Origin of the sequence: Streptomyces sp. NPDC007088 (genome assembly GCF_042869355.1) — a bacterium.
In the GTDB taxonomy this organism is placed as follows: domain Bacteria; phylum Actinomycetota; class Actinomycetes; order Streptomycetales; family Streptomycetaceae; genus Streptomyces.
The window spans coordinates 1-45,287 of record NZ_JBIAFO010000007.1; the positions used below are offsets into that span (position 1 = coordinate 1).

At 70.9% G+C, this 45,287-nt stretch carries 38 protein-coding genes, 1 tRNA gene and 3 pseudogenes; 12 read left to right on the plus strand and 30 right to left on the minus strand.

Going from position 1 to position 45,287, the window contains the following annotated elements:
- Positions 1 to 249 (plus strand): annotated as a pseudogene (locus tag ACFYMP_RS12920) (hypothetical protein); the annotation flags it as partial.
- Between the two features lie 144 nt (positions 250 to 393).
- Here ACFYMP_RS12920 and ACFYMP_RS12925 read toward each other — a convergent pair.
- Positions 394 to 1,140, minus strand: a complete 747-nt coding sequence (locus tag ACFYMP_RS12925) for an SAM-dependent methyltransferase (protein ID WP_388855190.1) — start codon at positions 1,138 to 1,140, stop codon at positions 394 to 396.
- A gap of 212 nt (positions 1,141 to 1,352) precedes the next feature.
- A complete protein-coding gene (locus ACFYMP_RS12930) occupies positions 1,353 to 2,405 on the minus strand; it encodes a zinc-binding dehydrogenase (protein ID WP_388855193.1) in 1,053 nt (350 codons plus the stop codon).
- Between the two features lie 137 nt (positions 2,406 to 2,542).
- On the opposite strand from ACFYMP_RS12930, the gene ACFYMP_RS12935 reads away from it, so the two are divergent.
- Complete coding sequence (locus tag ACFYMP_RS12935; RefSeq protein WP_388855996.1) at positions 2,543 to 3,142, plus strand: TetR/AcrR family transcriptional regulator; 600 nt, start codon at positions 2,543 to 2,545, stop codon at positions 3,140 to 3,142.
- A gap of 113 nt (positions 3,143 to 3,255) precedes the next feature.
- Here the strand turns inward: ACFYMP_RS12935 and ACFYMP_RS12940 are convergent, their stop codons facing one another.
- Entirely contained in the window at positions 3,256 to 4,068 is an 813-nt protein-coding gene (locus ACFYMP_RS12940; protein WP_388855196.1) for an MBL fold metallo-hydrolase, read from the minus strand.
- Between the two features lie 166 nt (positions 4,069 to 4,234).
- On the opposite strand from ACFYMP_RS12940, the gene ACFYMP_RS12945 reads away from it, so the two are divergent.
- Entirely contained in the window at positions 4,235 to 4,669 is a 435-nt protein-coding gene (locus tag ACFYMP_RS12945) for a hypothetical protein (RefSeq protein WP_388855199.1), read from the plus strand.
- 13 nt (positions 4,670 to 4,682) lie between these two features.
- A complete protein-coding gene (locus ACFYMP_RS12950; protein WP_388855202.1) occupies positions 4,683 to 7,136 on the plus strand; it encodes a tetratricopeptide repeat protein in 2,454 nt (817 codons plus the stop codon).
- 56 nt (positions 7,137 to 7,192) lie between these two features.
- Here ACFYMP_RS12950 and ACFYMP_RS12955 read toward each other — a convergent pair.
- A pseudogene (locus tag ACFYMP_RS12955) lies at positions 7,193 to 7,678 on the minus strand (ArsR family transcriptional regulator); the annotation flags it as partial.
- 35 nt (positions 7,679 to 7,713) lie between these two features.
- On the opposite strand from ACFYMP_RS12955, the pseudogene ACFYMP_RS12960 reads away from it, so the two are divergent.
- Positions 7,714 to 7,887, plus strand: a pseudogene (locus ACFYMP_RS12960) (peptide deformylase); the annotation flags it as partial.
- A 138-nt stretch (positions 7,888 to 8,025) separates the two neighbouring features.
- Here ACFYMP_RS12960 and ACFYMP_RS12965 read toward each other — a convergent pair.
- The gene (locus tag ACFYMP_RS12965) at positions 8,026 to 8,439 is read right to left on the minus strand and encodes a MerR family transcriptional regulator (protein ID WP_388855999.1); all 414 of its coding nucleotides are present in this window, start codon (positions 8,437 to 8,439) and stop codon (positions 8,026 to 8,028) included.
- A gap of 393 nt (positions 8,440 to 8,832) precedes the next feature.
- Between ACFYMP_RS12965 and ACFYMP_RS12970 the strand changes: the two genes are divergently transcribed.
- Positions 8,833 to 10,347 carry a SulP family inorganic anion transporter gene (locus tag ACFYMP_RS12970; RefSeq protein WP_388855204.1) on the plus strand — a complete coding sequence of 505 codons (1,515 nt, stop codon included), beginning with the start codon at positions 8,833 to 8,835 and terminating at the stop codon, positions 10,345 to 10,347.
- 333 nt (positions 10,348 to 10,680) lie between these two features.
- Here the strand turns inward: ACFYMP_RS12970 and ACFYMP_RS12975 are convergent, their stop codons facing one another.
- Positions 10,681 to 11,268 carry a TetR family transcriptional regulator gene (locus ACFYMP_RS12975; protein WP_388855207.1) on the minus strand — a complete coding sequence of 196 codons (588 nt, stop codon included), beginning with the start codon at positions 11,266 to 11,268 and terminating at the stop codon, positions 10,681 to 10,683.
- A gap of 134 nt (positions 11,269 to 11,402) precedes the next feature.
- Between ACFYMP_RS12975 and ACFYMP_RS12980 the strand changes: the two genes are divergently transcribed.
- Positions 11,403 to 12,473 (plus strand): NAD(P)-dependent alcohol dehydrogenase, encoded by a 1,071-nt coding sequence (locus ACFYMP_RS12980; protein WP_388855210.1) that lies wholly within the window; start codon positions 11,403 to 11,405, stop codon positions 12,471 to 12,473.
- Between the two features lie 114 nt (positions 12,474 to 12,587).
- On the opposite strand, the gene tuf is transcribed toward ACFYMP_RS12980, so the two are convergent.
- The 6 genes from tuf to ACFYMP_RS13010 all read right to left on the minus strand — a co-directional run bounded on the left by tuf (position 12,588) and on the right by ACFYMP_RS13010 (position 19,022).
- Positions 12,588 to 13,781, minus strand: a complete 1,194-nt coding sequence (tuf, locus tag ACFYMP_RS12985; protein ID WP_388855213.1) for an elongation factor Tu — start codon at positions 13,779 to 13,781, stop codon at positions 12,588 to 12,590.
- Positions 13,782 to 13,933: 152 nt separating this feature from the next.
- On the minus strand, positions 13,934 to 16,054 hold the full coding sequence (gene fusA / locus ACFYMP_RS12990) for an elongation factor G (protein WP_388855216.1): 2,121 nt from the start codon (positions 16,052 to 16,054) through the stop codon (positions 13,934 to 13,936).
- Positions 16,055 to 16,093: 39 nt separating this feature from the next.
- Positions 16,094 to 16,564, minus strand: coding sequence for a 30S ribosomal protein S7 (gene rpsG / locus ACFYMP_RS12995; protein WP_077968976.1), 471 nt, complete (start codon positions 16,562 to 16,564; stop codon positions 16,094 to 16,096).
- A 2-nt stretch (positions 16,565 to 16,566) separates the two neighbouring features.
- Entirely contained in the window at positions 16,567 to 16,938 is a 372-nt protein-coding gene (gene rpsL / locus ACFYMP_RS13000; RefSeq protein WP_007823146.1) for a 30S ribosomal protein S12, read from the minus strand.
- 369 nt (positions 16,939 to 17,307) lie between these two features.
- Entirely contained in the window at positions 17,308 to 18,345 is a 1,038-nt protein-coding gene (locus ACFYMP_RS13005) for a hypothetical protein (protein WP_388855221.1), read from the minus strand.
- Positions 18,342 to 19,022: a hypothetical protein gene (locus tag ACFYMP_RS13010; protein WP_388855224.1), complete on the minus strand. Its 681-nt coding sequence runs from the start codon at positions 19,020 to 19,022 to the stop codon at positions 18,342 to 18,344. Before ACFYMP_RS13010 ends, ACFYMP_RS13005 begins: the two co-directional genes overlap by 4 nt.
- 242 nt (positions 19,023 to 19,264) lie before the next feature.
- Between ACFYMP_RS13010 and ACFYMP_RS13015 the strand changes: the two genes are divergently transcribed.
- On the plus strand, positions 19,265 to 20,335 hold the full coding sequence (locus tag ACFYMP_RS13015; RefSeq protein WP_388855227.1) for a cell wall protein: 1,071 nt from the start codon (positions 19,265 to 19,267) through the stop codon (positions 20,333 to 20,335).
- A gap of 16 nt (positions 20,336 to 20,351) precedes the next feature.
- Here the strand turns inward: ACFYMP_RS13015 and ACFYMP_RS13020 are convergent, their stop codons facing one another.
- Positions 20,352 to 20,651, minus strand: a complete 300-nt coding sequence (locus ACFYMP_RS13020) for a hypothetical protein (protein ID WP_388855230.1) — start codon at positions 20,649 to 20,651, stop codon at positions 20,352 to 20,354.
- An 88-nt stretch (positions 20,652 to 20,739) separates the two neighbouring features.
- Positions 20,740 to 21,018, minus strand: a complete 279-nt coding sequence (locus ACFYMP_RS13025; RefSeq protein ID WP_388855233.1) for a hypothetical protein — start codon at positions 21,016 to 21,018, stop codon at positions 20,740 to 20,742.
- A 52-nt stretch (positions 21,019 to 21,070) separates the two neighbouring features.
- Between ACFYMP_RS13025 and ACFYMP_RS13030 the strand changes: the two genes are divergently transcribed.
- Positions 21,071 to 21,292, plus strand: coding sequence for a hypothetical protein (locus ACFYMP_RS13030; RefSeq protein WP_388855236.1), 222 nt, complete (start codon positions 21,071 to 21,073; stop codon positions 21,290 to 21,292).
- A gap of 163 nt (positions 21,293 to 21,455) precedes the next feature.
- Here ACFYMP_RS13030 and ACFYMP_RS13035 read toward each other — a convergent pair whose 3' ends face one another.
- From ACFYMP_RS13035 to ACFYMP_RS13090, 12 genes are all read right to left on the minus strand, one after another.
- A complete protein-coding gene (locus ACFYMP_RS13035; RefSeq protein WP_388855239.1) occupies positions 21,456 to 25,367 on the minus strand; it encodes a DNA-directed RNA polymerase subunit beta' in 3,912 nt (1,303 codons plus the stop codon).
- A 130-nt stretch (positions 25,368 to 25,497) separates the two neighbouring features.
- Entirely contained in the window at positions 25,498 to 28,983 is a 3,486-nt protein-coding gene (gene rpoB, locus ACFYMP_RS13040; RefSeq protein ID WP_388855242.1) for a DNA-directed RNA polymerase subunit beta, read from the minus strand.
- A gap of 654 nt (positions 28,984 to 29,637) precedes the next feature.
- On the minus strand, positions 29,638 to 30,021 hold the full coding sequence (rplL, locus tag ACFYMP_RS13045; protein ID WP_388855245.1) for a 50S ribosomal protein L7/L12: 384 nt from the start codon (positions 30,019 to 30,021) through the stop codon (positions 29,638 to 29,640).
- Between the two features lie 111 nt (positions 30,022 to 30,132).
- Positions 30,133 to 30,663 (minus strand): 50S ribosomal protein L10, encoded by a 531-nt coding sequence (gene rplJ, locus ACFYMP_RS13050; protein ID WP_363146976.1) that lies wholly within the window; start codon positions 30,661 to 30,663, stop codon positions 30,133 to 30,135.
- A 465-nt stretch (positions 30,664 to 31,128) separates the two neighbouring features.
- Entirely contained in the window at positions 31,129 to 32,058 is a 930-nt protein-coding gene (locus tag ACFYMP_RS13055; protein WP_388855249.1) for a DUF1396 domain-containing protein, read from the minus strand.
- Positions 32,059 to 32,114: 56 nt separating this feature from the next.
- Complete coding sequence (locus ACFYMP_RS13060) at positions 32,115 to 32,819, minus strand: hypothetical protein (protein ID WP_388855253.1); 705 nt, start codon at positions 32,817 to 32,819, stop codon at positions 32,115 to 32,117.
- A gap of 162 nt (positions 32,820 to 32,981) precedes the next feature.
- Positions 32,982 to 33,704, minus strand: a complete 723-nt coding sequence (rplA, locus tag ACFYMP_RS13065) for a 50S ribosomal protein L1 (protein WP_388855256.1) — start codon at positions 33,702 to 33,704, stop codon at positions 32,982 to 32,984.
- Positions 33,705 to 33,780: 76 nt separating this feature from the next.
- Positions 33,781 to 34,215 carry a 50S ribosomal protein L11 gene (gene rplK / locus ACFYMP_RS13070; RefSeq protein WP_363146972.1) on the minus strand — a complete coding sequence of 145 codons (435 nt, stop codon included), beginning with the start codon at positions 34,213 to 34,215 and terminating at the stop codon, positions 33,781 to 33,783.
- A gap of 331 nt (positions 34,216 to 34,546) precedes the next feature.
- Entirely contained in the window at positions 34,547 to 34,912 is a 366-nt protein-coding gene (locus ACFYMP_RS13075; protein WP_388855259.1) for an NIPSNAP family protein, read from the minus strand.
- A 193-nt stretch (positions 34,913 to 35,105) separates the two neighbouring features.
- On the minus strand, positions 35,106 to 36,134 hold the full coding sequence (gene nusG, locus ACFYMP_RS13080) for a transcription termination/antitermination protein NusG (RefSeq protein ID WP_388855263.1): 1,029 nt from the start codon (positions 36,132 to 36,134) through the stop codon (positions 35,106 to 35,108).
- Positions 36,135 to 36,220: 86 nt separating this feature from the next.
- A complete protein-coding gene (secE, locus tag ACFYMP_RS13085) occupies positions 36,221 to 36,505 on the minus strand; it encodes a preprotein translocase subunit SecE (RefSeq protein ID WP_388855266.1) in 285 nt (94 codons plus the stop codon).
- Positions 36,506 to 36,618: 113 nt separating this feature from the next.
- Positions 36,619 to 36,691 (minus strand) — tRNA-Trp (locus ACFYMP_RS13090).
- A gap of 257 nt (positions 36,692 to 36,948) precedes the next feature.
- Here ACFYMP_RS13090 and ACFYMP_RS13095 point away from each other — a divergent pair.
- Both ACFYMP_RS13095 and ACFYMP_RS13100 read left to right on the plus strand, forming a co-directional pair.
- Positions 36,949 to 38,175 (plus strand): pyridoxal phosphate-dependent aminotransferase, encoded by a 1,227-nt coding sequence (locus ACFYMP_RS13095; RefSeq protein WP_388855269.1) that lies wholly within the window; start codon positions 36,949 to 36,951, stop codon positions 38,173 to 38,175.
- A 146-nt stretch (positions 38,176 to 38,321) separates the two neighbouring features.
- Positions 38,322 to 39,380, plus strand: coding sequence for an adenosine deaminase (locus ACFYMP_RS13100; RefSeq protein WP_388855272.1), 1,059 nt, complete (start codon positions 38,322 to 38,324; stop codon positions 39,378 to 39,380).
- A 207-nt stretch (positions 39,381 to 39,587) separates the two neighbouring features.
- Here ACFYMP_RS13100 and ACFYMP_RS13105 read toward each other — a convergent pair whose 3' ends face one another.
- Positions 39,588 to 40,184 (minus strand): TetR/AcrR family transcriptional regulator, encoded by a 597-nt coding sequence (locus ACFYMP_RS13105; protein ID WP_388855275.1) that lies wholly within the window; start codon positions 40,182 to 40,184, stop codon positions 39,588 to 39,590.
- 130 nt (positions 40,185 to 40,314) lie between these two features.
- Here ACFYMP_RS13105 and ACFYMP_RS13110 point away from each other — a divergent pair, with 130 nt between their 5' ends.
- The gene (locus ACFYMP_RS13110; protein ID WP_388855278.1) at positions 40,315 to 40,962 is read left to right on the plus strand and encodes an NAD(P)-dependent oxidoreductase; all 648 of its coding nucleotides are present in this window, start codon (positions 40,315 to 40,317) and stop codon (positions 40,960 to 40,962) included.
- 117 nt (positions 40,963 to 41,079) lie between these two features.
- Here the strand turns inward: ACFYMP_RS13110 and ACFYMP_RS13115 are convergent, their stop codons facing one another.
- The 3 genes from ACFYMP_RS13115 to ACFYMP_RS13125 all read right to left on the minus strand — a co-directional run bounded on the left by ACFYMP_RS13115 (position 41,080) and on the right by ACFYMP_RS13125 (position 44,994).
- Complete coding sequence (locus tag ACFYMP_RS13115) at positions 41,080 to 42,135, minus strand: UDP-N-acetylmuramate dehydrogenase (RefSeq protein WP_388855281.1); 1,056 nt, start codon at positions 42,133 to 42,135, stop codon at positions 41,080 to 41,082.
- Positions 42,136 to 42,492: 357 nt separating this feature from the next.
- The gene (locus ACFYMP_RS13120) at positions 42,493 to 43,953 is read right to left on the minus strand and encodes a DHA2 family efflux MFS transporter permease subunit (protein WP_388856001.1); all 1,461 of its coding nucleotides are present in this window, start codon (positions 43,951 to 43,953) and stop codon (positions 42,493 to 42,495) included.
- Between the two features lie 450 nt (positions 43,954 to 44,403).
- On the minus strand, positions 44,404 to 44,994 hold the full coding sequence (locus tag ACFYMP_RS13125) for a TetR/AcrR family transcriptional regulator (protein ID WP_388855284.1): 591 nt from the start codon (positions 44,992 to 44,994) through the stop codon (positions 44,404 to 44,406).
- Between the last annotated feature and the right edge of the window lie 293 nt (positions 44,995 to 45,287).

The window sequence follows — 45,287 nt, forward strand, 5'->3', positions numbered from 1 at the left end:
CGCACCGCCCTCACCACCAACCTCCCCGAACCCATGCACCGCCCCGCCGCCGTCCTCACCCACCGCCTCCGCACCGGACTCCCACCCCTCCCCCACCCACAACCCCGACCCACCCCGCACACCACACCCCCACCCACACCCCTCCGCACCACCGGCTGGACCAACAGCTGCGACACCTGCGAACGCGCCCTCCCCAACAACGCCCCCCAATGCCGGGACTGCGCGAGAGGCGCCCGTCCCCGGGCGTAGCGCCCCGCCGCCTCGAAGCCCCCCTCCGAGTCCGCGCCGAACCCCCGCGGACCCGCGTGCGGCTGACGGACACGGGCCGCCCCGCGAGTCCGCACCCGTGCGGGTCCGGGCAGCACGCCGCCCGGACCCGCACCGGCCGGAGTGTCAGCGGCTCATCAGCGCGAAGACTCCCCAGCCGAGGTACTCCCGGGTGTACCGCGCGTAGCCGACGGGCCCGGTGGAGAGTTCGGCCCGCACCTCGGCGGCCAGCTCGTCATCGGGGTTACGGTCCAGCCAGCGGCGGAGGTTGAGCCACTGCGCCGCCTGGTACCGGTCCCAGCTGTCCTGATCGGCCAGCACCATCTCCACGACGTCGTAACCGAGGTCGCCGAAGTGCCCGATCAGCTCCGGCAGCGTCCGGAAGTCGTCCTCGCTGCCGGCGTGGCAGCCCTCGACGACTTCCCGGGTCGGCGGGGTCCGCCGCCAGTACGGCTCGCCGATCAGCATGAGGCCACCCGGGCGGAGGCTGCGGCCCAGCAGTCCGACGGTCCCGGCCACGCCGCCCCCGATCCAGGTCGCGCCGACGCACGCGGCGAGATCGACCGGCGTGTCCGCGACATAGCCTGCGGCGTCGCCGTGGACGAAGCCGACCTGATCGGCGACTCCGAGTTCGGCGGCACGGGCTCGGGCCTTCTCGGTGAACACGGTGCTGATGTCCACCCCCGTCCCCGTGACACGGTGGTCACGCGCCCAGGTGCACAGCATCTCGCCCGTTCCGCTGGCGAGGTCGAGCGCCCGCGTGCCGGGGGCAAGACGGAGCGCACGGCCCAGTACGGCGAGCTTGTCAGCGGTGATGGGGTTGTGGACGCGGTGGCTGCTTTCGCGAAGGGTCCAGATGCGTCGAAGATCCACAGGAGGGGTTCCTTAGTCCGATGAGGTCCTGTCGTGTTCGGAGGGCGGCCGCCCGCAGTCGGCCACCACTTGCCTGAACCGTCATCTCATCCACCCCGCCCGGACGCGTCGATCTTGGACCCGGCACAACCTAGAGCCCTCGCGAGCGACGCGTCCACCGGTTTAGGGCGGCGCCGCCGAGGGCGGCCGGGCCGGTGCCGGGCCCCTCGCGCTCAGGGACGCAGGACGATCTTCCCCACGTGGTCCCTGCGGGCGAGGCGTTCCTGTGCCCGGGGGGCCTCCTCCAGGGGGTACGTCCCGGCGATCACCGGCTGGACCGCGGCCTCGCGCGCCAGGTCCATGAGGAGCCCGAAGTGCGTGGGCGTGTGCATCGCGGAGCCGATCACCTGGGCGTTGTGCAGGTAGAGACGGCGTACGTCGAAAGCCACGCCGTACCCGCCGAGCGCACCGGCCACGACCCAGCGGCCGCCCTCGCGCAGCCACGGCAGCCCGTCGCTCAGCAGGTCCCCGGCGACGACGTCGAGTACGACGTCGACGCCCCCGGGGGCGGCGGCGCGCACCTGCTCACCGAGGTCCTTCGCCCGGTCGAGGACCTCGTGGGCGCCCGCCTCGCGCACCGCGTCGGTCTTCGGCCCGCTGCTGATCGCGAGCACCTTCGCGCCGCGCGCACGGGCGATCTGCACCAGCGCGACACCGACCCCGCCGGAGGCCCCCGAGACGAGAACGGTCTCCCCCTCCCGCAGCCCGCCCCGCTCGATCATGCCGAGCGCGGTGCCGTAGGCGGTCGGCAGGGTCGCGAGCTGGTCGTCCGTGAGCGGGGAGTCCGTCACGTCGTGCGCGCGGTTCGCCCCGGCGGTCACGAACTCGGCGTAGCCGCCGTCGCGTTCGCTCCCCATGAGGCCCACCGGACGCGCGTCCGGTCCCTCGGAGTCGTAGATCGCCGGGTCGACGACCACGCGGCGGCCGAGGAGAGCGTCGTCCACCCCGGCGCCGACCGCCACGACGCGGCCGGACACGTCGGCGCCCTGGACGCGCGGGAAGTCGAGCGGGCCGCGCCAGCCGGACAGCGCCTCCGGGTCCCCCGGACGGCCGTAGGCGCCCTCGCGGGTCCACAGGTCGGTGTTGTTCAGCGCCACGGCGCCGACCCGGACCAGCACCTCGCCCGCCTGCGGGACGGGCACCGCCACCTCCGCCGGCTCCAGGACCTCGGGGCCCCCGTGCCGGGTGATCCGCATCGCGCGCATGGTCTGGGGCAGACCCGTCATCCTTCGACCTCCTCATAGGTACACTGATCGGTGAACTCCAGCCACCGTACACCGATCTGTGAAGGAACGCCGAGATGCGGGGAGACCCCACGGGAGAGACCACGTTCCAGGAGGCCGGGGGGCCGGACACGCGGCCGATGACACCGGCCGGCCGCCGTATCGTCGCGGCCGCCGAAGAGCTGTTCTACCAGCGCGGCATCACGGCGGTCGGCGTGGACCTCATCGCCGAGCACTCGGGCGTGACCAAGCGGACCCTGTACAACCGGTTCGGCTCGAAGGACCACCTCGTCGCCGTCTACCTCGCGGAACGCGACCAGCGCTGGCGGTCCCTCGTGCGCGCCCGCGTCGACGCCTGCGCGGACCCCGTCGAGGCCGTCACCGCGCCCTTCGACGCGCTGCGGACCTGGAACGAGACGAACACGCGCGGCTGCGCGTTCATCAACGCGCTGGCCGAACTCCCCGACCCCGCGCACCCCGCGCACCGCGTCGCCGCGCACCAGAAGCTGTGGCTGCGCGACCTCTTCGAGGAACTCGCCACCGAGGCGGGCCTCCCGGACCCCGGCACCCTCGCGGCCCGCCTCCTCGTCCTGCACGAGGGCGCCCTCGCCACGCAGCCCCTCCCGCTCGACACCTTGCCGGCCGCCACCGGACTGGCCCGAGCGCTGGTACGGGCGGACGCGGCGGGCGGCGGGCGGCGGGCGGCGGGGGAAGGGCGGCCGGGCAGGGGGGGCGGGTGAGCGTGGGCGGGTGAGCGTCGGCCGGTGAGCGTGGGCCGGTGAGCGTCGGCCGGTGTCGCGGCCCCGGCTCGGCTCGGCTCGGCTCGGCTCGGCTCGGCTCGGCTCGGCTCGGCTCAGCCGATCGTGAAGCTCGCACCGGGCGCCGCGTAGTCGACGGGGCCCCCGAACCGGGAGGAAGCGCGGGCGACCGCCCGCTCCGGCGAGAGGAACCGCCCCACGTGCGTGACGATCAGCCGTCCCGCCCCGGCCGTACGCGCGGTGTCACCCGTGTCCTCCGGCGTGTGGTGGACCCGCTCCTCCCCGCCCGCCGGGGCCTCGGCGCTCTCGGCCTCGCACAGCAGGGCGTCGCAGCCCTCGGCCAGGCCCGACAGGCCGGGGCAGGGGGCCGAGTCACCGGAGTACACCAGGGACCGGCCGCCCGCGGTCCTGGTGTCGGCCGGGAGCCCCGCGGGTGTCCCCGTCTCGACGCGCAGGGCGAAGGCGGGCATGCCGTGCGCCACCGCGGCGCTGGTCAGCGTGAGCCCCCCGGCCCGCACGCGGTGGCCGTCGTACAACTCCTCGACGGCGAAGGCGGACTCGACGGGACTGCGACTGGCGCCGTTGGTGAGGAAGTGGGCCAGGCGGTCCGCGATCCCCGGCGGGCCGTACAGCGGGACGGGGGCGGGAAGCCTGATGTCGGCGTACAGCGCGGCGTAGTAGGCGGTGAGCAGGTCCGCGCTGTGGTCGGCGTGCAGGTGCGAGACCCAGATCGCGTCCAACTCGTCCAGCCGCGTGTGGCGTTGGAGCTGGGCCAGCGTCCCGCTGCCCGCGTCCACCCACACGCGGGCACCGCCCCCGGACACCAGATAGCCGGAACAGGGGTTGTCCACGAGCGCGTACGGCGTCGCGCTGCCCAGAACGGTGAGACGGAGCGGGTCGCTGGTCATCCGGGGAGAGTAGAACAACTGGCGGACCGGCGCGCGCCGTTACCGCCCCGGACCGCGCACACCCGCTCGGCCCGGCCGGCCCGCCCCGTCCGCGGCTCCCGGCGCCCCCGGCCCGGTGGGCCAGTAATCTGGTCGGCACGATCCGGCGGCGACGGGGGGGCACACCATGCTGATGGACGCGTTCATCGCGGCGGCGCAGGCGGGCGGCCTGGCTGTGGCCGGGGCGGCCGGGACGGACGCCTGGACCACCGTGCGCACGAAGGCCGCCCGGTTGCTGGGACGGGGTGAACAGCAGGGCGAGGAACAGGCGTTGGCACGCCTGGACGCGACGCTCTCCGCACTGGAGGCGGCGGCGCCAGGGGACGAGGCGGCACACGCGCGGACCGCGCAGAGCGCCGCGTGGCAGACCCGTTTCGAGGCGCTGCTCGAAGGCACGCCGGAGGCCGGCCGTGAACAACTCGCTTCCGAACTGGAGGCGTTGAAGGCCGAGGCCGACCGCGCGGCGGACTTTGGCACGGTGCGCAACGACTTCCGCCACGCCACCTTCCGGGGCCCGGTCCAGGGCAGCGGGCACCAGACGATCAACTACTACCAGCGGTAAGCCGATCAAGGCCGTGGGAAGGGACAGCGGGAGCGGGAGCACGGGCAAGAGGGCCGGGAAGAAGACCGGGAAGAAGACCGGTCCGAAGGGGGGCGCGAAGCCCAAGGGCGGTGCGCAGCCGCCGGGCGGCGCGGAGCGGGCCAGGAACCGGCCCGCCGTGTCGAACGACTTCCGGGAGGGCCGGTTCGCCGGCCCCGCGCAGGGCTCGGGCGTGCAGAAGATCTCGTACGTGGAGCGGTACGCACCTGTGCCGACGGCGCTCGACGCCGTACCGGGGCTCCCGCCCGAGTTCACCGGCCGGGACGTGGAACGCGGCGCGCTGCTGGACCTGCTGGACCCGGAACGCGAGCAGCGGGAGACCGCGCCGGCGGTCGCGGTGATCGCGGGACCGCCGGGCGTCGGGAAGACGACTCTGGCCTACGCGGTGGCACACGCCGCGCAGGACCGGAAGTGGTTCACCGGGGTCATGCTGGTCGACCTGCGCGGCTACGACCCGCGCCCGGCCCGCGCCGGGGACGTCCTGGACGCCCTGCTGCGCTCGCTCGGCGTCCGCCCGAAGCACATCCCGCCCGAGGAGGCCGACCGCGCCGCCCTCTACCGTTCACAGCTCAAATCCCGTACCGGCGCAGGGGAACGGCTGCTCGTCATCGCGGACAACGCGTCCTCGGTGGAGCAGACGAGGCCGCTGCTGCCGCCGGACCACCACCACGCGCTCCTCGTCACGTCCCGCAGCGTCCTGCCCGGCATCGGCCGCCAGCGCCCGCTGGACCTCCTGTCCCCCGGGGCGGCGACCACCCTGCTCGACGCGGCGCTGCGCCAGGCCGACCCCGAGGACAGCCGGGTCGCGGACGACCGGGAGGCGGCGCTCCGTGTGGCCCGCGCCTGCGGTCACCTGCCCCTCGCCCTCCAGATCACGGCCGCGCTGCTGATCACCGACCCCGGACAGCCCCTGGCCGAGCGCGCGGAACGGCTGAGCGGTGCGGAGGACCGGCTCGACGGCCTGGACGACGGCGAACGCAGCGTCCGCGCGACCTTCGACCAGTCCCTCCAGAGCCTGCTCCCCCAACAGGCCGACCTCTTCCGCCGGTTGTCCCTGAACCCGGGCCCCGACATCTCGACCAGGGCGGCCGCCCTCCTCAACGACACCCCGGAACCCGTCACCGAACGCCTCCTGAGCCGCCTCGCCACGGCCCATCTGGTGGCACGCGGCGAGGTGCGGGGCCGCTGGCAGATGCACGACCTGCTGCGCGACTACGCGGCGGACCGGGCGCGGGCGGCGACGCGGACGTCCCGGCCGACCCGACGCCGGTACGAACAGGCGCTCGCGCGGCTGAGGGAGTACTACGCGCGAACGGCGGAGGCGGCGACCACGCACGTGCCGGGAAACGGCATCGTCCCGGACCCCGGGTTCGCCGACTGGGACGAGGCGATGAGCTGGCTCGACGCGGAGCGCTCGAATCTGCTGGCGCTCGCCCTCTCGGAGGAAAGCGGCACCGCGCTGGTGGTGAACCGCTCGTGTTTCGCCCTGATGCCCTACCTGGCCTGGCAGCGCCGCTTCGAGGAAGCGGTCGCGGTGTCCGCCAGGGCGCTCGACATCTGCCGGGCCACGGGAGACCACAACGAAGCCATCGCCTGGAACAACTTCGGCCTCGCCCTCCAGGACCTGCGCCGCTACGACGAGGCCCTCGCCGCCCACACCACCGCACGCGACCTCCACCACCAGCACAACGTCCCTCAAAGCGAAGCCATCGCCCTGAACAGCCTCGGCCTGGCCCTCCAGGCACTGCGCCGCTACGACGAGGCACTCGCCGCCCACACCACCGCACGCGACCTCCACCACCAGCACAACGACCCCCACAGCGAAGCCAACACCTGGGTCAGCCTCGGCATCACCCTCCAGGCACTGCGCCGCTACGAAGAGGCCCTCGCCGCCCACACCACCGCACGCGACCTCCACCACCAGCACAACGACCCCCACAGCGAAGCCATCGCCTGGAACAACCTCGGCACCGTTCTCCAGAAACTGCGCCGCTACGACGAGGCCCTCGCCGCCCACACCACCGCACTCGACCTCTACCGCGGGCACAAGGACCCCCACCGCGAAGCCATCGCCTGGAACAACCTCGGCACCGTTCGCCGCGACAAGGGCGACCACGCCGAAGCCGTCGCGGCCGGAACCAGATCCGCCGCCGCCTTCGCCGGCCTCAACGACCCCTACCGCGAGGGCGAGGCCCTGAAGGAACTGGCCACCACCCTCGCCGCCGCGGGCCGCCCGCGCCCCGAGACCCGCGACACCTGGCTGCGATCGGCGGCCGCCTACGGGCGCGCCACCGCGGCCGAGAAGGAAGCCGCCGCATCCCTCGCCGAGGCGGACAGGCTCAGCGAAAGCGAGGGGGAGCGGGAAGGGGGGCCGGATCAGGCGGGCCCGGAGGACGGCGAGCCGGACGCGGAGCCCGGCGCCTCCTGAGCCGGCCGCTCCCGGCCCTCCCGGCCCCCGCTCCCCCCACCGTCGGCGCCCCGCCCCGGCTCCCCGTCCACGAGCGGGAACATCCGGACCACCGCCGCGACCGGCGCGCTTCCCGCCGGGCGGGTCTCCGGACGCGTCTCGCGCTCGCGGTACCCGGCCAGCAACCTCCTGACGGACGCGGCGAGTCCGGTCAGTTCCTCGGGGGTCAGGTGCAGTACGGCGCTGAAGGACTCGTCCCGTCGCCACGCACGCGGCGCCCGGTCGCGCCCGGCCCGCCACCGGTCGTAGCTCTCGTCCTCCAAGGCGCGCGACAGCCCGGCGAAGCCCCCGGGGAGCCCGCGCCCCCAGTCGTCCGGCCCCCCGCCCCCGGACTCCGCGCCCGTCCCCGGCTCCCAGCGCAGCCGGCACGGCCGGGCCTTGCCGCCCGAGTGCGGTGCCTCCTCGATCAGGCCGTGCCGGGCGAGCTGACGCAGATGGAAGGAGCACAGGCCGCTGCTGTGCCCGAGGCGGGCGGCGGCCTGGGTGGACGTGAGGGTGCCCACCTCGGCGACTGGAAGGGCGAACCGCCGGCGATCGAGGGCACGGCTACTTCGCGCGCTGCCTCCAGCACGAGACCGACCACCTGGGCGGGCGCCTCTACCTCGACCGGCTCTCCCAGCGCGAACGCCGTTCCGCGCTGCGGGAGATGGCCGAGTCACAGGACGAGGTACTGGCCCGCCGCGCCGCCCTGGCCCGCGAACTGGGCAAGTGACCGGTCCCGCCACCTCCCGGCCGTGGGCACGCGACCGGTCCCGTTCCCCTTGGGCCTGGGCACGTGACCGGACCGGGCCTGGGCACGTGACCGGGCCGATCCCGCTACCGGGCCGGTCCCGCTACCGGGCCGGTCCCGCTACCCCTCGGCCAGTCGCGCGCGCAGCGTCGCGGCGAAGTCCTCGGCGCGGCTCAGCTGGACGCGGAGCTTCCCGACCTGCTCCGTCGCCGCCCGCTCGTACGCGCGCACCCGCTCCAGCAGGGCGTCACGGGAAGGCCCCTCCCGCTTGGCGTCCTCCTCGCCGCCGGCGTCCCGGTCCAGGCGGTCCGTCGCGTCCAGCAGGTCGCGCATCTGGTCCAGGGTGAAGCCCAGCGGTTTCATCCGGCGGATCACCATGAGACGCGCGACGTCCGCCTCCGTGTACAGGCGGAAGCCGCCCTGGGAACGGGCGCTCGGGATGACGAGGCCGGTCTCCTCGTAGTGCCGGATGGTGCGCAGGGACAGCTCGGTCCGCGCGGCGACCTCACCGATCCGCATGTGCTTGCCGTCCACGCCGTCCACGCTCACCGATCCTCCGCACTCAGACTCGCGCCCCGTCCCGCACCACCGCACCGCCCTCCCGATCGTCCCGGCGAGGGGGTGCTGGGCGTCACGGCGCAGACGATGATCCCTACCCTAACGTTAGGGTAGAGTTTCCCCGGCACGCGCCGCCCCAGCAGGAGCGCGCGCACCGCGCGCACCGCGCCAGAGCCGACGCGGGCCTCGGCGCGACCCCGATTCTCGCAGGTCCGGCAGTGGGCCCCGCGGTTCTCCCCGAGGCGAGGGGGCAGGTGCCCGAGCGGCCCATGGCCGCGTCCCCGCCCCGACTCCCCTCTCCCCCGCGCTCCCTCCCCTCCCCGCTCAGCCCCTCCCGGGGCGTGCCCGTACGACTCAGGTGGCTGTCCCGTGTTCCCTTCCGCCGACTCCCCCTCGCCCGCAGCCGTCCGGCTGCGGGCGCTGCGTCCCGACTGGCTGGCCGATCCCCGGGTGTGGCGGACGGAGGTGCTGGCAGGTCTGGTGGTCGCCCTCGCGCTGATCCCGGAGGCGATCTCCTTCTCGATCATCGCGGGCGTCGATCCGGAGACCGGGCTGTTCGCCTCGTTCACCATGGCCGTGACCATCTCCGTGGTCGGCGGACGGCGGGCGATGATCTCGGCGGCCACCGGCGCGGTCGCCCTGGTGGTCGCTCCCCTGAACCGGGAGCACGGTTTCGGCTACCTCGTCGCGACCGTCGTCCTCGCCGGGGTCTTCCAGATCCTGCTGGGCGCTCTCGGCGTCGCGAAGCTCATGCGCTTCGTGCCGCGCTCGGTCATGGTCGGCTTCGTCAACTCCCTCGCCATCCTGATCTTCCTGGCGCAGGTGCCGCAGATGCGCGACGTGCCGTGGCCGGTCTACCCGCTGATCCTCGCGGGTCTCGCCCTGCTCGTGTTCTTCCCCCGGATCACCACGGTGGTCCCGGCCCCGCTCGTGTCCATCGCCGTCCTCACCGCGCTGACCGTGGCCGCCGGCATCGCCGTACCGACGGTGGGCGACGAGGGCGCGCTGCCCTCCTCGCTGCCGGTTCCCGGGCTCCCCGACGTGCCGTTCACGACGGACACCCTCACGACGATCGCCCCGTACGCGCTCGCGATGGCGCTGGTCGGGCTGATGGAGTCGCTGATGACCGCGAAACTCGTCGACGAGATCACCGGCACCCGTTCCTCCAAGACCCGGGAGTCGGTCGGTCAGGGCATCGCCAACATCGTCACGGGGTTCTTCGGCGGGATGGGCGGCTGCGCCATGATCGGCCAGACCATGATCAACGTGAAGGTGTCGGGGGCCCGCACCCGCCTGTCGACCTTCCTGGCGGGGGCCTTCCTGATGGTGCTGTGCGTCGTCTTCGGGCCGGTCGTCTCCGACATCCCGATGGCCGCCCTGGTCGCCGTCATGGTGATGGTGGCCTTCGGCACCTTCGACTGGCACTCGATCGCGCCGAAGACGCTGCGCCGGATGCCGCTCGGCGAGATCGCCGTCATGGTGATCACGGTCGTGGTCGTCGTCGCGACCTCCAACCTGGCCATCGGCGTCGTGGTCGGCTCGGTCACCGCCATGACCGTGTTCGCCCGGCGCGTCGCCCACCTCACCCGCGTCACCTCCGTCACCGGCCCCGACGGCACCACCGTCGTGCACCACGTGACCGGCGAACTCTTCTTCGCCTCCTCCAACGAGCTGGTCGGACAGTTCGACTACGCGAGGGCACCGGAACACGTCGTCATCGACCTGCACGAGGCACACGTGTGGGACGCCTCCTCCGTCGCGGCCCTGGACGCCGTCGAGGCCAAGTACCGGGAGCGCGGCAGCACGGTCGAGATCGTCGGACTGAACCCGGCCAGCGCCGAACTGCACGGAAAGCTGAGCGGAGAACTCACCGGCGGGCACTGAGACGAGGCCACCGGGCGCTGAGACCCCGCCACCGGCGCGCCCGGCGGCGGGGTCTCGGTGCCTGCTCGCGTGCGGTGCGGGCACTCGCCGGACAGCGGGCAGGAGGAGACCTCACGCCTCGGGCCTCCTCCCTCAGACCTGGCGCTGTGCGGCCTCTCGGCGGTGAGCGCCTCGGTGCGCGTCGGCCTGGGGCCCGAGTGAGCCGCCTTCGGGCCGCTCCGGTGGAGTCGTCGCCCTTCTCGCGCCGCCGCTCCCGCGCGCCGCGCGGACCGTACCGGCGTTCCCGGGTCCCCCCAGGCCGCCCACCACAGCGCCCCGGCGCGATCTACTCCCTCACCCGGCCGCCACCGCGCGTCGCACGCTCTCGCGGAGCAGGGTGCGGCGCTGTTCGTGGACCTCGGGCGGTTCGTCGGCGGTCGCCGCGTAGACATTGCTCACCGGGGACCAGGCCATCGACATCGCGACCACCATCGCCTTCAGGTCGAAGGGGTCGCCCCGGCGCACCAGACCGGCCTCCTGCGCCTCGGCGATGGCACGGAGTTTGGGGTCGTCGATGCGCTCGTGGTCCTCCACCAGATGGCCGGCCGAGCGGCGTTCCAGGCGGGCCCAGGTGGCGAGGCGGATGAGGTCGGGGCGGCGCAGGTACTCGTCGTACAGGCGCACGGCCCAGTCCGCGAGGTCGCTCGCGTCGATCGGGACGGCGTTGGTGATCCGCTCCAGCGAGTCGAAGAAGATCGCGTCGAAGAGGCCGTCCTTGCTGCCGAAGTACGCGTAGAGCTGCGCCTTGTTCGTACGGGCGGCCGCCACGATGCGCTCGATCCGCGCACCGGCGATCCCGAACTCCGCGAACTCCCGGGTCGCCACGTCGATGATGCGCTGGTACGTCACCGCTCCGCGCGAGGTCAAGGGCTGTTGCGCCATACCGGGAGACTACCAAACAGAACGGTTGGTTTGCCTGACCACCCGTCGCCCCTTACGCTCGGACACGGAAAGAAATAGACCGAACAGTCTGTCTGAACGGCGGGAGTCCGCCGGTCACCGTGAGGGAGAAACACATGAGGACCACCGTGGGATGGAAGGCGGAGGGCCGGCCGGCCGCACTGCGACGGGAGGCGCTGGAGCGGCGCGAGCTGCGCCCGGACGACCTCGCGGTCCGCGTCGACTACTGCGGCGTCTGCCACTCCGACCTGCGCGCGCTCGACACCCGGTCCGCCGAGGGCGACCCGCCCCTGGTGCCGGGCCACGAGTTCACCGGCACCGTGACCGGCACCGGCCCGGAGGTCACCCGTTTCCGCGCCGGCGACCCGGTGGCGGTCGGCAACATCGTCGACTCCTGCGGCACCTGCCCCATGTGCCGGGCCGGTCAGGAGAACTTCTGCCACAGCTTCCCGACCCTGACCTACGGCGGCACCGACCGGCAGGACGGGACGACCACGCTGGGCGGCTACGCGCGCGAGTACGTCGTACGGGAACGGTTCGCCCACGCCCTGCCCGCCGGGCTCGACCCGGCCGCCGCCGCTCCCCTGCTGTGCGCCGGGATCACCGTCTGGGAACCCCTGCGCGCCCTCGGCGTGGGACCCGGCAGCCGCGTCGCCGTGGCGGGGCTGGGGGGTCTGGGGCACCTCGCGGTGAAGCTGGCCGTCGCCCTCGGCGCCGAGACCTCCGTCATCAGCCGTACCCCGGACAAGGCCGAGGACGCCCGGCGCCTGGGCGCCCACGAACTGCTGCTCTCCAGCGACCCGGAACAGATGGCCGCCGCCCGCGACCGCTTCGACGTCCTCGTCGACACCATCTCCGCGCCGCACGAGATCGGCCCCTACCTGCGCCTCGTCGCGACGGACGGGACGCTCAGCCACCTCGGGCACCTCGGCCCCCTCACCGTGGAGGCCATGGACCTGCTCGTGGGCCGCAAGAAGCTCAGCAGCGCGGGCAGCGGCGGCCTGCCCGCGACCACCGCGCTCCTGGAGTTCTGCGCCGAGCACGGCATCACCGCGGACATCGAACTACTGCCCTCGGCCCAGGTCAACGAGGCCCTGGACCGCCTGCGCCGCAACGACGTCCGCTACCGCTTCGTCCTCGACATGTCCGACCTGGACACCCCGGACGCCCCGGACGCCTCCGCGTAACCGCACAAAAAAACTCCGGGCCCTGCCCCCGTCCACGAAGGACGGGGGCAGGGCCCGGAGCGGCGACCCGCGAACGGGTCAGAGGTCGTACTCAGCTCACGCGAGCAACAAGACTTACTTGTTGATCTTGGTGACCTGGCCGGCGCCCACGGTCCGGCCACCCTCACGGATGGCGAACTTCAGGCCCTCTTCCATGGCGACGGGCTGGATGAGCTCGACGGTCATCTCGGTGTTGTCGCCCGGCATGACCATCTCGGTGCCCTCGGGGAGGGTCACGACGCCGGTCACGTCCGTGGTACGGAAGTAGAACTGCGGACGGTAGTTGTTGAAGAAGGGGGTGTGACGGCCACCCTCGTCCTTCGACAGGATGTACGCCTGCGCCTCGAACGAGGTGTGCGGCGTGACCGAGCCGGGCTTGATGATGACCTGGCCGCGCTCGACGTCCTCGCGCTTGATGCCACGGAGGAGCAGACCGACGTTCTCACCGGCCTGGCCCTCGTCGAGCAGCTTGCGGAACATCTCGATACCGGTGACCGTGGTGGTCGCCTTCTCCTGCTTGATACCGATGATGTCGACGGTCTCGTTGACCTTCAGGACACCGCGCTCGATACGACCGGTGACGACCGTGCCACGACCGGTGATCGTGAAGACGTCCTCGATCGGCATCAGGAACGGCTTGTCGACGTCGCGCTCGGGCTCCGGGATGGACTCGTCCACGGCCTTCATGAGCTCCAGGACCGAGTTGCCCCACTCCTTGTCGCCCTCAAGGGCCTTCAGAGCGGAGACCTTGACGACCGGAAGGTCGTCGCCCGGGAACTCGTACTCGGAGAGGAGCTCACGCACCTCAAGCTCGACGAGCTCCAGGATCTCCTCGTCGTCCACCATGTCGGCCTTGTTCAGGGCGACGACGATGTAGGGGACGCCGACCTGGCGGGCCAGGAGCACGTGCTCCTTGGTCTGCGGCATCGGACCGTCGGTCGCGGCGACCACGAGGATCGCGCCGTCCATCTGGGCGGCACCGGTGATCATGTTCTTGATGTAGTCCGCGTGACCGGGGCAGTCGACGTGGGCGTAGTGACGCGTCTCCGTCTGGTACTCGACGTGCGCGATGGAGATGGTGATACCGCGCTGGCGCTCCTCGGGAGCCTTGTCGATCTGGTCGAAGGCCGAGGCCTCGTTCAGGTCCGGGTACGCGTCGTGCAGCACCTTGGTAATGGCGGCCGTGAGGGTCGTCTTACCGTGGTCGATGTGACCGATGGTGCCGATGTTGACGTGCGGCTTAGTCCGCTCGAACTTCGCCTTCGCCACTGGGTCCTCCTGTGGAGTGGTTCTGTACGCCTTGCTTCATCGGCGCCAGGTGATCTTTGCTGGGATGCCCGGTGCCCCGGGGCGCCCGCCGCTTTCACGGTGGACGCCCCATCGGGCTCCGGAGTCAAGCCTACGGCGTGAACTCGGGTGAGTTATTCGCCCTTGGCCTTCGCGATGATCTCCTCGGCGACGTTCCGCGGAACCTCGGCGTAGGAGTCGAACTGCATCGAGTAGCTTGCGCGACCCGAGGTCTTGCTGCGGAGGTCTCCGACGTAGCCGAACATCTCCGACAGCGGAACCAGGCCCGTGACGAGCTTGGCGCCGTGGCGGTCCTCCATGGACTGGATCTGACCGCGACGGGAGTTGATGTCACCGATGACGTCACCCATGTAGTCCTCGGGCGTCGTCACCTCGACCTTCATCATCGGCTCCAGCAGGGCCGGGCTGGCCTTGCGGGCGGCCTCCTTGAAGGCCATGGAACCGGCGATCTTGAAGGCCATCTCGGAGGAGTCGACCTCGTGGTAGGCACCGTCGAGAAGGGTCACGCGGACACCCGTGAGGGGGTAGCCGGCGAGCACACCGAACTCCATGGCCTCCTGCGCACCCGCGTCCACCGAGGGGATGTACTCCCGGGGGATGCGGCCACCGGTGACCTTGTTCACGAACTCGTAGCCGTCGCCCTCAAGCGGCTCAAGGGCGATCTGCACCTTCGCGAACTGGCCGGAACCACCGGTCTGCTTCTTGTGCGTGTAGTCCAGGCGCTCGACCGGCTTGCGCAGGGTCTCGCGGTACGCGACCTGCGGCTTGCCGACGTTGGCCTCGACGCGGAACTCACGGCGCATACGGTCGACCAGCACGTCCAGGTGAAGCTCACCCATGCCGGCGATGATCGTCTGCCCGGTCTCCTCGTCGGTCTTGACGCGGAAGGACGGGTCCTCCTCGGCCAGACGCTGGATCGCGACGCCCAGCTTCTCCTGGTCGCCCTTGGACTTCGGCTCGATCGCGACCTCGATCACGGGGGCCGGGAAGTCCATGGACTCCAGGATCACCGGGTTCGCCGGGTCGCAGAGGGTCTCACCGGTGGTGGTCTGCTTCAGACCCATGACGGCGACGATGTCACCGGCACCCACCGACTCGATCTCCTCACGCTTGTTGGCGTGCATCCGGTAGATCTTGCCGATGCGCTCCTTGCGGCCCTTGACCGAGTTCTGCACGGCGGAACCCGACTCCAGGCGCCCGGAGTACACGCGGACGAAGGTCAGCTTGCCGAGGTGCGGGTCGCTCGCGATCTTGAACGCGAGGGCCGCCAGCGGCTCGTCCTCGGAGGGACGACGCTTGATGATCTCTTCCGGGTTCTTGACGTCCTGGCCCTCGATCGCCTCGATGTCGAGCGGGGAGGGCAGGTAACGGACCACGGCGTCGAGCAGGGGCTGAACGCCCTTGTTCTTGAACGCGGTACCGCAGAACACGGGGGTGACGGTGGTGCCGTCGCCCTTGCCGGAGGCGATGGTGACGCGGCGGATGGCCTCGTACAGCTGCTCCACGGAGGGCTCCTCGCCCTCCAGGTACAGCTCCATCATGGCGTCGTCGTTCTCGGCCACGGCCTCAAGGAGCTTGCCGCGCCACTCGGCGGCGGCCTCCGTGTGCGTGTCCGGGATGTCGACGATGTCGTACGCCTCGCCCAGCGCGGTCTCGGCGGACCACACGAAGGCCTTCATCGTGACGAGGTCGACGACACCCTGGAAGTCGGCCTCGGCCCCGATGGGCAGCTGCATGACGATCGGCGTCGCACCGAGGCGGTCGATGATCATGTCGACACAGCGGTGGAACTCGGCGCCGGTGCGGTCGAGCTTGTTGACGAAGCAGATACGCGGAACGCCGTAGCGGTCAGCCTGACGCCAGACGGTCTCGGACTGCGGCTCGACGCCGGCGACACCGTCGAACACCGTGACAGCACCGTCGAGTACGCGCAGCGAACGCTCCACCTCGACGGTGAAGTCGACGTGGCCCGGGGTGTCGATGATGTTGATCGTGTGGTCGACGTCGTTCAGCGGCCAGTGACAGGTGGTGGCGGCAGAGGTGATCGTGATGCCACGCTCCTGCTCCTGCTCCATCCAGTCCATGGTCGCCGCGCCGTCGTGGACCTCACCGATCTTGTACGAGACACCGGTGTAGTACAGGATGCGCTCGGTGGTCGTCGTCTTGCCCGCGTCGATGTGCGCCATGATCCCGATGTTGCGGACCTTGGCAAGGTCAAGCGAAGTGGTAGCCATAAGGCTTCTGTCTTCTCTCGGTCTCGATGGGGGTAGCGACTACCAGCGGTAGTGCGCGAAGGCCTTGTTGGACTCGGCCATCTTGTGCGTGTCCTCGCGCTTCTTCACCGCGGCGCCCAGGCCGTTCGAAGCGTCGAGAAGCTCGTTGGTCAGCCGCTCGGTCATGGTCTTCTCGCGACGGGCGCGCGAGTAGCCGACGAGCCAGCGCAGCGCGAGGGTGCTGGCGCGGCCGGGCTTGACCTCGATCGGAACCTGATAGGTCGCACCACCGACGCGGCGGGACTTGACCTCCAGGGTCGGCTTGATGTTCTCCAGCGCGCGCTTGAGCGTGATGACCGGGTCGTTGCCGGTCTTCTCGCGCAGGCCCTCCATGGCGCCGTACACGATGCGCTCGGCGGTGGAGCGCTTGCCGTTCAGCAGCACCTTGTTGATGAGGGAGGTCACCAGAGGAGAACCGTAGACCGGGTCGATGATGACCGGGCGCTTCGGGGCGGGGCCCTTACGAGGCATTCTTACTTCTCCTTCTTGGCGCCGTAGCGGCTGCGGGCCTGCTTGCGGTTCTTGACACCCTGGGTGTCGAGGGAACCGCGGATGATCTTGTAACGAACACCCGGCAGGTCCTTCACACGGCCGCCGCGCACGAGCACGATGGAGTGCTCCTGCAGGTTGTGTCCCTCACCCGGGATGTAGGCCGTGACCTCGATGCCGGAGGTCAGACGCACACGCGCGACCTTACGGAGGGCCGAGTTCGGCTTCTTCGGGGTGGTCGTGAACACACGCGTGCAGACGCCACGGCGCTGAGGCGAACCATCGAGCGCGGGCGTCTTGTTCTTCTCGACCTTGTCCTGCCGGCCCTTCCGGACCAGCTGCTGGATCGTAGGCACTACTTCTCCGGTTTCTGTGTGCCGAATAGGTAAAGCTAACCTGGAACACCCCCGACCCACGCGGTCGGGTGTGTCGAACCCTGCGGACTTCCGCACAAGGCGGAGAGGATGCGGATCACGGTGGCCGGTATCGAGTCCGGTGTGCGGTGGATAGGCACGCACGGGGACCCGGGCACACCCCAGGCACAAGGTCAGAGCGTACCTACCGTATGGACCTGGGTCAAAACAAATGCACATGCGTACGACGGGACCGTACGAGTGTGGCACGAGGGACGGGGGCCGGGTGCCGGGGCGTTCCCTTCGGGCGCGCGGACGGTGGCTACGCTGCGTGCGCGCGCGCTCGCCCGGGGACGCCCCGGCCGGCGGCGCTCACCGGTTCACGGCCTGGATCTCCTCCACCCGGACGTCCCGCGTCTGGCCGTAGGTCCCGTCGGGCAGGTCGCCGCCCGCCCCGCCGGTCCCGGTCCAGCGCGTCTCCCAGTTCACGGCGGCCGACATCCGGTACGTGCCCTGCCCCGAGGACCGGGTGTAGGTCACCCCGCAGGGCGGCGTCCGGTCCGCCTTCCCGGCGGCGAAGGGCTCACCGATGGCGCCGTCGGCCACCGGGCAGTTCCCGCCCCCGGGTATGACGTGCGCGTCCTCCGTCCCCGGCTCCACCTTCATCCCGGTCGGCGTCGCGGTCGTCGTCGCCTCCATGTGGAAACCGCCCACGTCCAGCGAGGCCGTCACCGACACCGGCTCGACGTCCGCCTTGTCCAGCCACACCCACGTCGGCAGGTTGACCTTGCTCGCGGCGGCCGGGGCGAGCTTCGCCTTCAGGCTGGGGACCTTCATGCGCTCGTAGGCGAGGCCGGCGAGGATCTCGGGCGAGATGGCGTGGGGGACGTCCGGAGCCGTGCCGTTCTCCGCCCAGAAGGGCGGGCGGTCGCACTCCATCATCTGCTCGATGGTGGCGTCGTCCCGGTACTGGGCGGTCCAGTACATGCCCTTGCCCTTGTCCTTCTTGTGGTACTCGTCCTTCGCGTACCCCTGGTTCTCCGAGGAGATGTCGCGCACGATGTCGTTGGCGCCGGGGTCGTGCACGGCCGCGAAGTACAGCCGCTGCCGCGACTCCTCGAACTGCTCCGGGTCGTACTCGGGGGCGTACCAGCAGCCGGGCGGGTCCCAGTCGGCGACGGCGGCCCGCCCACCGGAACCGCCCAAGGCGCCGCCGCGCTGGGTGTAGGTGATGTGGACGGTGGAGCTGATGTGACCACCGCCGGAGTTGCCGTGCTGGTCGGCTTCGGCCTGGCTGCCGGCAGTCGGGCCGTGGGTCCTCGCCGCCGCGCTCCCCGCCCCGCCCAGGAGGCACGCACCAGCCGTCGCCAGCACCAGGGCGCCCCCGAGCGCACGCTTTGCCCCGTTCACTGGCACTGTTCGGCCCCTACCTTCGCCTGGATCTCCTTGACCACCCAGACGCCGTCCGAGCCAGTGGAACGCACTAGGCCCAACTCGTACCAAGTGTGGTCGTCGGCGCCCGGTTCGGTGACTTCGGTCTTACCGGTCTTCAGGTTCTTGGAGTAGAACTTCGAGTCGTCCGTGCAAAGGGACACGGCGGCGCTCTCGCCGGACTCGGACACCTTGCTCGTCTGGCGGTGCATCCGCTCGGTACCCGCGATCGAGTAGTGCTGCGTGATGTTGCCCTTGACTGTCTTCTGCGCCACAGTGCGCGCGGCACTTCCTGGATACGAGTAGTAGAGATAAGCGGGTTCGCTCACGTCCTGAAGAGCGATGGCGCGGTTGATGGCCGTCAGGTAGTGCACAGCAGCCGCCAGGGCAGCCGCCTGCGCCTTGTCCGCAGGCTCCCGCCAGTCCTGGACGACCTTGACGTCCTTCGGCAGGCTCAGGTCCGGCGCCTTCGGGTCCGGCGTACTGGCCGAAGGCGAAGGGCTCTTGCTGGCCTCGGGCGAGCCCGCGTCCGCCCCCGCCACCTTCTTCCCCGAGTCCGCCTCCCCGCCCCCGTCGTCCCCTCCCCCGCACGCCGTCAACGACACCGATACGGCGGCCAGGAGGGCGGCGGCGGGCAGGAGGCGCTGGCGATTCACTACGGGGCTCCAGAGACGTGGGGAGTACCTGTCAACTCAAGACGCTAACCGGGCGCTCGCGGGTTGCGCCAGATTTCGCCGCCCCGCCCCCGGCCTCCACAGAAAGTCCACGCGCGGTGGCTCAACACGTACCGCTAAATGGCGTGTTGCCGGACATGGCGGTACGTACGCCCCGCGCCCCCTGTCGCCCCCGCCGGGGAAAGCGCACCATGGGGACAGGCCGAGCATCGAGGGGGAACTCCATGCCGCACGACGCCTCCCCGTCCCCGTTCCCGGAGGACAGGTCCCCGAGGGACAGGTTCCCGGACGTCGCGTCCAGCCGACGCTCCGCCCCGGGGAAACCCGAACCGGGCACGGCGCGGCGCCCGTTGACCTGGCCGCGCGCCCTCGGGCACGGGGTGGCCAGCGGGACCGTGCTGTTCCTGCTGCTCGTCCTGTCGATGACGCTGTTCCCCGACGGGAGGCTGTTCGCCCTGATCTTCCTCGGCGGACTCGTGGTCCCGCCCGCGCTCGCCGCGCACCACTACGGCCGGGGCAACCCGGCGCTCACCCGCGGGAAGCAGGCCCGGACCGTCCGGCCGGAGGTGCTGGACTACGCGCGGGAGGTGCAGGCGCTCGACTACCGGCCGGGCCCCGACTCCACCGAGGACGATCTCGCCGACTACCAACTCGCCCTCGACGCCTACGAGAAGGCGCTCGACGAGAGGGACGACGAGGACGCCGCCGTGACGCTCCAGGAGGGCTGGACGGCGCTCGCCCGGCTGCGGGTGCCCAACGCCGAGTGGAACCACGGCACGGGGCAGGCCACGCTGCGCCTGGTGCGCCCGGAGCCCGGCCGGCCCGCCGTGCTCGCCTTCACCAGCCCGGCGCTCGGCCTGGTCCGGCTGCGCACGCGCGGCCCCCGGGGCAGCTGGATACGGCTGTACGAGGCGGGCGGGCCCGTCTGCGCCCGGCTGCCGCTGCCGGCCCGCGAGGGCGCCACCCTGCAACTGGAGATCCACACCGAGGGGGCCTGGCGCACGGCCGTGCTCGGCGCCTCCGTGATCCGCGCGCTCGACGACGAGACCCCCGCCGTCCACGGCCACGGCGGTGACCTCCTGCACGTGGCGCCCACGCCCCGGCTGCTGTTCCGCCACAGCGGGCAGGGGCCCTATCAGGTACGGCACCTCATGCAGGGCCTGCGTCCCGCCGGGGTCGTCGCGGAGGGCAGCGGCCCCGCCCAGCTGTGGCTGCCGCACACCACCCGCACGGCCCTGCTCCAGATCCAGACCCGGGGCGGCTGGTCGCTCAGCAGCCGCCCCAAGGAGAGCTGACCCCCGCCCCGCGCCGTCAGCCCCAGTAGCCGCCGGCCGGCTGCCTGACCCACAGCTCCTTGCCGGAAGCGCCCCCGCAGTAGAACCAGTACGGGCCGCTGCCGTCCCGCGGATAGCCCCACCAGTCGTTGCCGGTCTCGGCCGCCGCTCTGCACCGGCCGGCCGAACTCTCGTTGTACTGCCAGATGTTCACGTAATCGGTCGCGGAGGCGGGCCCCGCCGTCAGCGCCAGGACCGCGCCCGCGATCACCGCCGCCGCCGGAGCCGGCCGGCGCCCGAGCCCCGCCCTCGTCGTCCTCAGCGTCCTCGGCGTCATCAGCGTCCTTCCTCCCGAGCGGTGTACGTCCTGCGCCCCGTACACGCGCGCGGGCGGTCGCGGGGTTCACGCCGTCTTGCCGCACCGGCTAGTAGTGCCAGCGCAGCGCGCTGGCCGACTGGCCGCAGGTGATCCTGCGGCCCGAGGCGTCGGTGGTGGAGCGGCCCGCGTCCGCCTTCCGGCAGAACTGGCCCGCGCGGTAGCAGTTGCCCGCGGTGGAGCGGATGTCGCACAGCTCGACGGCCGGCCGGGCCACGCTCGGCTTGGCCGCCGGGGACTTCACGACCGGGGCCGGCTCGGTGACCGGGGCGCGCGTACGGGTGGGCGCGGGGGCCACCGTGTGCGTGCGGCTGGGCGTGGGCGTCACGACGCGCGCGGTACGGGCCGGGGCGGGCGGGCGCGTGCCCGAGGGGCCCGGCGTGGGCGAGGCGGCCGGCGCGGAGCTGCCCGGCGCCAAAGACCCGGGCCCGGACCCGGACCCGGACGCGGGCGCGGACGCGGGCGCGGGCCGTTCGGCGGGCGAGGAGGACACGGCCACCGTCCGGTGCGCCTCGCCCGCCGAGGGGGAACCACCGGCCCCGCAGGCCGTCAGGACGAGCCCGATAAGGAGAGAACCGGCGGATATCGTGAAGCGTCTGTGAATCATGGCGGGATGCTAGACCGGCCGCACAGACCCCGTCAGCCCTTTGCGCCAACACCGGGCTGCGTTCTCCAAGGGGCCTCGCACGCGAAAGGGCGGCCACCCCGCCGAAGCAGGATGACCGCCCTTCACCGCGCTACCAGCCGCGAACGGCCGGGCTCGCCTTACTGGTTGTACGGACCGTAGTCGTAGTCCTCCAGCGGGACGGCCTGGCCGGAGCCCGAGCCGAACGGCGAGTAGTCGATGTCGTCGTAGCCGACGGCCGAGTACATCGCGGCCTTGGCCTCCTCGGTCGGCTCGACCCGGATGTTGCGGTAGCGGGACAGACCCGTACCGGCCGGGATGAGCTTACCGATGATGACGTTCTCCTTGAGGCCGATCAGGGAGTCCGACTTGGCGTTGATCGCCGCGTCGGTCAGGACCCTGGTCGTCTCCTGGAAGGAGGCCGCCGACAGCCACGACTCGGTGGCCAGCGAGGCCTTGGTGATACCCATCAGCTGCGGACGGCCGGAAGCGGGGTGACCGCTCTCGGTGACCACACGACGGTTCTCCTGCTCGAACTTCGAGCGCTCGACCAGCTCGCCGGGCAGCAGCTCCGCGTCGCCCGACTCGATGATCGTCACCCGGCGCAGCATCTGCCGGATGATGATCTCGATGTGCTTGTCGTGGATCGACACACCCTGCGAGTTGTAGACCTTCTGGACCTCGCCGACCAGATGCACCTGGACCGCGCGCTGGCCGAGGATACGCAGCACGTCGTGCGGGTTGGTGGCACCCACGGTGAGCTTCTGGCCCACCTCGACGTGATCGCCCTCGCCGACCTGGACCCGGGCGCGCTTGGAGATCGGGTACGCCGTCTCCTCGCTGCCGTCGTCCGGGGTGACGACGATCTTCTTGGTCTTCTCGGTCTCCTCGATACGGACGCGGCCGGCCGCCTCCGAGATCGGGGCGACACCCTTGGGCGTACGGGCCTCGAAGAGCTCGACGACACGGGGCAGACCCTGGGTGATGTCGTCACCGGCCACACCACCGGTGTGGAAGGTACGCATCGTCAGCTGCGTGCCGGGCTCACCGATGGACTGGGCGGCGATGATGCCGACCGCCTCACCGATGTCGACCAGCTTGCCGGTGGCCAGCGAACGGCCGTAGCACATCGCGCAGGTACCGACGGCGGACTCGCAGGTCAGGACCGAACGGGTCTTGACCTCCTCGATGCCGTGGCGGACCAGCTCGTCGATGAGCACGTCACCGAGGTCGGTACCGGCCGGGGCCAGTACGACGTCCCCGACGACGATGTCCTCGGCGAGGCAGCGCGCGTACACGCTGGTCTCGACGTTCTCCGTCTTGCGCAGCACGCCGTCCGCGCCGCGCTCGGCGATGGCCAGGCGCAGACCGCGGTCGGTGCCGCAGTCCTCCTCGCGGATGATGACGTCCTGCGAGACGTCGACGAGACGACGCGTGAGGTAGCCGGAGTCAGCGGTACGCAGAGCGGTGTCGGCCAGACCCTTACGGGCACCGTGCGTGGAGATGAAGTACTCCAGCACGGACAGGCCCTCGCGGAAGGACGCCTTGATGGGACGCGGGATCGTCTCGTTCTTGGCGTTCGACACCAGACCACGCATACCGGCGATCTGACGCAGCTGCATCATGTTCCCTCGGGCGCCCGAGTTCACCATCATGGCGATCGGGTTGGTCTTCGGGAAGTTCTCGTTCATCGCCTCGGCCACCTCGTTGGTGGCCATGGTCCAGATCCGGATGAGCTCCTGCGTGCGCTCGTCCTTGGTGATCAGACCGCGCTCGTACTGCTTCTGGACCTTCTCGTCCTGCGCCTCGTAGCCCTGGACGATCGCCTTCTTGGCCTCGGGGACCACGACGTCGGAGATGGCCACGGTGACGCCGGAACGGGTCGCCCAGTGGAAGCCGGACGCCTTCAGGTTGTCGAGCGTCGCCGCCACGATGACCTTGGGGTAGCGCTCGGCGAGGTCGTTGACGATCTCGGAGAGCTGCTTCTTGCCCACCGAGTAGTCGACGAACGGGTAGTCCTCGGGCAGCAGCTCGTTGAAGAGCGCGCGGCCCAGGGTCGTCCGCAGCCGGAAGGAGTCGCCCGGCTGGTACGCGGCCGTGCCGTACTCCTCGTTCTCCTCCTCGCTCGGCGGGGTCCAGCCGCGGGGCGGCATGGTGCCGACCGGGAACCGGATGTCCACCTTCGCCTGGAGGGACAGCTCCCCGGCGTCGAAGGCCATGGTCGCCTCGGCGGTCGAGCCGAAGGACCGGCCCTCGCCGATGACCTTGCGCTCCTCCTCGTCCGTGGTGAGGAAGAAGAGGCCCAGCACCATGTCCTGGGTCGGCATGGTGACCGGACGGCCGTCGGCCGGCTTGAGGATGTTGTTCGAGGACAGCATCAGGATGCGGGCCTCGGCCTGCGCCTCCGCGGACAGCGGCAGGTGCACGGCCATCTGGTCACCGTCGAAGTCCGCGTTGAACGCGGTGCACACGAGCGGGTGGATCTGGATGGCCTTGCCCTCGACCAGCTGCGGCTCGAAGGCCTGGATGCCGAGGCGGTGCAGGGTGGGCGCACGGTTCAGCAGCACCGGGTGCTCGGCGATGACCTCTTCGAGGACGTCGTACACGACGGTGCGGCCACGCTCGACCATGCGCTTGGCCGACTTGATGTTCTGCGCGTGGTTGAGGTCCACCAGGCGCTTCATCACGAAGGGCTTGAACAGCTCCAGCGCCATCGCCTTCGGCAGACCGCACTGGTGCAGCTTGAGCTGCGGGCCGACGACGATCACGGAACGGGCCGAGTAGTCGACGCGCTTGCCGAGCAGGTTCTGACGGAAGCGGCCCTGCTTGCCCTTGAGCATGTCGGACAGCGACTTCAGCGGACGGTTGCCGGGGCCCGTGACCGGGCGGCCGCGACGGCCGTTGTCGAAGAGCGCGTCCACGGCCTCCTGGAGCATGCGCTTCTCGTTGTTCACGATGATCTCGGGCGCGCCGAGGTCGAGAAGCCGCTTCAGGCGGTTGTTGCGGTTGATGACGCGGCGGTACAGGTCGTTGAGGTCGGAGGTCGCGAAGCGGCCACCGTCCAGCTGCACCATCGGACGCAGGTCCGGCGGGATGACCGGGACGCAGTCCAGGACCATGCCCTTGGGGCTGTTGACCGTCTGGAGGAAGGCGGAGACGACCTTGAGGCGCTTGAGCGCGCGGGTCTTCTTCTGGCCCTTGCCGGTCCGGATGATCTCGCGGAGGCGCTCGGCCTCCTCGTCGAGGTCGAAGGTCTCCAGCCGCTTCTGCAGCGCGGCGGCGCCCATCGAACCGTCGAAGTAGGTGCCGAAGCGGTCGCGCAGCTCGCGGTAGAGCAGCTCGTCGCCCTCCAGGTCCTGGACCTTGAGGTTCTTGAACCGGCTCCACACCTCGTCGAGGCGGTCGATCTCGCGCTGCGCGCGGTCGCGCAGCTGCTTCATCTCGCGCTCGGCGCCTTCGCGCACCTTGCGGCGCACGTCGGCCTTGGCGCCCTCGGCCTCCAGCTCGGCGAGGTCCGTCTCCAGCTTCTTGGCGCGGTTCTCCAGATCGGAGTCGCGACGGTTCTCGACCTGCTGACGCTCGACCTGGACCTGGGCCTCCAGGGAGGGCAGGTCGCGGGTACGGCGGTCCTCGTCCACGTACGTGATCATGTACGCGGCGAAGTAGATGACCTTCTCCAGGTCCTTCGGGGCGAGGTCGAGCAGGTAGCCCAGCCGCGAGGGAACGCCCTTGAAGTACCAGATGTGGGTCACGGGAGCGGCCAGCTCGATGTGGCCCATCCGCTCACGGCGCACCTTGGCGCGGGTGACCTCGACGCCACAGCGCTCGCAGATGATGCCCTTGAAGCGGACACGCTTGTACTTGCCGCAGTAGCACTCCCAGTCCCGGGTGGGGCCGAAGATCTTCTCGCAGAAGAGCCCGTCCTTTTCCGGCTTGAGGGTGCGGTAGTTGATGGTCTCCGGCTTCTTGACCTCGCCGTGCGACCAGGTCCGAATGTCGTCCGCGGTGGCAAGGCCGATCCGCAGCTCGTCGAAGAAGTTGACGTCGAGCACTATGCGTCAATCCCTCTCAGGGTTGTGTCAAAAGTGGTCTGTACGGGTCCTGCGCCCCATGGGGGGGCCGGGTTGCCTCCCGTCGCCGGCCCACCGCGCGAGGCGGTGGGCGGGGCGACGGGAGGGCCCGTCAGACCTCTTCGACGCTGCTCGGCTCGCGCCGGGACAGGTCGATACCGAGCTCTTCCGCGGCACGGAAGACGTCCTCGTCCGTGTCGCGCATCTCGATGGACATGCCGTCCGAGGACAGCACCTCCACGTTCAGGCAGAGCGACTGCATCTCCTTGATGAGCACCTTGAAGGACTCGGGGATGCCGGGCTCGGGGATGTTCTCGCCCTTGACGATGGCCTCGTAGACCTTCACGCGGCCGGTCACGTCGTCGGACTTGATCGTCAGCAGCTCCTGGAGGGCGTAGGCGGCGCCGTAAGCCTCCAGCGCCCACACCTCCATCTCGCCGAAGCGCTGTCCACCGAACTGCGCCTTACCACCCAGCGGCTGCTGGGTGATCATCGAGTACGGACCGGTCGAGCGGGCGTGCAGCTTGTCGTCGACCAGATGGTGGAGCTTGAGGATGTACATGTAGCCGACCGAGATCGGCTCGGGGAACGGCTCGCCGGAACGGCCGTCGAACATCCGCGCCTTGCCGGTGGGCTGCACCATGCGCTCACCGTCCCGGTTGGGGATGGTGTGCTCCAGCAGACCGGCCAGCTCGTCCTCGCGGGCACCGTCGAAGACCGGGGTCGCGACGTTGCTGCGGGGCTCGACCCGGTCGGCGCTGATCGCGCGCAGCCGCTGCGCCCAGTCCTCGGGGACCTGGGAGACGTCCCAGCCCTGGCTGGCGAGCCAGCCGAGGTGGACCTCCATGACCTGTCCCGGGTTCATCCGGGACGGGACACCGAGCGGGTTGAGGATGATGTCGATCGGGGTGCCGTCCTCCAGGAACGGCATGTCCTCGATCGGCAGGATCTTCGAGATGACGCCCTTGTTGCCGTGACGGCCGGCGAGCTTGTCACCGTCGGTGATCTTGCGCTTCTGGGCGACGTAGACGCGGACCAGCTGGTTCACGCCCGGGGGAAGCTCGTCGCCCTCCTCGCGGTCGAAGACGCGGACGCCGATGACCTTGCCGATCTCGCCGTGCGGGACCTTGAGCGAGGTGTCGCGGACCTCACGGGCCTTCTCGCCGAAGATCGCGCGCAGCAGGCGCTCCTCCGGGGTCAGCTCGGTCTCGCCCTTGGGCGTGACCTTGCCGACCAGGATGTCGCCCGCGATGACCTCGGCGCCGATGCGGATGATGCCGCGCTCGTCGAGGTCGGCGAGGACCTCCTCGGAGACGTTCGGGATGTCCCGGGTGATCTCCTCGGGGCCGAGCTTCGTGTCACGGGCGTCGACCTCGTGCTCCTCGATGTGGATCGAGGAGAGGACGTCGTCCTGCACGAGGCGCTGCGACAGGATGATCGCGTCCTCGTAGTTGTGGCCCTCCCAGGGCATGAAGGCGACGAGCAGGTTCTTGCCCAGCGCCATCTCGCCCTCTTCGGTGGCCGGACCGTCGGCGAGGACCTGGCCCTCGATGATCCGGGCCCCCTCGTCCACGACGACCTTCTGGTTCACCGAGGTGCCCTGGTTGGAGCGGGAGAACTTCGAGAGGCGGTACGTGGTGTACGTGCCGTCGTCGTTGGCGGTGGTGATGTAGTCCGCGGAGACCTCCTGGACCACACCGTCCTTCTCGGCCTTGAGGACGTCACCGGCGTCGGTCGCGCAGCGGTACTCCATGCCGGTGCCGACGAGCGGCGCCTCGGACTGGATGAGCGGCACGGCCTGGCGCATCATGTTCGCGCCCATGAGGGCGCGGTTGGCGTCGTCGTGCTCCAGGAAGGGGATCATCGCGGTCGCGACGGACACCATCTGGCGCGGCGAGACGTCCATGTAGTCGACGTCGTCCCCGGGGACGTAGTCGACCTCTCCGCCACGGCGGCGCACCAGGACGCGGGCCTCCTCGAAGTGGAGGTCCTCGGTGAGCGGCGCGTTCGCCTGGGCGATGACGAAGCGGTCCTCCTCGTCGGCGGTCAGGTAGTCGACCTCGTCGGTGACGATGCCGTCGGTGACCCGGCGGTAGGGCGTCTCGACGAAGCCGAAGGCGTTGACCCGGCCGTAGGAGGCGAGCGAACCGATCAGGCCGATGTTCGGGCCTTCCGGGGTCTCGATCGGGCACATGCGTCCGTAGTGGGACGGGTGCACGTCACGGACCTCGAAGCCGGCCCGCTCACGGGAGAGACCACCCGGGCCCAGCGCGGACAGACGACGCTTGTGCGTCAGCCCGGAGAGCGGGTTGTTCTGGTCCATGAACTGGGACAGCTGGCTGGTGCCGAAGAACTCCTTGATGGAGGCGACGACCGGCCGGATGTTGATCAGGGTCTGCGGCGTGATCGCCTCGACGTCCTGCGTCGTCATGCGCTCGCGCACGACGCGCTCCATCCGCGCCAGGCCCGTGCGGACCTGATTCTGGATGAGCTCGCCGACGTTGCGCAGACGACGGTTGCCGAAGTGGTCGATGTCGTCGGTCTCGACGACGATCGACTGGCCGTTCGCGACGGTCGTCTCGGTCTCACCGGCGTGCAGCTGCACGAGGTACTTGATCGAGGCGATGATGTCCTCGGTCGTCAGCACCCCGGCGTCCAGCGGCGCCTCGGAACCCAGCTTCTTGTTGACCTTGTAGCGGCCGACCTTCGCGAGGTCGTAGCGCTTCGGGTTGAAGTAGAGGTTCTCCAGCAGCGTCTGGGCCGCCTCGCGGGTGGGCGGCTCGCCCGGACGGAGCTTGCGGTAGATGTCGAGCAGCGCGTCGTCCTGGCCCTGGGTGTGGTCCTTCTCCAGGGTGGCGCGCATCGACTCGTACTGGCCGAACTCCTCAAGGATCTGCTCGGTCGTCCAGCCGAGGGCCTTGAGCAGCACGGTGACCGACTGCTTGCGCTTGCGGTCGATGCGGACACCGACCATGTCGCGCTTGTCGATCTCCATCTCCAGCCAGGCACCCCGGGAGGGGATGATCTTGGCGGAGAAGATGTCCTTGTCGGAGGTCTTGTCGATCGAGGAATCGAAGTAGACACCCGGCGAGCGGACGAGCTGGGACACGACGACACGCTCGGTGCCGTTGATGACGAAGGTGCCCTTGTTGGTCATGAGCGGGAAATCGCCCATGAAGACCGTCTGGGACTTGATCTCGCCGGTCTCGTTGTTCGTGAACTCGGCGGTGACGAAGAGCGGGGCGGCGAACGTGAAGTCGCGCTCCTTGCACTCGTCGATGGAGTTCTTCGGCGGCTCGAAACGGTGGTCGCGGAAGGTCAGCGACATCGACCCGGAGAAGTCCTCGATCGGCGAGATCTCCTCGAAGATCTCTTCCAGACCGGACTTCGTGGGGACGTCCTGGCCATTGTCCAGAGCCGCCTCGACACGGGACTTCCAAGCGTCGTTACCGAGCAGCCAGTCGAAGCTCTCGGTCTGAAGAGCAAGAAGATTGGGAACCTCAAGAGGCTCTTTGATCTTCGCAAAGGAGATGCGCAGCGGGGCGGTGCTGGCACCGTTGTTCGTATTCGCGGTCGAGGCAGTGCGCGAGGCGGCCAAGAGGGGGTCCTTCCGAGGGCTCGGACTCACTACGCGCGTACCGGTCCCGTGTCGGACGCACCGAGTGAAAGCCCTGGTCAGGGCGGTAATTTCGATCGGTGCTCTCCACGGGCATGCCCCTGGTGACGGGCAGGAGGCAGCTAACAGGCAGCGCAAAGGGTCAGTGTAGCCACTTGGCCCACTGATGTCCAGTGCGGGTTTCGCCCCGACTGCTGAAGTCCCTCGCTGATCTCAACTCCTGCGGCACGTCGTGCGTCTCGCGACGCACCTCATTACTGCCCTCTTCGCCGTCGATCCATGCCTCGGAACCCGGATCGTTGTGACGACGCGTCCTGAGAATTGCGCGCTGCGTGCCGTTCGTCAAGGCCCCCGCCTCCCGGCCGGTCGCGCGGCCGCCGACCGCCTGGCAGCCCGGACACGACGTACGGGGGCACAACGAAGATCACCCTACCCGCAGGGGCGGACGACCCGCAGCTCCCGCCACGGCAACGCCGAAGGGCGACCACCCGGTTGGGTGATCGCCCTGAGGGCCCGCGGCGTTACACGTGCGGGTGAAACGCCGGAACGGGAGATGCCCCGGCCGGAGCCGGGGCATCGCCACGACGCGCGTACGCGGTACGCGGCGTCAGTTCCGTACCAGGGGTACGGAGGGGGTCACTTGACCTCGACGGAGGCGCCGGCGCCCTTGAGGGACTCGGCGGCCTTGTCGGCGGCGGCCTTGTCGACCTTCTCCAGGACGGGCTTGGGGGCGCCGTCCACGAGGTCCTTGGCCTCCTTCAGACCCAGCGAGGTCAGCTCACGCACGACCTTGATGACCTGGATCTTCTTGTCGCCGGCGCCCGTGAGGACGACGTCGAACTCGTCCTGCTCCTCAGCGGCCTCGGCCGGGGCGGCGCCGCCACCCTGGGCGACGACGGCGGCCGGCGCGGCGGCGGTGACGTCGAACTTCTCCTCGAACGCCTTCACGAACTCGGAGAGCTCGATGAGGGTGAGCTCCTCGAACTGAGCGAGCAGGTCTTCCTGGCTGAGCTTCGCCATGATGGCGGTCCTTCCACTAATTCGGCAGGTGCCGGATGTACATGTCGGCGGGCGTACGTACGGCCCGCTGTGACCTTCGCCGGGATCGGCTCGGGTCAGTTGCGAGCCGAATTACTCGGCACCGCCCTGCTCGGCCTTCTTGGCACGAAGCGCCTCCGCGGTGCGGACGAACTTCGAGGGGAGCGCCTGGAAGAGCGCGGCAGCCTGCGACTGCTTGCCCTTCATGGCGCCCGCCAGCTTGGCCAGCAGAACCTCGCGGGACTCGAGGTCCGCAAGCTTCTTGATCTCGTCGGCGGAGAGCGCCTTGCCGTCGAGTACACCGCCCTTGATGACCAGGGCGGGGTTTTCCTTGGCGAAGTCACGAAGACCCTTCGCCGCCTCGACCGGGTCCCCGGTGACGAAGGCGACTGCCGTCGAGCCCTTCAGGTGCTCGTCCAGCTCCGAGAACCCGGCCTCCTTGGCCGCGATCTTGGTCAGCGTGTTCTTCACCACACGGTACTGAGCGTTCTCGCCGAGAGAACGGCGAAGCTGCTTGAGCTGCGCCACGGACAGTCCGGTGTAAGCGGTCACTACAGCCGCGTTGGAGTTACGGAGCTTCTCCGTGATCTCCTCGACGGCATCGACCTTGTCGGACGTCGCCATGAGCCTCGGCCTCCTTCCGGGGTGATGAGCTTCGACTGACCTCACGATCAGCCGCGATCGAGCCGGTGGACCGCCCGGATCAGGCACCTGATTCAAGGAGCTTGGAAGGAAGAAGAGGAAAACAAATCGCCCCGGCGCAGGCGCACGGGGCGAGGGCTCGACCGGGATCACCCCCGGGAACTCGTTCCACGAACACCTGCGCGGGTCGCTCGCGTTCAGCGAATCCTTCGGCCACCGCACCCCTTGCGGGACACGACGACGACCAGCGGTCTTTGGCTTCATGAGGAGCGTACGCGAGACGGGCCCGCCGGAGCAAATCGCTCGGGCGGGCCCGCACGGGGAGGGACGCGGGCCCGCGCAGGGAGGGGACCCGGGCCCCGTACGGGGAGGGACCCGGCCCCCGTACGCGAGGGACTGCGGGGCCCGTCCCGTAACTGCGGCTGCCCGTCCCGTAAGGGCGCGGTCTCAGCCCTTGCCCAGCTCCTCGGCCAGCTTCGCCTGCTCCTCCGGGCTGAGGTCGCCCAGCCCGCCGAGCATGTCCTCCAGCGAGGTCAGGTCCTTGGCCGGGGGCTTCTCGACGGTCACCGGCTTGTTGTAGTCGCCGAAGGTCACGATCTGGTCGAGCGGGCCCTGGGCCGTCTTCGCGGTGGTGCGGAACCGCTTGGTGCGGCCCTCGCCGTCGAGGTAGACGTCCATCGTCATCTTCTCGACACCGAGGTCCCGGTACTGCTTGACCGCCGCCTCGCGCTGCTTCGCGGTGGCCGGGTCCTTCTTCGCCTCGGCGCTCAGCTCGTCGAGCGAGACGGTGCCCCGGTAGTGCGTCGTCTCCACCCCCTCGACGGTCTGCGGGCCGACCTTCCTCAGGTCGTCGGAGGCGGTCAGGAAGGTCGAGTCCTGCGCCGGGTTCTTGTTGGCCCAGGCGGCGGAGGGCTCGGCGGCGGCCGCCTTGTCCAGCTCGCCGACCGGAAGCGAGATCCAGCGCTTGCCGCCGGTCTCCTTGGCCATCGCGGCCCCGCCGTCGATGTACATGTCGCCGCCGACCAGCCGGATCTCGGTGCCCTCCGCCTTCGCGGAGGCCATCTCCATCGTCATCCGCGCGGCGAGCGGTTTCGTGCTCATCGCGGCCTTGGCCGACATCTTGCCCGCGCCGGGCGTCGTGCCCTCCATGCGGTACGTGAAGGAGGTCAGCTCCCGGCTCCTGGCCGCCGCGTCCTTGATCGCGGCCGCCGGGCTCGCCCCCGCGGCCTTCTTCGAGGCGGCGGCGGCCGGCTCGGCGTCCGCCTTGTCCTCGCTCCCCGAGCAGCCGACGGCCGCGCCGCCGAGCAGCGCCGTCGCCAGGACCGCCCCCGCGATCCGCCCCGCGCGCCCCCGCGCCGTACCCACCGTGATCCCCAAGATCCCCACCCCACCGGTTTGACGTGTATGTCACCTGCTGTTCGCACGCTACCGGATCAGTGCGACAGCTCCGCCGCGGAAATCCGGTCCCCCGCCGGGGGCTCCGGCACCGCCGGGACCGTGGTGCCGAACTCCGTCCAGTACGTCGTGGTGCGGATCAGGCCCCCGTCCCCGCGCCCCGACTCGACGCGTTTGACGAGCCGGCCGCGCCCGTCCACCCACAGGTCCACGGACTGCCGTTTGACCCCGGCGGCCCGGACCCGGGCCGATTCGGAGGCGTGCACGACGCCCGCGTAGTGCGTGGCCACGACCCCTCTGATCCGGGCCCGGCCCGCGCGGTGCGCGTCGGCCGCGGACAGCAGCAGGTCCACCGAGCTCTGCGGGGCGAGGGCCTCGGCCGCCCTGCGCGGGTAGCGCGCCCAGTGGCGGCCGCCGACGGGCTCGGCGAGCCGTACCCAGTACGCCTCGGGCCGCACCCGGAACTCGGCGGGTCCGCCCGCCCCGGGCGCCCGGACCCGCAGCCGGCCGCGCGGCGCCCCGGGGCGCGACCAGTCGAGCGAGCCGTGCGCGAGGGAGCGCACCCCGTCCGCCTCGGTGACCGAGTCGACGGTCGCGGAACCGGCCAGCGCGGTCGCCGTACGGGCCGCGCGCAGGGCGACCGCGGCGCCCTGGTCCCGGGGGGCCTCGCCCTTGGCCGCGCCGCCGCAGCCGGCGAGCAGCAGCCCGAGCGCGCATACCGTCGCCGCCGTCCGTCGCCTCATGGCCGCCTCCCCGTCGCCGTACCCGCCCGCCCTCCGGCACCCTAGGCGCCCCGCGCCCGGGGCAGTACGGCAAAACGGACGGGCCCCGTACCTGAAGTCAGGTACGGGGCCCGTCCGTCGAGGCTACGCGTCCGCGACGCGGCCGCCGGTGAGCACGGGGGCTCAGACGGAGGCCGGGTCCTCCTCGACGAGGAGGTTGCGGGTGCGGTTCTGGTCCAGCGGGATGCCGGGGCCCATCGTGGTGCTCAGGGCGGCCTTCTTGATGTAGCGGCCCTTCGCGGCGGACGGCTTGAGGCGGAGGATCTCCTCAAGGGCGGCGCCGTAGTTCTCCACCAGCTTGGTGTCGTCGAACGACGTCTTGCCGATGATGAAGTGGAGGTTCGCGTGCTTGTCGACGCGGAACTCGATCTTGCCGCCCTTGATGTCCGTCACGGCCTTGGTGACGTCCGGGGTGACGGTGCCGGTCTTGGGGTTCGGCATGAGACCACGCGGGCCCAGGACGCGGCCGAGGCGGCCGACCTTGCCCATGAGGTCCGGGGTGGCGACGACGGCGTCGAAGTCCAGACGGCCCTTCGCCACCTCGTCGATGAGCTCGTCGGCGCCGACGATGTCGGCGCCCGCGGCACGCGCGGCCTCGGCACGGTCACCGGTCGCGAAGACCAGGACCCGGGCGGTCTTGCCGGTGCCGTGCGGGAGGTTCACGGTGCCACGGACCATCTGGTCGGCCTTGCGCGGGTCGACGCCCAGGCGGAAGGCGACCTCGACGGTGCCGTCGAACTTGCTCGTGGAGGTCTCCTTGGCGAGCCGGACCGCCTCCAGGGGCGCGTACAGGCGCTCCTGGTCGATCTTGGCGTCGGCAGCGCGGAGAGACTTGCTGCGCTTCACTTCTGCTCCTGATGTCGTTTCGGAGTCGTGGTCCGGGCCGGCGCGGGCCCTGCCACTGGAGGTCGTACGGGGAGGATCAGCCCTCGACGGTGACGCCCATGGAACGGGCGGTACCGGCGATGATCTTGGACGCGGCGTCCAGGTCGTTCGCGTTGAGGTCTTCCAGCTTGGTCTGGGCGATCTCGCGGACCTGCGCCTGGGTGATCTTGGCGACCTTGGTCTTGTGCGGCTCGCCGGAGCCCTTCTCCACGCCCGCGGCCTTGAGGATCATCTTCGCGGCCGGCGGGGTCTTCGTGATGAAGGTGAAGGAGCGGTCCTCGTAGACCGTGATCTCCACCGGCACGACCCAGCCACGCTGCGACTCGGTCGCGGCGTTGTAGGCCTTGCAGAACTCCATGATGTTGACGCCGTGCTGGCCCAGCGCGGGGCCGACCGGCGGAGCCGGGTTCGCGGCGCCGGCCTGGATCTGGAGCTTGATAAGCCCCGTGACCTTCTTCTTCTTGGGAGGCATTGCTCTCTCCGGGTCCTAGTGAGAGTGTTCCGCCTTCGTCCGGTTCATCCGGATGGAGGCATACCGCACAACGATAACGGGTATCGGCGTGCGGCCAAAACCGACAGGTCAGGGGGCCTTTCCGGCAGGAAAGGCCCTCCGCCCGGCCGGTGGCGCGGGTCCGGGAGCAGCCGACCGGCTGGTCGGTTCTTCCGGTACGGGTCCGCGGCGGGGATCTTTGGCACGGATCTCGGTACGGAGGTCCGGTGCCGGTCCCCGGTGCCGGTCCCCGGTACGGGCGGGCGGCCGGTCGCTGGTCGGTCAGCGCGTGCGCGGCCGTACGCCGGGAGGATCAGTCACCCATCCTGTCACCGTCGGCCGCCCCCGGTCCACCTCGGCCGTCCTGGCGGTGGTCCGGCAGCAGGGGGCGCATGAACGTGCGGTCGTACCGCAGCACGCAGCCGCTCTCGTCCCGGACGCGGTCGGCCTCGACGAAGTCCGGGTCCCGGCCGAACAGCGTCCGGTACTCCTCGTACGCCGCCAGGCTCGGGAAGCTGAAGAGGGCGAGCGCCTTGTCGCTGGCGCCCTCGGAGGGCAGGAAGTACCCGTGGTGGGTACCGCCGTGCCGGTCGACCAGTTCCATCCAGCGCCGTCCGAAGCGCTCGAACTCCTCGGTCTTGAGCGGGTCGATCACGTACTCCACGACACAGGTAATCACCGGGCCGATGGTAGGCGGCGTACCGGAGAGCGCGCGGGCCCGGAGCGGAACCGCCTCCGACGGGGAGCGGGAGACCGGGAGTTCTCCACCCTCCGGGCGTCCCCGCGCCTGGTCCGGGTGGCGCAGGCCGCACAGCGGAGAGCCCCGGCAGGACGCGGGTCCTGGCCGGGGCTCTCCTCCGTCACGCGATCCGCTAGTTCTTCTGGATCTGGTCGAAGCTCAGCTCGACCGGGGTCTCGCGGCCGAAGATCTCGACGAGGCCCTTGACCTTCTTCGAGTCGGCGTTGATCTCGTTGATCGTGGCCTGGAGGGTCGCGAAGGGGCCGTCGGTGACGGTGACCGAGTCGCCCACCTCGAAGTCCAGCACCTGGACCTCGACCTTGCGCTGCGGGGCCGGCTTGCCCTCGGCCTCGGCGGCCTCGCGGGCGGCCTTCTCCTCGGCCTCGGGGGCGAGCATCTTGACGATCTCGTCGAGGGTCAGCGGGTACGGGTCGTAGGCGTTGCCCACGAAGCCGGTGACACCGGGGGTGTTGCGGACGACGCCCCAGGACTCGTTGGTGAGGTCCATGCGCACCAGGACGTAGCCGGGGAGCTTGTTCTGGCGGACGGTCTTGCGCTCGCCGTTCTTGATCTGGGCGACCTCTTCCTGCGGCACCTCGGCCTGGAAGATGAAGTCCTCGACGTTGAGCGAGACGGCGCGCTGTTCCAGGTTGGTCTTCACGCGGTTCTCGTAACCGGCGTAGGTGTGGATGACGTACCACTCGCCGGGCAGCGCGCGCAGTTCCTCGCGCAGGGCGGCGACGGGGTCGACGGCCTCGGCGGGCTCCGATTCCCCGGCGGGCTCCGTGTCCTCGGCGTCCGCGGCGTTCCCGGTGTCCTGAGCCGCGTCCTCCTCGGCGTCGGCCTCCTCGGCCGCGGCGTCCTCGGCGGACTCGCCGGTGGTCTCGGCGCCGGCCTCGGTCCCGTCCTCGACGGGGGCGCCCTCGCCGACCATGGCGGCGTCCTGCTCGCCCTCGGCGAGCACGTCGTCGGCGGCGGGCTCCTCGGTGGCGGCCTCGGTGACGGCGGCCTCCTCGGCGGGCTCAGCGGCGGCGGCGTCCGCAGCCTCGGCCTGGTCCGGCGCCCCGGCGTCCGCAGCCCCGACGATGTCGAGTCCGTCCTCGCGGGACTCCAGGTCCTCGCTCGCGGGCTGGTCGGCGCCGTTCAGGTTCGGGTCAGACACGTCGCTGCTTCTTCCTGGATACATAGGGGTGGAACACGCGAAAGGGGCGCCGACTCCGGCGCCCTCCGCATTGTGCACTTTCCGGCTCAGCCAAAAACGTACTTGATGGCCTGGGAGAATCCATAGTCGATCACGGTCACCAGACCGATCATGACGACCACGAAGACGATGACGACGGTCGTATACGTCGAGAGCTGACCACGCGTCGGCCAGACGACCTTGCGGAGCTCGGCGACGATCTGCCGGTAGAAGAGCGCGAGACGGCCCAGGGGGCCCTTCTTCCCGCGCTTGCCGCCCTTGCGGTTCTTCCGCGACTCAGGCACCTCGTCCTGGGCATCAGGCGTATCGATGGAGCCCACGGCGTCCGTCACGTGTCCTCACCTGAATTCCGGATCGGTGCCGTGCGTCGCCCGATGGAGCCGCACGGCGGTGCAGTTACTGTACGTACACATGCGCACACGACCTGGCGAAAGGTTGTGTGTAGCAGGGCCGGAGGGACTTGAACCCCCAACCGCTGGTTTTGGAGACCAGTGCTCTACCAATTGAGCTACGACCCTTTGTCTCCCCCAACGTACCGCATCCGGTCGCACGCACTAAGTGCCTGTGCCGAAGAGGTCCGCCGAAGGCCAACGAGCACAGAGCATACGTGCTCAGGGGCCCGAGGTCGAACGCGATGCTCCGCGAGCCCTGTTGGCGACCGGTGTCGTGGCGGTGATCGTCCCGGCCCCGGCGGCCGCGTCACCCGCCTCTTATATGTGTCTCAGTTCGCAAACCTGTGTGCCCGGCTCGTTGCCTGTCTGAAACGATGGGGCGCATGAGCGCTGCTACCCCTTCCTCCGAGCGCCGGGTCTCCGCCCGCATCGGCGCGATCTCCGAGTCCGCGACCCTCGCTGTCGACGCCAAGGCCAAGGCCCTCAAGGCCGCCGGCCGTCCGGTGATCGGTTTCGGCGCGGGTGAACCGGACTTCCCGACCCCCGAGTACATCGTGGACGCGGCCGTCGAGGCGTGCCGCAACCCGAAGAACCACCGCTACACCCCGGCCGGCGGTCTTCCCGAGCTGAAGGCCGCGATCGCCGCCAAGACGCTGCGCGACTCGGGCTACGAGGTGGACGCCTCGCAGATCCTCGTGACCAACGGCGGCAAGCAGGCGATCTACGAGGCGTTCGCGGCGATCCTCGACCCGGGCGACGAGGTCATCGTGCCCGCGCCGTACTGGACGACGTACCCGGAGTCGATCCGGCTGGCGGGCGGTGTCCCGGTCGACGTGGTCGCCGACGAGTCCACGGGCTACCGCGTGACGCTGGAGCAGCTGGAGGCGGCCCGCACCGAGCGCACCAAGGTCGTGCTGTTCGTCTCGCCGTCCAACCCGACCGGCGCGGTGTACTCCGAGGCCGAGGCGGAGCGGATCGGCCGCTGGGCCGCCGAGCACGGGCTGTGGGTGCTGACGGACGAGATCTACGAGCACCTCGTGTACGGCGACGCGAAGTTCACCTCCCTGCCGGCGATCGTGCCCGAGCTGCGCGACCGCTGCATCGTGGTGAACGGCGTGGCGAAGACGTACGCGATGACGGGCTGGCGCGTGGGCTGGCTGATCGGCCCGAAGGACGTCGTGAAGGCCGCGACGAACCTCCAGTCGCACGCCACGTCCAACGTGAGCAACGTCGCGCAGGCCGCGGCGCTCGCCGCCGTCTCCGGTGACCTGGACGCGGTCGCCGAGATGCGCGAGGCGTTCGACCGGCGCCGGCGCACCATCGTGCGGATGCTCAACGAGATCGACGGCGTGCTGTGCCCGGAGCCCGAGGGCGCGTTCTACGCGTACCCCTCGGTCAAGGGCCTGCTGGGCAAGGAGATCCGGGGGAAGCGCCCGCAGGACTCGGTGGAGCTGGCCGCGCTGATCCTCGACGAGGTCGAGGTCGCGGTGGTCCCGGGCGAGGCGTTCGGCACCCCGGGCTACCTGCGGCTGTCCTACGCGCTGGGCGACGAGGACCTGATCGAGGGCGTGGCCCGTATCCAGAAGCTGCTGGCCGAGGCGACGGACTGACCCGTCCCTCCCAGGTGATGTCCCGGGCGCCGTGCCCGGTGATCGCGGACCTCCGGCGCTGCCGGGGGTCCGCTTTCGCGTTCGGGCAAGTACTCGAAGGGGTAACCGGGTTTCGGTCCGCCGCGCGCGTGCGGCAGGATCTATGAATGGAGAGCATGCACGTGACCCCGCCAGGTGCCGGGGCCCGCGACCGGACCAGGGACCTTCGTGAACTGCCGAAGGCCCATCTGCATCTGCACTTCACCGGTTCGATGCGCTCCACGACGCTGCTGGAACTGGCCGACAAGTACGGGGTGCGGCTGCCGGACGCGCTGACCGGCGGGGAGCCGCCGCGGCTGCGGGCCACGGACGAGCGGGGCTGGTTCCGCTTCCAGCGGCTGTACGACGCGGCGCGGTCCTGTCTGCGGGAGCCCGCCGACATCCAGCGGCTCGTGCGGGAGGCCGCCGAGGAGGACGTGCGGGACGGTTCGGGCTGGCTGGAGATCCAGGTCGACCCGACCTCGTACGCCCCGCTGCTGGGCGGTCTGATCCCGGCGATGGAGATCATCCTGGACGCGGTGGACGCGGCCGCCCGCGAGACGGGGCTCGGGATGCGGGTGCTGGTCGCGGCGAACCGTATGAAGCATCCGCTGGACGCCCGTACCCTGGCGCGGCTCGCGGTGCGGTACGCGGACCGGGGGGTGATCGGTTTCGGCCTGTCCAACGACGAACGGCGCGGCATGGCCAGGGACTTCGACCGGGCCTTCGCGATCGCCAGGGAGGGCGGTCTGCTGGCGGCCCCGCACGGCGGGGAGCTGGCCGGGCCCAGTTCGGTGCGGGACTGCCTGGACGATCTGCACGCGGCCCGGGTGGGCCACGGGGTGCGGGCCGCCGAGGACCCGTACCTGCTGCGCCGCCTCGCGGACTCCGGCGTGACCTGCGAGGTGTGCCCGGCCTCGAACGTGGCCCTCGGTGTCTACCCGAAGCAGTCCGACGTCCCCCTGCGCACGCTGTTCGAGGCGGGCGTCCCGATGGCGCTGGGCGCGGACGACCCGCTGCTGTTCGGCGCCCGCCTCGCCGACCAGTACGAGATCGCCCGCCGCGACCACGGCTTCAGCGACCCCGAACTGGCCGAGCTGGCCCGGCAGTCGGTGCGTGGTTCGGCCGCCCCGCCGGACGTGCGGGAGAAGCTGCTCGCGGGGGTGGAGGACTGGCTGGCGGGGTGAGGCGGTCCTGTTCGGCGGTCCTCGGAGCCGCTGCCGGGCCGGCCGGCCCGGTGGGACGGACCCGTCGGGCGGGGCCGGTCCGCGGGAGCGGCTTCGGTGTCGCGCCGGGTGGCGGGCGGCCCTGGTCCAGAGGCCGGGGCCTCCCGTCGGACGATCCCTTCGCCCGGAGACCGAGACCCTGGACGATCACCGCTGGACGCTCACCGCTCACTCCGTCCCGCGGATGAGCTGGGTCGCCATCCGGGCCGCGAACTCCTCGGCGGACTGCGGGGGTTCGCCCCGCGGCATGGCCTCGTAGGCGAAGGACCGGTGGACGCAGGCGCCGAGCAGCAGGGAGGCGGCGGCGAAGGTGTCGGCCTCGGAACCGATCCGCCCGGCCCGCTGCTCGGCGCGCAGGTAGGCGTCGAGCGCGTACACGGGGGCGTGCGGGCCGGCGCCCAGCGCCCGCATCGCGTCGTAGTGCCGCGCCTTGAGGTGGGGGTCGGCGTGCAGCGAGGCGGCGATCGGGAAGCTCTCGGCGTAGAAGGCGGTGGCCTGCCGGGCGAAGTCGGTGAGGTTCTCCTCGACGGAGCGTGCGCCGTCGGCCTCGGGCGGGGAGAGCCGGGGCAGCCGCTCCCGCAGGACCTCCACGAACAGGTCCTCCTTGCTGGCGAAGTACTTGTAGAGCGCGGCCTCGGAGCAGTCGGCGGCGCGGGCGATCTCCTTGGTGGTGGTACGGGCCAGGCCGAGCGTCAGCATGAGCCGGTGGGCGGCGTCGAGGATGCGGGCGCGGGCGGGCCGCGTCCGGTCGGGCGGCTGCGACATGGCCGGCACGGTGACTCCCTGAGGACCTTGACGTGAGGTGGGTGAACGCCCACCCTAAGGGTGAGTGAGCATTTACTCACCAGGCTGCTCCCAGCGGCGCACCCATCTACGGGACCTTCGGGGGTCTTCCATGAGGCTGACGGTTTTCGGCGCGACCGGCGGGGTCGGCGGCCACGTCGTGCGGCAGGCGCTCGCCGCGGGGCACGAGGTGACCGCCGTGGTCCGCGACCCGGCGCGGCCGGCGCTGCCGGGGGGTACGGACGCGGGCCTGGAGGTGGTCCGCGCGGACATGACCGACGCGGAACCGCTGCGGGCGGCGGTCGCGGGCCGGGACGCGGTCCTCTCGGGTCTCGGGGCGAGCAACAACAAGCAGGCCCTGGCGGGCGTCGCGGCCCGGCTGACGAGGACGGTACTGGAGGCGATGGAGGCCGAGGGCACGCGTCGGCTGGTCGTGGTGAGCGCGGCACCGGTGGCCCCGGCCCGCCCCGGGGAGAGCCTGCTCGACCGGGCGGTCCTCGCGGCGGTCGGCCGGGTACTCAAGCCGGTCTACGACGATCTGCGGGCGATGGAGGCGGCGCTCGCGGCGAGTGCGACGGACTGGACCTCGGTACGCCCGCCGAAACTCACGGACGGCCCGCTGACCGGCGTCTACCGCACCGAGACCGGCGCCAACCCGCCCCGTTCCCGCAAGATCGCGCGCGCGGACGTGGCGCACGCGATGCTCGCGGTCGTCACGGACCCCTCGACCGTCAAACAGGGGGTGGGGGTGGCTTACTGAGTCCCGGTTCCGGGATCGGGACCGGAAGCGTGGGCCTGGACCGGTTCCGGGGCGGGCCGGGGCGTCCGGCGGGCCGGCGTGCGCGCCTCCGCCCGGCGGGTGCGCCGGCCGGAGGTCTCAGAGGCTCACGCCGACCGTCACGGGCTCGTTGACGAGGGTGACGCCGAAGACCCGCTCCACCCCGGCGACGACCTCCCGGGCGAGGTCCAGCAGGTCCTCGGTGGTGGCGGAGCCCCGGTTGGTGAGCGCGAGGGTGTGCTTGGTCGAGATACGGGCGGGCCCCGCGCCGTATCCCTTGGTGAACCCGGCCTTGTCGATGAGCCAGGCGGCGGAGGTCTTGGTGCGTCCCTCGCCCGCCGGGTAGGCGGGTGGTACGACGTCCGGGCCGAGGTGGGCGCGGGCACGGTCGAGGAACCGCGCCAACTGGGCCTCGTCGAGCAAGGGGTTGGTGAAGAAGGAGCCGGCCGACCACGTGTCGTGGTCCTCGCTGTCGAGCACCATGCCCTTGCCCGCGCGCAGCTTGAGGACGGTGTCCCGGGCCTGGGCGAGCGGGACCCGGTCGCCGGTCTCGACACCGAGCGCGCGGGCGGTCTCGGCGTACCGGACGGGGGCGGACAGCCCGTCCTGGTCGGCGAGCGCGAAGCGCACCCGCAGGACGACGTACCGGTCGGGTTCGGCCTTGAAACGGCTGTGACGGTACGAGAAGGCGCACTCCTCGTTGCCGAGGGTCACGGTCTGCCCGGTGACGCGGTCGAGGGCGAGGACCTCGGTGACGGTCTGGGAGACCTCCTGGCCGTAGGCGCCGACGTTCTGGATCGGCGTGGCCCCGGCCGATCCGGGGATGCCGGCCAGGCACTCGATCCCGGCGAGCCCGGCCTCGACGGAGGCGGCGACCGCCTCGCTCCAGACCTCCCCCGCGGCGAGTTCCAGGGTCGTGCCCTCGATACGGCGGCCACGCGTGGCGATCCGCAGGGCGGTGCCGTCGAAACCCTTGTCGCCGATGACGAGGTTGCTGCCCCCGCCGATGACGAGCAACGGTTCACCGGCCGCGTCGGCGGCCCGGACCGTTTCGACGACCTCGGCGTCGCTCGTCGCGGTGACCAACCGGGTGGCGGGCCCGCCGAGGCGGAGGGTCGTCAGGGGGGCGAGGGGAGCGTCATGGAGTTCCTGCACAGGACAAGCGTAAGGGGCGGGCCACCTGGGGCCCGCCCCTTACGCTCCGTGCTTCTCGCGGGATTCCCGCTGACCTCCCGGGGGATTCCCTCTGAGTACTCGCGGCATTCCCGCCGACTTTTCGTGCCATTCCCGCTGAGTACTCGCCGGAACCGCGGCACCTTCTGGCCGGGTTCCCGCCGGACGGCCTGCCCTGTCAGCGCTCCCGCGCGGCGCTTGCCCTGGCGCTGATGTCCTCTAGCGCTTTGTGGTGCTTTCCAGAGCTTTCTGGCGCTTCTAGCGCTTCTGGCGCTTCTGGCGCTTCTGGCGCTTCTGGCGCTTCTGGCGCTCTCCTCTCGGACGTTTTCGTCCGAGGGCTCAGAGGGTGGCGGGGCCGAGGCCGGCGGGGGCCGGGGAGCCGTGGGCGGTGCCGGCCTCCGTCCCGGTGGCCTCGCGCGGCTTCTCCGTCGGCCTTCCGTCCGCCGGTGTCCCCGCCGCCGTCATCCCGGAGCGACGCGGGATGACGAGGGCGAGCAGTGCGCCGAGGGCCACGGCGCCCGCTCCGACCCAGAGGGCGGGGGTGAGCCCGTCCACGAAGGTCCGCGGCGTCCCGTATCCGCCGCTCGCGGAGAACACGGCGCTGACCACGGCGATACCGAGCGCCCCGCCGAGTTCCCGCAGGGCGTTGTTCGTCCCGGAGGCGATGCCCTGCTCGACGGGCCGGACGCTGCCCATGACGAGCGCGGCGGCCGGCGCGAAGTAGAGCGCCATGCCGATCCCGCCGAGGACGAGGGCGGGCAGCATGTCCCCGTAGCTCATGGCCGGGTCGATGACGACCGCGAACCAGCCGAGTCCGAGCGCCTGGACCGCGAGCCCGGCCACGACGACGTTCCGCCCGCCGATCCGGTCGGACAGGTAACCGGCGAGGGGGGCGACGAGCATCGGCATCCCGGTCCACGGCAGCATCCGCAACCCCGCCTCGGTGGGCGAGTAGCGCAGGACCACCTGGAAAGCCTGGCTCAGCAGGAAGATCGAGCCGAACATCCCGAGGAACATGAGCAGACTCGCGGCGTTGATCCCGGTGAACGCGCGGCTGCGGAACAGCCGCATCGGCAGCATCGGCCGGGGGGTGCGCAGCTCCCACAGGACGAAGACGGCCAGGAGCCCGGCGCCGGCCAGGAGCCCGGTCAGTACCAGCGGGTCGGTCCAGCCGTCCCGGTTGCCGCTGATCAGCCCGTAGACGACGCCGAAGAGTGCGACGCTCGCCAGCAGGGTGCCGGGGAAGTCGAGCCGTGTGCCGGGGGCCGTGGACTCCCGCAGCCGCAGCGGCGCGAGGACGAGCAGCAGGACGCCCAGCGGAACGTTCAGCCAGAAGATCCAGTGCCAGGAGATGTGCTCGGTGAGCGCCCCGCCGATGAGCGGCCCACAGGCCACGGCCAGGCCGTTGACCGCCCCGGTGATCCCGAAGGCCATCCCGCGCCGGGCGGCCGGCACGGCGGCGCTGAGGAGCGTCAGCGTCAACGGCATCATGACCGCCGCCCCGACGCCCTGCACGGCGCGCGCCGCGACGAGCTGGCCGATCCCCGAGGAGAGCGCGGCGGCGGCCGAGGACGCGGTGAACACCCCGACGCCGACGAGGAAGAGCCGCCGCCGCCCGAAACGGTCCCCGAGCGCCGCGCCGAGCATCATCAACACCGCGAAGGTCAGGGTGTACGCGCTGACCGTCCACTCCAGGTCCCCGAGCCCGCCCCCGAGATCGGCCTGGACGGAGGGCAGCGCGTTGCTGACGACGAGATTGTCCAGCGCGGCCATGAACCCGGCGATGCTGGTGATCAGCAGGGCCCAGAAGACCGGACGCCGCTGCCCGGCGTGTGACGTCTCGCGGGTGACTCCGCCCGGCCTCGACCCCGCGCCGGCGGACCGCCCCCTCAGTCGCTCTCCCCTCTCGTGCTTCTCGAACCTGTCGTGTTTCTTGAACCTGTCGTGGTTCTTGAACCTGTCGTGAATCTCGCGCGCGTCGCGCTCCTCGTGATTCTCGTCCTTCTCGGATTTCTCGTGGCGCTCGTGCTGCTCCTGGCTCTCGTCCTTCACGGTCTCCCCCTTGGAGTCTCCACGTCAGGCGTAAATTAGTTATCGATCACTACTTTTCGCGGGCAGACCGGGGCGCGCACCGCAGACGGGCCGGCACGCCTCGCCGCCGCCACGCACCCTCCACCCACGAGCCCGCGCACCCGCGATCCGCGCACACACGCATCCGCGCATCCGCGCATCCGCGCACTGATGAAACGGTCAGCAGACGGTTTGCCGCTCGGGGCCCGCACCCGGTTCCGGCGGTCTGACCTCCTCGTACACCCCGCCCCACACCCGGTGCCCCCTGGGGTACCCGAGAGCGACGAGGTTGTTGACCAGCATCCCGTACGCCAGAAACCCGGTCGCCTCGTCGACGTCCCCGTCGTACCGCTCGACGACGTAGTCGAACAATTCGGCCCACGCCCGGCGCAGCGCCTCGGCCAGCTCCTCGTCCCCGGACGCCTTCGCGGCGGCGGCGGCGCTGTAGATCTGCAAGTACATCTGCACGACCTCGGGCCGCTCCGCGAGCAGTTCCTGGTAGGCCCGTCCCATCGCACCGACGGCGGCCTCGCCCTCCAGCCCCTCCCCGGCACCCCGGAACACCCGCCGGGTCTCGTCCACGCAGTGCTGCGCCGCCGCGAGGAACAGCGCCTTCTTGTTCTTGAACAACCGGAAGAGATACGGCTGCGACACCCCGACCCGCCGTGCGATCGACTCCGTCGAGGTGCCGTCGTACCCACGCTCGGCGAACTCGGCCACAGCCGCCCGCACCGCGCTTCCGCGCCGCTCCTCAGCACTCATCCGAACCATGGGAAGTAAGTTAGTACTCAATCACTAACTTTGCCAAGAGGCTCGGGGAGGGAGACACGACGCGAGGAGGGAAGGTGGCGGGATTCCCGGAATCAAGGGACTTGCGGGGATTGCGGAGGATTACAGGGATTACACGCTGAGGCCGTCCGGGGGCACGAAAGGAGGGACGCGGGGGGGGGGGGGGGGGCCCCCCGCGCCCCCCCCCCCCCCCCCCCCCCCCCCCCCCCCGCCGCCCCGCCGCCACCCCCCCCCCCCCCCCCGCCCCCCCCCCCCCAGCCCCCCCGCCCCCCCCC

Coding starts and splice junctions, on each gene's coding strand:
- ACFYMP_RS12930 (WP_388855193.1), bottom strand. CDS start 2,405: ATGACGGGTCTGCCCCAGACCATGCGCGCGATGCGGATCACCCGGCAC.
- ACFYMP_RS12935 (WP_388855996.1), top strand. CDS start 2,543: ATGACACCGGCCGGCCGCCGTATCGTCGCGGCCGCCGAAGAGCTGTTC.
- ACFYMP_RS12940 (WP_388855196.1), bottom strand. CDS start 4,068: ATGACCAGCGACCCGCTCCGTCTCACCGTTCTGGGCAGCGCGACGCCG.
- ACFYMP_RS12945 (WP_388855199.1), top strand. CDS start 4,235: ATGCTGATGGACGCGTTCATCGCGGCGGCGCAGGCGGGCGGCCTGGCT.
- ACFYMP_RS12975 (WP_388855207.1), bottom strand. CDS start 11,268: ATGGCGCAACAGCCCTTGACCTCGCGCGGAGCGGTGACGTACCAGCGC.
- ACFYMP_RS12980 (WP_388855210.1), top strand. CDS start 11,403: ATGAGGACCACCGTGGGATGGAAGGCGGAGGGCCGGCCGGCCGCACTG.
- fusA (WP_388855216.1), bottom strand. CDS start 16,054: ATGGCTACCACTTCGCTTGACCTTGCCAAGGTCCGCAACATCGGGATC.
- rpsG (WP_077968976.1), bottom strand. CDS start 16,564: ATGCCTCGTAAGGGCCCCGCCCCGAAGCGCCCGGTCATCATCGACCCG.
- ACFYMP_RS13015 (WP_388855227.1), top strand. CDS start 19,265: ATGCCGCACGACGCCTCCCCGTCCCCGTTCCCGGAGGACAGGTCCCCG.
- ACFYMP_RS13020 (WP_388855230.1), bottom strand. CDS start 20,651: ATGACGCCGAGGACGCTGAGGACGACGAGGGCGGGGCTCGGGCGCCGG.
- rplL (WP_388855245.1), bottom strand. CDS start 30,021: ATGGCGAAGCTCAGCCAGGAAGACCTGCTCGCTCAGTTCGAGGAGCTC.
- rplJ (WP_363146976.1), bottom strand. CDS start 30,663: ATGGCGACGTCCGACAAGGTCGATGCCGTCGAGGAGATCACGGAGAAG.
- ACFYMP_RS13060 (WP_388855253.1), bottom strand. CDS start 32,819: ATGAGGCGACGGACGGCGGCGACGGTATGCGCGCTCGGGCTGCTGCTC.
- rplK (WP_363146972.1), bottom strand. CDS start 34,215: ATGCCTCCCAAGAAGAAGAAGGTCACGGGGCTTATCAAGCTCCAGATC.
- ACFYMP_RS13095 (WP_388855269.1), top strand. CDS start 36,949: ATGAGCGCTGCTACCCCTTCCTCCGAGCGCCGGGTCTCCGCCCGCATC.
- ACFYMP_RS13100 (WP_388855272.1), top strand. CDS start 38,322: ATGGAGAGCATGCACGTGACCCCGCCAGGTGCCGGGGCCCGCGACCGG.
- ACFYMP_RS13105 (WP_388855275.1), bottom strand. CDS start 40,184: ATGTCGCAGCCGCCCGACCGGACGCGGCCCGCCCGCGCCCGCATCCTC.
- ACFYMP_RS13110 (WP_388855278.1), top strand. CDS start 40,315: ATGAGGCTGACGGTTTTCGGCGCGACCGGCGGGGTCGGCGGCCACGTC.
- ACFYMP_RS13125 (WP_388855284.1), bottom strand. CDS start 44,994: ATGGTTCGGATGAGTGCTGAGGAGCGGCGCGGAAGCGCGGTGCGGGCG.